The organism is Streptococcus sp. Marseille-Q5986, from assembly GCF_946902915.1.
Classification (GTDB): domain Bacteria; phylum Bacillota; class Bacilli; order Lactobacillales; family Streptococcaceae; genus Streptococcus.
The window spans coordinates 1-55930 of the sequence record NZ_CAMPPY010000002.1; the positions used below are offsets into that span (position 1 = coordinate 1).

Here is a 55930-nt window from a genome sequence, read left to right on the forward strand (position 1 = left end):
AATTTACACTGTTTCACAATACGTTGAAATTTAGAGCTTTAAAGCGAGAGCAAAGTTGACTTTTTACATCGTTTTACAGACATTTACGACATTTTTGCCCCTTTTTTGCCCCTTTTAAAACAAAAAACCCGCAAGCTGTTGCCTGCGGGTCATTAAGAAGAAAAATAGAATCTCCTTTCTTTATTTAAAATTTATTTTGTAGTGATCAATCCATCAGGCTCAACTGTAAATTCTGGCTTGTCTGCCATAGATCCATCTGGTTTGAGATAGTACCAGCCGTTACCATATTTGACAAATTGATTTGATTTCATATCTCCATTCTTTTACCGTTGACAAACGATGCGCTACAATCACAACCGTCTTCTCCTTTAGTACAGAATACAGGCTACTGATAATCGCATACTCAGAATCCGCATCAAGATTAGCAGTGGCTTCATCAAATATAAGAATTTCAGCATCTTTTAAGTAGGCTCTAGCTATTTAAAGTCTTTGGCTTTGTCCCCCTGACAAGAGTCGTCCGCGTTCACCAACTTCAGCATCTAACCCCTCTTTCATGGAGCGAATCTCATCACCCAGTGATACTAAGTCTAGCACTTTCATCAATTCATCATCAGCTACTAAGCGATTCAAACCGAGACAAAGATTGTCACGAATACTGCCAGATAAGACTGCATTATTTTGTGAAACCCAAGCAATTTTACCTCTCCATTCTTTTAAGTTGAAATCATATATACTTGATTGCCCATTAGAACATCTCCTGAAAGCGCTTTATAAAACCGCTCTAACAAACGCACAATCGTTGATTTTCCTGATCCAGATGGCCCAACAAAAGCAATTTTTTGCCCCTTGAAAATTGAAAAAAGTAATATCCTTTAAGACAAGGCGATTTTCATTATATCCAAAATAGACATGGTTAAAATTTAACCCTTGTCCTGATACCGATTTTCCTCCCTCAAATTTTTCTCTAGGAACTGCAAGCAAGTCCTCCAATGCAACTGAAGACCCCTTGCTCCTAGAATAAACAGTTACAAAATTAGCTATATTACTAATAGGATTAAGTAATTGAAAGAGGTAAATCAAAAACGAAACCAAGGTTCCCACAGATATATATCCTGCGCTGACCCGATAACCTCCATAGGTTAGCATCACAGCTATAGTCGCGAAGATAAATAAGAGAGCAAACGGGGTCTCAAAAGAAGTAACCCTATCTGATTTCAGTGAATTGTTTTGTACCCTTTCAATACAATTATCCAAAACATCCTGTACACTTTTCTCTGCTTGGTTGGTCTTAATTAATTCATGTTCTTGAATCTTTTCAGTCAATTGCCCTGTTAAAAATCCGATTTCCTCCTGTAAACGACGACTATACTTTTCACTGATATTGGAAAGGGGCAAGATAATAAACATCATACAAGGAAGAGTGATGAATAAAAGTAGAGAAAGATTCCAATCAAGACTAAATAAGACTACGATGGAACCAAGTACCATAACTAAACTCAGAATAATATTTGGGAAAGTCGTAATTAAAAACTCACGAATGACACTCGTGTCATTGACAATGGCAGAAGTCAACTCCCCACTTTGGCTCTTATCAAAGAAGGATTTCTCTGCATAAATCAACCCCTCTATCACTTTTTTCCTGATTTTTGCTATCTTTTTTTCACCCGATTGACTAAACAAATAGTAACCAATAGAAGAAAACAAGGCTTGACCAATAAAAATCAAGAACGATTGAAATACTTTGGAACCTATATTTTCAATAGAACTCCCATCTATTAAACCTTTTAAGATAAGGGGAAGCAACAAAGCAAGTAGACTAGACAGAACAAGGAAGAAACTCCCCATAATCACCTTAGTATCTACTCTTAATAATTTTAGTTTCATAAACAATCCTTATAATAGTTTCATGAGACGATTTCGAAATAGTTTTACTTCTCCACCTATCCTTTCATAAATAACTAATAATTTTTCTACCGTCTTAATATTTTCATAAAAAAGATGTATCAAAATATAAACAGCGATAATTTCTTTATAAGTTTTCAATTTTTCTATCCTATAAGAATATTTTTCTGAGTCATTCTTCATTTGTTCATATAGCAAATCAATGCTTTCAACGGTTATATTTTGTAACAGTTCTAAAGCCCTATCAGGCTTTACTTCTGTCGTTTTTGATAAGAAAACCTCAGAATAGTTCGTATTATTTTTTATCAGTTTATTTAACATATTTGCTACAAGCGTCGTATGATATACCTTTGGAAAAGAATCTTCTATCTTATCTAGTAAAGGTCTATCCTCATCATATATAAAAAAACCATTGTCAACCTGAGAATTAGCTAATATAGACACTGATATTTCTAAAATATAATCAGAAATCTCAATGTTTAATATAGATATGCAGCACATTAACTCCATAATAACGTCTATATCTTTTCGTTTAATAGAAATCAGTAATGAAAGTTCCAGGATAGAAGACAACTTATTTTGATCAATATCTTCAAAAATACTTTTATCTTTTGAAGAAACAGAAGTATAAAAAATATCATGTGTTATAGCATATAAATGTTCACGACTTAACAAAATATCTAATGGAATATCTCCCAATAACAATTGATGCAGAAAGCCATTATTAAATAAATTTAAAATTTTTAATCTATATTCTCTACTATTTCTATAATCCTTTAAAGACATTAAAGCTAAATATTCTATCTTACGATAATATAGCTCATCGCTATTCATTAAATTATTTAGTGACTGATACTGACTGGTGTAAAACTTTAATAATATGTCTACAGATTTCATATCAACCCTATCTCCATATAAAGTCATTTGATGATACTCTAACAGAGATTTTTTATCTTTATAAAAATAAGGTAGACGATTGTTAATCCAATCCTCTACCTTATTTAGTGATAGGAAAAACCTATCCACCCCTGTTACCATTCTAGGGATATAATATCAAAAGCATTACCAGTCATTTCGTCCTCTAAATCCTTAAAGTATATAAAAACATGTGTAGTATCTTTATAAATACGTACTGGTCGAGTTTCCTCAATAATCACTTTAACACTCTCAGAAAATTTATTAAAGAATGATTTTATTAGCTTCTTTCTTTCGATATATTATTCTTTTATTCTTATTTCACATGTTTTGCCAGTTCTTCTTGGGCTTTTTTATTGGATTCTTCTTTTTCTTTAAACCATTTTTCTTTAGCTTTTTCATACTCAGCGGTCGTTACAGTCTTATCTTGTAACTTGAGGTACTTGTATGATTCTACACCCTTATTTCCAGCTTGTGAGAATGGAGCTGAGAATGGAACTGTCTTTCTCAAGCCAGGTGTTCCGCCACGGGAAACATTTGGAATAGTAAGGGCACTGTCTACTAACCAAGCCTGAATTTCAGCATATTTTTCATAACGTTTTGCTGGTTCTTGCTCTTTATTAGCTTCTTCCAGCATTTGAGTATAGGTATCAAGCCCAACCGCCTTAGCTTTTTCATTAACTTCACCTGGTTCTAAACCGAAGTTTTGCAACATTCCGCCACTCTTCACACTAAAGATGTCCAGATAAGTTGATGGATCTTGGTAGTCAGGTCCCCAGCCACCATTATAAAGGTCAAAGTCCTTCTGAGCTGCGGTTTGAGCTAAGTAGCCAGAATTGTCATAGTCCTCTGTTGACAACTGTTGAATATCGATAAGCACGTTCTCTGTTCCCAAAGCGGATTCAATTGATTGCTTCAAAGAACTTACCCCAAGAACCCCGCCTTTGAAAGCTTGGTCAACTGCCATATCCAAGCGTATTGGGAATTGCACACCCTTAGCTTCCAATTCTTTCTTAGCTTCTGCAAATTTAGCCTTAGCCTTGTCAGGATTGTAGTAGGAATCTTGTCCATCATCAAAGTTGATTCCTTGCCATTCTTGACCATAGTTGACCATTTTTTCAGAGACAACATCTCCAAATTCTTTTCCGTTAATGGTCACAAATGTAGGAGGTACGACGAGGTTACGAATAATCTTAGTTGCCCCATCTTCCCCTTGAGATTGTGCTCCATAGGCCGTACGGTCATAAGCAAAATTAATAGCTTGACGGAAGTTTTTATTTAGAACAGCTTCCTGAGTTGATTTCTTCTCTACATCGGTTGTCTTAGAAGTGAATTTATAGGATTGTCGATCAAGATTGAAATTCACATAGAAAGATGTAGCATCTTGCATACTATAAATGATATTGTCCTTGTTTTTCTCTTTAATCCCCTCGAAGCTTGAGCTATTTGGGTAGAGACGTGCGAAACTATATACTCCTTCTACAAAGTTACGAGCTAGGGCATCTTGGTCACTACCATCATAGTAGGTCAATTTCACATCGTCCACAAAGACGTTTTTAGCATCCCAGTAATTTGGATTTTTCTTGTATTCGATAACAGATTTTGAAACAAACGATTTCATCAAGAAAGGTCCACTGTACAAAATGCTAGAAGGATCTACCTTACCAAAATCATCCCCTTTTGATTTCAGGAAATCTGCATTTACAGGGAAGAGAATGGTTGAAGTTGTTTTAGAATTCCAATAAGGTTCTGGACGTGTCAAAGTGTACTGAACTGTTTGGTCATCAATCGCCTTAACACCGACAGTTGAAAAGTCAGTTGTTTTCCCGTTGATATAGTCATCCAAACCTGCTACAGAGTCTTGAACCAGGTACAAGGCTTCGGATTTTTTATCAGCAGCATATTTCAACCCAGTGACAAAATCTTGCGCTGTTACAGGGGCGTATTCTTCACCCTCATAGGTATACCATTTTACATCCTTACGCAATTTGTAAGTATAGGTCAAACCGTCCTGAGAAACAGTCCAATCCTCTGCCAACGATGGAACATAATTACCGTATTGGTCATTTTCCATCAATCCATCTACCAAATTAGTAACGATGTCGTTGGTTGTTGCACGGTTTTCTGCAAGATAGTTCAAACTAGATGGATCGCTCGAATAAACATAGTTATATGTTTTAGAAGAGCTAGTTGAGTTTCCACATGCGCTCAGTAAGATACCTGCGCTTAACACGACACTTGCAAGTGTCAGATACTTGGCCTTAGACTTTTTCATTTCCAGAACCTCCTGTTTTAAAGATTTTTCTTATTATACAGCATTGGTTTTATTTAGTCAAGCAATTTCTGAAGAAAAACTTAAAAAACATATTTTTCTGCTCTTGATTTTAGAAAAAGTTCTCCTTTTTTAAGAAAAACGTACTATAAAAACCCTTCTATTATAGAAAGGTTAATTCATTGCTTTTATTTATAAATCTTCTTACGATATTTTCAATCGTGTTCGTAGTCGGTCCGCTTGGGCTTGACCTATTATCTTGTCTAAAAGTCGTGTCCGTAGGCTCATCAAACTATAGAGACCTCCTCCAAGCCCTCCGATGAGAGCTAGGTAAAGGAAACTCCAGAAACGTCCATTTGGTTGGAAGACAAAACCGAGCAGCCATTGTAAGAAGCCAACTAGGATAAACATAACAAGGGTTAAGATGGTAATCAAAATGGTTCGCTTCAAGATAATCTTTCGACGAGCACCCGTTACCTGGCAGATGTCTCGGTACATCAAGACATTCGGAATAATCAAGCCGATAGTCGTTGAAAGCAAAGGACCGTAGCTGTGGAAAATAGCAATGGTTGGCAATTGCAAGACGATCTTAGCAATAGAACCATAGACAAAGTAAAGCACTGCCTTGCGGTTTCGGAACATGGCCTGAAGCATAGGAGACAAGACCATATACAAGCCTAGGATAGTAGACTGCAAAACTGCAAAGACAAATAAGCCCATGGCCAAACTATCTGGCTTACCGTAAAAGACTGTATAAAGAGGTTCCCCTACCATGACCACTCCAACCGTTGCCGGTAGTAGAAATAAGAAGAGCATGGTGAGGCTATCTTGGACTAGACGAGCCGCCGCCTGCAAGTCGCCTTTTACATAGTTCTCCGTCAAGAGCGGCAAGCCAACACTCCCAATTGAAACCCCTACAGAGATTAAAATCATAGTAATTTTATTAGGATTGGCAGAGAAATAAGAAAACATGACAACCAAGTCTTCATTGCTATAGTTGGTAAACCACTTCATACTATTGATAAAGGTCATCTGGTCCAAAATCTGGAAAAGCTGGATGGCAGACCCTGTCAGGATAAAAGGAATAGCTTCCTTAATGGTATCGACTAAGAGATGCTTGCTGTTAATCTTATCCCCTGTTTCAAGGACTCTTTTGAGTAAACCTTCTTGAGCAAAGAAGTAGATCAAGACTGCAAAACTTGCCACCATCCCCACAAAGGCCGCAAAGGTCGATTGGGTAACGGCTATGAGGTAATCTCCTGAACCGAGCTTCATAATGATAAAGGTTGCTAGAAGCATCCAGATAACACGAATTACCTGCTCAGCGATTTGGCTCATGGCATAAGGTTTGAGGTTATTCATCCCTTGGAAAAAGCCCCGGATGACACTCATAGATGGGAAAATCAAGACAGCCCAAGCCAAACTCTGCATGATGGGAATCAGGTCTTTCCCCACACCTGACAAATCTGCCAACCAGGGAGAAAAGAGATACAAGACCAAGGCAAAGAATAAGCCCAAGCCCGTCATAAAGCTTAGGAAACTCCGAATCAAGGCAAAGCTGTGCTCTTCTTCTCGCATGGTATTATACTTAGCCACTTGTTTGGCGACCGCAACTGGGATACCCGCTGTCGAAATCAGCAAGAACCAGGCGTAAATATTGTAGCCCATGGTAAAGAGACCATTTGCCTTGGCAGCATAGGTCCCCATCCAGATATACCAGGGAATAATGTAGATTGCCCCAAGGAGGCGACTAATAAAGTTACTAGCTGTTAGCCAAGCAGTCCCTCGCAACATCTGGGCTTGCTGGTGATTGTTTTCGTTAGACATAGCTTCCTCATTCAATTTTGATAACAAGGAAAAGTTCCTTATCTTCCATTATAAACTTTTCCTTGTTACTTGTAAAATTCAGACTTTCGGTTTACAATAGAAAGTATGATAAAGATTGAAACCGTATTAGATATATTAAAGAAAGATGGTCTCTTCCGCGAGATTATCGACCAAGGACACTACCACTACATCTACAGTGAAGTTGTTTTTGACAGCATCAGTTACGACAGCCGAAAAGTAAAAGAAGGCACTCTTTTTTTTGCCAAAGGCGCTGCTTTTAAAAAAGAATACCTCCTATCCGCTATAAGCCAAGGCTTAGCTTGGTATGTCGCAGAAAAGGACTACGAGGTCAGTATCCCCGTCATCGTTGTGAACGATATCAAAAAAGCCATGAGTTTGATTGCTATGGAATTTTATGGCAATCCACAAGAAAAACTCAAAATTCTCGCTTTCACAGGGACAAAAGGAAAGACAACAGCTGCTTATTTTGCATACAACATTTTATCTCAACGCTACCCAACAGCTCTCTTGTCAACTATGAACACAACTCTAGATGGCAAGACCTTCTTTAAATCTTCCTTCTCAACACCCGAAAATATCGATCTTTTCGACATGATGAATCAGGCTGTTAAGAATGGTCGAACCCATCTTGTAATGGAAGTCTCTAGCCAAGCCTATCTAGTTCATCGAGTCTATGGTCTGACCTTTGATGTAGGAGTCTTTCTTAACATCACTCCTGACCATATCGGGCCGATTGAACATCCTAGCTTTGAAGATTACTTCTACCACAAACGTCTCTTGATGAAAAATAGCCGAGTAGTTGTCATTAACAGCGACATGGATCACTTTTCTGTACTGAAAGAACAAGTGGAACATCAAGAACATGACTTCTATGGTAGCCAGTCTAGCAATCAAATCGAGAACTCCAAAGCCTTTAGCTTTTCAGCCACAGGTAAACTCGCTGGTGATTATGATATCCAACTCGTCGGCCACTTCAATCAAGAAAATGCAGTCGCTGCAGCGCTTGCCTGCCTTCGTCTAGGTGCCAGTCTTGAAGATATCAAAAAAGGAATCGCTGCAACCCGAGTTCCTGGACGTATGGAAGTTCTCACTCAGAAAAATGGAGCCAAGATCTTCATCGACTATGCTCACAATGGTGACAGTCTGAAAAAACTGATTTCTGTTGTTGAAACCCATCAAACTGGAAAAATTGCCCTGGTTCTCGGTTCGACAGGAAACAAGGGAGAAAGCCGTCGTAAGGACTTTGGCTGCCTCCTCGATCAACATCCTGAAATTCAAGTCTTTCTGACTGCTGATGACCCCAACTATGAAGATCCAATGGTAATTGCAGATGAAATCAGTAGCTATATCAGTCATCCTGTAGAAAAGATTGCCGATCGTGAAGAAGCCATCAAGGCAGCTATGGCTATCACAAATCAAGAACTTGATGCCGTGATCATTGCAGGTAAGGGAGCTGATTGCTACCAAATCGTCCAAGGCAAGAAAGAAGCCTATCCAGGAGATGCGGCCATAGCAGAACGTTATCTATAAAAAAAATCAAGGGAATGTTTCCCTTGATTTTTTTAGTCTTCTTTCTTAAATGAATTTTTAAGACCTTCAACGGCACCTTCTACAGCACCTTTAGCATCTTCAACTACTTCTTTTGCCTTAGCAACTGTCTTTTCTACAGCGCCTTCTGCTTCTGTCTTGCTATCGCCAGTAACTTTACCAAATCCTTCTTTGATAGCACCAGTTGCTTGATCCAATTTATTTTCAAGTGGCATAGCTCTGTCTCCTTTGCTTTTAATACGATAAACGTTATCGCTTACTTTCAGTTTATACTTATTCTTTAGTAAAGTCAAATAATCTGCTCAAAATGAAGCAATTAAGGTAAATAGAAAGTCAACTGTTCCTTGTCGAAATCAACAGCCAACTCATACTTCCCTTCTTCGTTTTGCACAATATAGCCTAGGACGACCAAACTATCCACAAAGATATCACGGCGTTTCTGTATCAGTTGATCTTTTTTGAAGAATTTTAACAAAAAAGTCGTCATATATTTGAGGGCATACTCAGGGTTAACATCTCCTAAAATATCATAGAGTGCCTGCTGTTTTTCTGTCAAAGAATACTGTTGTTTGACCTTGTAGAAATAATTAGACAGGGTCATTTTTTGCCTTGCAAAGTCCGTATGTTCGATTAAAATAGCTGCATTGGTTTGATTGCGCAATTCTGTCTCAAAAGTCTTCTCCAGCAAGCCTTGATAGACTGGACTGTCCTCTCTGATAAAAATCTCTTGATCAAGGACTAAATCATCCGTAGATTCTGAAAAAGGGAGATTGAGCGAATAGTGTTTATTTTCCCTTAGAATCAAGCCTGCCTTTATATACTCTCCCATAAGCTTATCAACTGATACATCTGGAAACTGGGTCTTGATTTCTCGTAGAATCACATCGTCATGCTGGTCCAGATAGCCAACCAAATCTATAAAAAATGGTTGTCGAGTCAAACGAGATGGATTAAAAATCTGAATCATGAAGATTCCTTTCTTTACATTCTAACAGAGGCGATGCTGCCAACTGACTAGGATTGGTCCCTGGCTGGTTCAGAGGTACAGCCACTCCTAGTTCTCCGTAGTATTCACTCCAGAAATCACTGATTTCCTGCCCATCATCCCCAAACTTCATAGGGGTGGTTTCAAAAATAGGTAAAATATCAGCTATGTACTGGGAACAATAAAAGCCTTCCCCATCCGGATAAAAAGAGCTATTATAAGGAGAACCTAGATGCTGACAAGCCTTCTCCTTCACCAAGTCAGATTTCAGCTCTGGATAGAAATAAAGGTCATAGAGATGAGTCGGTTCAAAAAATTCAGCTGGTTCTTGACAGATGACACCTGCTTGCCCACTAGCATGGTAGATCAAACCGTCTAAAAAGATAGCTACATGACTATAGTCACCAGTTGAAACTTGGATGGCCTGTCCCATATCTGAAAGGTCCTTCATAAAAATCAAATCGCCATTTTCTAACATCTTTCTCTCCTAGAAAAAAAGGAGTTAAAACTCCTTTCGATATAAGACAAACTAGCTTTTCCTATTTTGAACTGACACTCAGGATCTTAAGCATTAAAGCTCTCAGTCAACTGAGGCACCACTTGTTTCTTACGTGAAACAGCACCTGGAAGGAAAGCGTGGTTGTCTTTAAGTTTGAAGTTGAAGGCCGCTTCGACCTTGTCCATGTTTGATCCAAGAGCAAGGATTTCTGAGTTTGAGTTGACGATGTCTGTAATCATCAAGACAAAGTCTGAGTAGCCGTTTGCTGCATTAGCTGCTTGCATAGCTGCTTCGATTTCTGCTTGGCGTTCCAAGACTTCAGCGATATCAACTGTATTGACTTGGGCAACACGAACCTTATTTCCATTGAGTTCAAAAGTCTTAGCATCGATGTCAATCAATTCTTCAGCAGATTTGCTTGCCAAGTTTGTACCAGCTTTCAGCATTGCAAGACCATACTCTTCCAAGTTCACGTCTGCTAATTCTGCCAACTCAGGAGCAATGACTTTATCAGACGGGTGTGTTGTTGGTGATTTCAAAAGAAGGGTATCTGAAATCAAACCTGAAAGCATCAATCCTGCGATTTCTTTAGGAACTGCTACACCGTGTTCTTTGAACATGTGGTAAACAATAGAAGACGCTGATCCAACTGGTTCCAAACGCATATAAAGTGGGCTTGCAGTTTCAAAATTAGCCACACGGTGGTGATCCACAACTCCGTACACTTCCACTTCAGCGATATCTGACACTGATTGTTGGAACTCATTGTGGTCAGTCAAGATAACTTGCTCTGCACCTTCTGCTTTAGCAGATGTGATGACGCGCGGTGCTTCTGCACCAAAATAGTTCAAAACAAAAGCTGTTTCTTCATTTGGAGTACCGAGAGCCACCGCTTCTGTGTCCAATCCATAAGCTTCTTTTGCAAGGTAAGCAAAGGCTACAGATGAGCCGATGGCATCTGAGTCTGGATTTTGATGACCAAATACTAGAATCTTAGACATGATAATACCTCTTTAAATTTATTCATCTTATTGTAGCACTTTTTTCCTCTTTTGACAAAAGTAAGAGGAAGCAAAGGACTTCTCGTTAGAAAGGAACGCTGATTTAACAACGTTCCTTAACTCTATACTATGCCGGCGGCCAACAAACTAGCGTTAAAATAAGTTAAAATAAATAACCAAAAAGCGATTAAATCAAGATGTTATCACACGCTAGTTAGTATTGAAATTAAGTGAATTGACCATTGGCTGACCAAATAAATTTTAAAGTTTACTTAAATTTTATGGTTTTAAAATTTAATAATCACATTTTTTTATACATAGTTCGATACCGTATTCGGCACAATTGGTATAGTCCAATATTCATTCTCAAAAATGCTTTCAATAGGGTAGTCTTTTAAACTAATTTTGAGAATCCAAAAAATCTTCCTACATATGTAAGAAGATTTTTTATTTAATTACAGTCCATGCTTATAATTAAAGGCATGTGCTCCAATTTCTTCAATTGTGTCTGGGAAACGTTGTACCAGTCTAGCATTTAATAATTTTCTTAGACTTTCTTGTTGTGTTAATTCTCCCATCTCTAAAGCATGTCTTACATACTCTCTAACTTTCCAGTATTGTTTAGCATCTTCTATTAGTAATTTTTCAAATTTTTTAGGTCGTATAAATATTAACCTTGCAACAAAAACAAGCGCTGAAAAACTTAGCACTGTACCAATATCTGATAAACCGATTGGGACACTTAATAACCAAATGATAAAAGCTGTAAATAATGGATGTCTTTTAATGAAGTTTACTAATTTCTCAGTATTAAATTCTTTCGTTAGATGTGAAATATCTTTTTGCAATACTGAAATATTTATTACACTAGCTTTTTCAGGAAAAGGGTAGTCTTTAGCTCTTAAATGACCATCGACTTCTAAATGACATAAATTCTCACGTACAATAGGGTCAAAAAATCTAGCTTGATAAGTTTTAAACTTTGTAGTCGCTCTCTCTTCTGCTGCTGACAACGTTTTCTGAATACCTATTTTTGTTGCTGCATGCCCTAGTGTTAAGCCAGAGCTAACTTTTAGTGAGTTTGTAAATAATCCCATTCTTTATTTTCCTTGTCTTCTTTTTAATGCAATTCCTAGTCCTGATAGAATTGCTAAAATAAATAACGTTAAGTTACTTTCCTTCGTTCCAGTATTTGGTAAAGTTTTTGCTTTTTCTACTCGTGAGTAACTCATTTTTTCGTTTTCTACTGCTTTAACGGCTAGAGCTGAGTATGTTTCACATTTTTCCTTCACAACAACATTCCCTTGAGCATCCAAAGTCACTTCTTTACCAGTTGCAAGAGCTTTTTGTAATTCGTCAACATTGACTTCAGGAAGTGCTTCAGCAGTTGGAGCTACTTTAGGGACAGCGATTACTGTTCCATCAGGCAATTTGGCAACAACGTTTTCTTGAGCTTTCTCTGCAAGGTCAACGAGTGCTTCATATTCTGTTTGCAAGTCTACCAACTTAGCGTGTTCTGTACGGTATGCAGACAACAAGTTTTCAAGAGTAGACTGTGCAGTAGTGAGTTCAGTTTTAGCTGTTTCAAGTTTAGCTTCAGCTTTTGCTTTCATATCTTGAGCAGTTGCTAGTTTAGCAGGTGCGTCCAAATATGCTTGCAATTGTTCAGCCAATTTCTTAGCTTCTTTAACAAGAGCATCTTTTTCTTCAAGAAGTTTAGCGCTTTGTTTGTTCAAAGTATTTACTTTATCTTCTTGAACTTTTAGTTTAGCTGAAGCATCTGCAAGAGCTTGTGACGCAGTTGTTTGAACAGCTTTAGCTCCTTCAAGTTCTGCTTGAGCTTTTTCAAGAGCTTTTTTCTTGTCAGCTAGACTTGCTGAGAAGTTGTTAACTGCTTCAGTAGCTTTAGCTTCACGAGTTTTAGCATTTTCAAGAGCAATTTCTGCCAAACGTAGGTTGTTTTCAGCAACTTGGGCTTGCAATGGTGTAGCCATTGCGTCAGCAAGAACTTTTTCAGCTTCAGTTTTCAAGCTAAGTGCGCTTGCATAATCAGTTGAAGCTTTTGTCAAAGCTTTCTTAGCATTTTCTGATGCATTTTGAGCTTGTTCAACATTTGATTTCGCTGTTTCTACAGCTTTTTCGAGAGAGGCTGTGTTGGTTTCTTTAACTAGTTTTTCACCAGTGTAAACTCCATAAACGTTAATCAATGTGTTGTATCCACCGAATTTAGCAATTGAAATTCCTAAATCTGATGCCATATTGAATGTTGTATTGGAGTGTCCCCATTTAGATGGTGCGTCTGCGAATGCCATTGTCATGACTGCATTGTAGATTGTTTGCTTCAATTCGTACATATTTGTAACGTCTCTTAAGTTTGAAGCATTTTCTCCAAAGTAATCACCAGATAAGTGACCAGCTTCAGCGATTGTTTTATCACGTTGAACATATTTTTCAGCTTGATTTTTAGCTGATTTCATTGAACCAGTGTTTAATTCAAGTTCTTTGAGACCATATTGTTTTCTAATAGTGTTTACAACTTGTAAGTTGTAATGAGCTACTTCTAACAATTGTTCTTCAGTTAAATGTTCAGCATCAACTGCACGTTTCTTATCAGCTTCGCTGATTTTTGTTGAAGAGTTTTCGATAACTGTAGCGCCAGAGTCAGTCATGAAGTCTGAGTCGCCTTCGGCTTTATCTTTCTTGAACTGAGTCAAGTCTACGATTGTTACTGTATCAGTACCAGTATTTGTATTTGCCAATTTATCTTGAGCAGATTTTAGTTCAGCTTGAGCTGATTGCAATTTGTTTTCAACTGAGTCAGCATGTTCTGTAGCGCTTGCAAGTTTTTCTTTAGCCAATTTGACAGCATCATCTTTAGTTTTAACATCAGTTTCAGCTGATTTGATAGCTTCGTCGCGGTCTGCATCTGCTTTTGTTGCATTTTTGAACGCAGTTTTTGCGTCAGCGACTGTAGATTCTGCGTCTTTGACAGCTTTCTGAGCGTCTGTCAAATCTTTTTCAGCATTTGCAAGTCCAGTTCCGTCAAGAGCAGATTCTGCATTTGTAACGGTTTGTTCAGCTGATTTGACATTTTTAGTAGCTTGGTCAAGATTTTCTTGAGCAGTTGTCACGTCTGATTGTTCTTTTGCAAGAGCTTTTGTTTCAGCTTTGATTTGTTCATTTGTAGCTTCAGTTGCTTTTTGGTTAGCAGTTTGAGCTTCAACATTCTTAGTTTGAGCATCTTTTACTTCAGCAAGTTTTTCAGGTGTTGCTTGAGAAGCAGTTGCTTCCGCATCTTTGACAGCTTGAGTTGCTGTAGCTACTTCTTTTTCAGTTGAAGCAACAGTTTCTTCTTTTGCTTTCACATCAGCTTTAGCTGTGTCAATCTTAGCTTCATCTTCTTTCACAACAGCTTTTTGTGCGTCAAGAGCAGGTTTTACTGTAGAAGGCGCAGGAACTTCACTCTTTTCAAGTGGTTTCACTTGTGACTTAGCAACAAGAGCAGGTTCATTGACAGCAGTGTCAGTAGGTACTGAAGTCGCTTGAGCTTCTTGAGCAAATGCAGGCGCACCAACTAATACAAGCGCAATAGCTGTTGAAGTTGTGAGGGTTTTCATAGTTTTGTTTGACATAAAATCTCCAAAAATTTCCATTAACAACTATATATAGTTGTTTTTTTATTTTATTATAGCATATTCAACCAACCTTTTAAAGTCGTAAACAATCTTTTAAGAACTAAAATATGTAGTAAAAAAACTGTAATATTAAGTTTGCGAGGTATTACATGAAGCAATCACTAAGAAAATATGTAGGAAAACGAATCCGCCTTTTAAGACTGAAAAAAGGCTTTACACAAGAACAAATTGAAGAACGAGCCGACCTTGGAACAAATTATGTTTACAAACTTGAACACCTCGAAACAAATATAACAATTAATACACTTGAAAAAGTTATGACTGCTCTTGAATGTGATATTTCATCTTTCTTTGACATTACAAAAAAAGATGAAAATCCTGAGATTGTTGAATTAATTACAAATATAAAAAATTTACCTGATAATAAACAAAAAGAAATACTTTCTGCATTCCATATAATTCTAAATCAAGTTAAATAATGTTTTAATTAATTTCAAAGTGCTATAACTGATGACATAGCAACCCTATTAAACAACATAAACAACCGCTAAAAATTCTAGCGGTTGTTTTTTTACATATCTAATTTTTTCAAATCTGCGGTCATTTGTTCAGCAGATAACATAGTTTCTTCTATCTTCTCTTCTGATTCTTTAAAATATTCTTCATCAAATTTTACAAAATCAAATCCATATTTGAATAAATTTTTGTTGTTCTTTCGATATCCTGAGCGTTCATCTTGTTTTCTTTGAATCTTATCTAAACCATTAACAAATTTTGAAACTTGTTCAAGTATCATTCTTTGTTCTTCCTCTAAATAATGTTCTAATACTTGCCCCTCTTCTTGTACTACTTCCTTCAAGAAGTTCTTTTGTATAATACTTGTTCTATATTCTCTATAATTAGCATTCAAAAATAAATTTGAAGTCTGATAAACCCGAAGCCCTAGCGAATCTTCTGTTTTCTTGTTATCAAAAATAACATCTTCATACACTCGTTCCGCAAAATCAATTATTCTATTATCTAATTTTTTCAAATAATATTTTTTCAATAAAAAATTCTTTAAATAGTCTGTAAAATTTTTCTTCCACTTCGTTTTGATAAAGTCTTGAAATAACTTTAAATAAATTCTTATCAAAAATATCAAATGCAACAATACCATCAGATAAGGCTGCTCCGATTTCTTTTTTAGCTAATTCACTTAAAAACAAGACAGACTCTTTCAAAACTTCAAGCATATTCGATTTCAACTGTTGCTCTCTAATTGTTTTAAAATCAGATGAGCTAATAGATTCAAAAATAATTAAATAAAAGAGACTTGGAAGCAATTTCTTCCAGTTTTCTTCATTACCCCATAGTAATTCAGAAACACTTAAATTCATATTCTTAGCAATCATCTCTAAAACATTGTCAGACAAATGACTTCGACTATCTTTCATTAATCGACTCATTTTTTGTTTAGCTGTATCTTTGTTTCCGCCGTAATATGCAAACATATCAAATACTTCTCCAATTCTTTCGTCATGCAAAAACATATACCAATAATATTTTAGTCCTTTTTGCGACTGTTCATCTTTGAAATTTTTAATCTTAGCAGGTACTGCATCAATCGTTGCACGTTTGACAAATTCTACTGTGTTTTTAAACATTGAGTTTCCTTCTTTCTATTAAGAATACTTAGAGTATAACACAAATGGTTGTACATTATAATCAATTTTATATTTTATTTTAAAAATTTTACCATACAACTATTTTTCTTTATATATACTGGCTTTATGTTACATAATTATAATAGTTGTATGATATATCTTTGTGTTGTTGTCTGTTTTATTTCAACTAAATACAATTAGAATTTTGCTATACCGGTCTTGTAATGATGAATCACTTAATTTCATTTTATATTACATGATTAAAATAGTTGTACGGGCGCGTTTTTAAATATTTGTTTTTTGCTCAATCGACAGTCAATCTTAATCGTGATACACTTAAAATATAAATAAAGAACGTTCATATATTTACAAGAAAGATTTAACAGAAAGAACTAGCTTCAAGCTAGTAAAGGCAACAAAAATGAATAATAACTTGGTTCAAACAGGCTTATTTGGAAGCAATTCAAAACAATCAGGCGATTCAATTGTAAATGACCGTCGTACCGCTCCAATGCTTACTAATATCTCAACTTGTGTAGCTGTTAGTGTTACAGAGCTAAAACCTTTTTTCCCAATCGTTGGGTTTGAGAAAAACAGTAATGGTAAAAACACCCCTGTATTCTCAGACAAATCAATTGATTATGAAGTGTTTTTATCAATGCCCAAAGATGATGGAGCTGTTAAACTGATTAGTTTAGTTGTTCCAAGCTTAGAAATTGCGAATAAAATTCAGTTTCGACATCTTTATCAGCTAGTCAATCCAAGAGGAAATAACAAGTATAAAAGTTATGATGTTATAGAAGTTTGGGCTGAAGATGTCAAAGAAGTTAGTTTAAAGTGAAGAGGAAATAGATATGAAAGAAATTTTTAAAGAACTAGATGATTTAACAGCTTTAGACCTGCCCATTGAACTTCGAAAAATTTTAGCAACATACATAAATCCTGAAGTTCAAGGACGAGTTTCATCTTTCGGGAATTTGAGCTTGGTTTACTCAGATGGACGTTACACTGATTTTATTCGCTCATACATGTATTTTGAACTCATGCGTCGCAAAATGTTAACAGAAATGGAAGAAATTTGTAGGTATTTATGATTCGGTACAAATTAAATAAAAACACAGGTCATTTAATGCCATCCTTGCCAAGTTTAGTAACTCTACTCCAATTTTTTGGAGTTGGGTTACTATTTGGTAGTGGTATTATTCGATGGCTAGTATTTAAAGGAACAGAAATTGGTATTTTTAGAAGTGAAGCACAGCTTGGCTTTCATTTAGAAGTAATTGGAATAGCTGTCTTGCCTTTGGTTAATCTTGTTTTATTGGGTCGATTTGTTTTAAAGCTATCAAAAATTGGGTCGATATCTTTATATTATCAATTAAAATTGATAGAACGACAAACACACAAGGCATTGTTAGATTCAGCAACTGCGAATCGAAAAGTTGATAGCAAATTCATAGATGTTAGTAAAGCGCATGCGGACTTCTCGAAGTCAAACAGGCACATCACGGTTAAAATCAAAAAATTAGCTGACCAAACTACAGACGATTTAGAAAAGTTTGCGGAAATGTTATCAGCTTGTTTAGTGGGTAAAAATCGTTCTCTAATCGTTTTAGATTATTGGTTAAGTGAAGATAATACAGAGTTCATTTACTTATTAGATGATATTGTAGAAGCAAAAGCAAGACAGCTCAAACCAAAGAAGATAACAGAATTAAGACCAATCAATGATTTTGAAATAACAGTTGAAGAAGGCTTGACATTCTCATTTCTACGTTCCCCTCAGCTGTTATTAGTCGGAAATACAAATAGCTCAAAAACAACGTTTTTAAAATCAATGCTTGCACAAGTATTCATGTTCAATGAAGAGGTTGATTTAACAATCTTAGATGTTAAATCTGAGTTCAGCTCATGGGATTTTCTACCAGTTCGGGCTATTTTATCAGACAGTGAAGAGATTTTAGCATATTTTGAAGAATTGTTGGAATTAGTTATTAAACGTGAAAAAGAAATTGCGAATCTATCGGCACGTGATGATATTACTGGAGCAACTTTTATGAATTTCGGTAAAGAAATGAAAATGAAATTATGTGTTATCGAAGAGTATTCGGCTATGTTGTCAAGTATAACTGATACCAAAATGAGAAAAAGGGTTCAAGATTTGGTCTTGTCTATTGTGTCTCGCTCTAGTGGTGTCTATATTTGTATCTGTATGCAACAGCCGCGCTCAGAGTTGCTTTCAACAGCTATTAGAGATAATTTAGGTGTTCGTATCTGTCTATCAAACGGCGCTATAACGGATGAATTAGCTAGAATGGCATTTGGAGAAACTGACAATATTGATAATCATGCGCCCAGATTTTCAGGTTATATCATGACGACTGATGGACAGTTCAGCAAACCCAGAAAATTTTGGAATATCAATCTACATGAGCACGGATTGGAAAAAATTAGTACATTTAAACGAGCGTTTTTATACGGTCAACGATTAAGAAAAAATCGTAAATAAGGGGTACTAGCATTCATGGAGGTCTAGTAATGCCCCCATCCCACCTTACGGGGTCAACTACAAAACAATTAAAAAAAGGAGTTATGTTATATGATTCAATGTGATGTTGATGAAATTTCATTTGTTTTTTACCTAATTTTAACGATATGATGTCAAATTATGAAGCGTTTGCTTCAAATATTTGTTTAAAAATTGATGAATTATTGGAATTAGAAAAATACACAGTTAATTACAAGCTAAATGAAAAAGGATTTGCAGGTTACAATTATATTGTCAATTTTGATGAATTTGAAATTTTGTTATGTTTTAACACTGACAGCCCACGAATGAGAGTGCTTCTCAAATTCTCAGGTCAAGGTTTAAAACATTACATGAAACGAAGGGACGAAGATAATCAAAAAATTTCGTATCGTCAATTAGTTCAAAAATTTTTTGAATTAGAAAATTATTTTAGCGGTAGTTGTAGAGTTTCAAAAATTGATTTTGCGATTGATTTTATAGATGAAGGCTTGAAAGTGAATCAGATTCATCAAGAATTAAACAAGTCAACAATAAAATCAAAATACGTTGACAGTTTTACAAATACAATCAAATTGAGAAAAAATCAGTCAAATATCAGTACGATTAATACAAACAACAGAGTAGAAACAATCTATGTTGGTAGCAAAGCAAACAAAGGAAACTCTCTACTACTACGAATTTATGATAAAAACTGGAACAGGAGAAAAGAAAAGTATCTATTATGACGAAGCCCTGAAATGTGATGATTGAGTGCGATTTGAAATGTCAATCAGGCAGGCTTACGCTAATCAAACTGGTCTAGATATTTTAAAATGTAGAAACGACAAAGAATTGTCGAACTTGATTGCTCAACGTTTTACGGACAAATATTTATTTTTCAAAAATGATGAATTATGGGATATTTCAAAGGTTATGCTGGAATCTGTTTCGACTGATTTTGATTTATTGAGGTCAAAACCAAGGCGGAAGAATGACTTATTATCTACTTACATTTATTTGTTAAAAAATAGTGGTTTAGAATCGTTTCTATACAAGATTGATAAAATTTACGGTAAAGAAGCAATTTCTGAATTTTTCAGGCATGTTTTGATTCATTACAAAACAAAGTACAAACCATCTCCTGATACTATTATTTTTTTAAATAATAAAAAAGATGAACTAAAGAAAGAAAAAGAGCCATGGAATATATTCAAGTAAGACGATGAAAGGAAAAATAAAATGGGAGATAAAATCTCAATCAAAATAGACAATTTAGAAGTACAATTGCCTGATTCTCATATTATAGTAGAAAAAGATGAATATCTTGACTTAAAAAACAAGGCTTCTCAGGAGCAATATATGAGTCTATCAGAGGTTTTAGAGATAGTTTCTGTCTCTAGACCTTGGCTACTGGAAAATGTTCTTTATCAGCCCGATATTCGCTCAAAAATAGATATTGATAAAAATAAGGATGGTTTTGTGAAATATCCAAACAATCAGGGCGGACGGTACTACTTCTTAGCAAGCAAAACGAAACAATTTTTTGAAGAAAACTTTGCAGAAATCTTTAATTTATGATACGATAATCAAGATAATATATTGGTTATCGTCTTTAGAAAAGAGGTAATCATGTCTGTTTCATTCAGAAAACGAGGAAAAAAGAATTTATGGGATTATAGAATTTTTGATAAAAATAAAAAGGTGCTTGCTTCAAATTCAGGCTTTAAGACAAAAAGAGAAGCAGAGATTGAAGCACTAGCTCTTGAGTTAAAATTGCTTAATGGTGCAATAATTGATAAAAATATTACATTCTATGCTCTATGGGAGAAGTGGTTAGAATTAACTATCAAACCACTCGGAAAAGCAGGGACTATATTTAATAAACATTTATTGCGTGGTAAGTTTATCAAAGATGATTTTAAAGATAAACCAGTATTAAAAATCAAAGCGAGCGAATATCAAGCATTTATTAATAAGTACGCTGAAACAAATTGTCGTGACAATGTAAGTAGAATGAATGCGGAAATTAGGAATGTCATTGTATTTGCGAAAAGAGATAAGCTTTAATATCGAAGATTTTTCTGAAGGAGTTATTCTTTCAGGTCGTCCCCCCAAAAAAAGAAAAGATGAAAAATATATTCATAGCTTTGATGACTATCAAAAACTAGTAACATATTTAGAAAACAATCTTGATTTAACTACTTCTATTGTTCCATATTTGCTTTTGATTCAACTGAAAACAGGAATGCGTGCAGGAGAGGTTGCAGGTCTCACATGGGATTGTGTGTTGTGAGAAAATTCAGAAATCAAAACTTATAGACGATATGATACAGCTAGAAAACGGTGGACAAACCCAAAAACAGAAGAATCAATCCGTACAATTCCTGTTGATAATGATACTTTAAGTATTCTAAAAAAATTAAGAACCTGTATTCACAAAATGATAGAGCCTTTAAAAGACGATTAATGTGTGAAAATTTGACAAAAGCAACCTCTGACGATACGGATTTTTCAACATCCTTAGCTAATCTTCGAGAGTGATTCAACCAAGAAAAAGTTCGCTCAACAGCCCAAGGTTTGGGGATGATTTGCCAGCCGCCCTTGATTTTTTCAGAAATACCTACTGGGCAACCAAACTCCTTCACCATCATCTCCTCAGAGCTTTTACGATAACCAGCATCGGCTGAAAAAGCCTTGATGGTTGGGAATTGTAGGATCACTTTGCGAGCCACTAAAAAGCCTGATTTTGTGTCGTGCAAATGAGCTGCATGAACCACCACATCAAGAAGATTTCCCATAGTATCCACAAGGATGTGGCGCTTCCTCCCTTTGACTTTCTTACCGCCATCAATCCCACGTTCCTCTGCAGCATCTGTTGTTTTCACGCTTTGAGAATCAATGATAGCATAGGTTGGAGGGGCTGCTCTACCAGCTTTCAGTCGCTTTTTTTAACCAGTTCCGTCAAAATGGTGTCCCACAAACCGCTCTCTCTGGCACGACGAAAGAAACTCCAGACAGTTAGGGAAGGAGGGAAATCATGAGGGAGCATGCGCCATTTGCAACCTGTTTTAGTGATATACAAGGTGGCGTTCACGAGTTCTCGTTTAGCCCACTTATAGGTACGATGTTGGGAGAAATAGGGTTCAAGTTTAGGCCATTCTTGACCGGTTAAATCGGTATCATATGCTTTTCGTATCATATCTTTAGTTTAACATTTTTTTGTGAATACAGATTCTTAAGCAACTATAACTCATTCATCTTATTATACAACTCTGAGTTGACTCCAAGCCAAACATTTTGCATCTAATAGAAAAATTCTTTTAATTACCAAACAACTAAGTAAAGTTTATACCGTGCCTTATATGACCAAACTTTTAAAATATTTAAACAGGAAAGAAATACTCTATTTAAATACGTAGGTGCTCAATCACTCTTCACTTTGTGCCAATGATGCCCATGCTTCTGCTCTAACTCTCTCACCTTCCGCCTATGTTGCGCATGATTGCTTTGACTGCTATCCACTTCAATAGTGATATTCTGCACGCTTCTTTCTTCTAAAAATTGACGCACCACTTCTTTGGTTTCCATCATCTGTTCCCAGTCCTTGATACAAATGTGAACAATAGCATTGTTCTCAAGACCATCCATGGACCAAATGCTAAGTTGATTGACACTTTTGACATTGGGTAGAGCATCTAAATCCTTCTCCAAATCACTTGTCTCGACCCCTTCTGGCACAGCATCTAGGAAAATCTTGAGTGCGCTCCAAAAGCGAGGAATAGCTTTTGTTAGAATAAAGATAGAAATAACCAGCGATAAGAGTGGATCGAGAATATACCAATCTGTAAATCGGAGGATAATCGCCATTAGAATGACAGCCAACCAACCAAGAGTATCTTCCAAAAAATGCAAGCTAAGAATTGACTCGTTCTTTGTCTTTCCTTTACGAACTACTAGACTTGCTAGTACATTGATAACTACCGCAATGATTCCCAGCCAGAGGATGCCTTCCTCATTAACGGGTTGTGGGTGAACGATCTTTGTGATATTTTCCAAGATCACTAGGACAGACCCTATCATAAGAATCACAGCCGTTAGCATGGCCCCTAAAAGGCTGAAACGCTTGTAACCCAAGGTATACTGCCTATCTTCTTCACGATTGGAGATCGTTTCTAAAATGGCAGATATGCCAATGGCTATAGCATCCCCCAAGTCATGAACTGAATCAGCAAGAACTGCACTTGAACCAAAGATTCCTCCTGCGATAAACTCGACTATCGCATAGCTTAAATTTAAGAAAAAAGCTAACCAGATAGATATTTTAGAACTCATTTCTCTCCCTCCTTTGGTATAATGGGTATATACATACTTCTTTCATTTGTATTATCTAATAAAATCTAAAGAAAGGATAGAAGCAAACTGTCAGCTATGTTCAGTTCTGAACAGTTTGTCTCAACTGTCTATATGCTAAAAAGAGACCGTCGAGTCAACAAGACTAAAAAAGCCATCTATCAAGCTTTTTTACAACTTTTAAACGACAAAGGCTATGATGCCACTACTGTTCAGGATATCATTGACCTAGCAGATGTTGGACGTTCTACTTTTTATTGTCACTATGAAAGTAAGGAACTCCTTTTAGATGAGCTCTGTCGCTACCTCTTTCATCATCTCTTTGAAAGGGAAGAACACCTTACTACCGAGGACTACCTCGCTCATATCTTTTTACATTTTCAGAAAAACCAGGATCATGTCACCAGTCTCCTTTTTTCCAAAAACGACTACTTCCTCCGCCAGCTACACAAGGAACTCGAACACCACGTCTATCCCATGGTGGCGGATGACTTGCAAGAGGCCTATCCAAACATTCCGGCCTCCTACCTCCAGCATTTTGTTGTGACGAACTTTACCGAGACTCTAACTTGGTGGCTAAAAAAAGGAAAATCCTATACCGAAGACCAAGTGGTGAAATTTTACCTTGATGTAATAGAGATGACCTCTACAACTCCACTTGATAACTAAGCCTGTAACTCAGAAAGGAACCAACTATGTTAACTTCGATGATTCTAGGAATACTAACAATTGTACTAGCTCTCGCCTTCTCATTACTTCACCTTGCTGCTGCTTTTTCAGCCATGAAACAAAAGAACTACAGTTTGGGAAACAAGTGTATCTTGGTCGGCAGTTGCATCACTTCTCTGGCTCTAGCTATCTTTTACTTCGTCCCACTGGCAACCATTCTACTATGGATTGTGGGTTCGAGTATCGTCTGCTATGGCGCCTACTGGAACGGGCGACAGCAAGAAAACCAACATATATCGCACCACATTATTCGTATAACGAGTGCTATTGTCATTACGGTATTATTCATTTTGCTCTAACACAAAAAAGGATCATCTGATCCTTTTTTACTTTTTTAAGAGCTTTTTGCTTCCTTGCTCCACTGATACCAACCAACTAGACTATTGATCAAGTAAATCAGGTATTTCCCTTGGATTTGCAGGCTTTCTCCCCACCAGAGATAGATAGAAAAGACATTGGTGGCTGCCCAGAATATCCATTGCTCACGGTAAACAGCTGTCATGAGGATTTGCCCTACCCCATTGGTCGTATCAGTGATGGAATCGCGATAAGGACGATTGGCTCCGATAGACTGATAAATGAATCCAAAGGCCAACCACCAGAGAACACTAATGGAAAGATACTTGGTCCAACCTTTACCGTCCAGCTTACGTGCGACAAATTCCTGCTTTTCCTTTTTAAACTGTGCTTGGTAGATCCACACTAGAAGTCCAATTGACTGCATGGCCGTAAAGTAGAGTATCGTAAGCACCTCACCATAAAAGCCTTTCTGCAAAGCCAAGATAAGGTAAATGACAGAGTTAATCAAACCAAAAAGGTAATTACTTGCTCGACCTTCCGATACAAAGATAACACAGATAATCCCTGTCAAGCTACAAATCATCCCAACCCAGTCAACAATGCGGCGTTCATAAACCAACTCAAGCCAGATTGGAAAACTTCCTAAAACCAGCAGGTAAAGCTACTGGGCAACACTACGATGGGCAAGAAGGTCATCCCAGATAGCCTTCATGGTTCCTGAAACTCCTAAATCAGCCATCGCCGTAACCATACGATGGTAACCACCTGACATTTCACCTAGGGTTGTTTTGATATTTTCAATTTTCTTTTGCAAATAAGTATGCATCATTTCTCCTTTTGTTTTTAAAGAGCCGTGTCTGGATAGACTTTCGGACGCAACGCTCTATTCTATATCTACTGAACTGTCTATATACAAGATTTCCATCCTTAGTCGACATGAGCTGAAAATCCTTATTTGTTAAGTAGTTCACAACACATTATATACCTATTATATGAATAGTCAAGTGTATTTGCAGTAAATAATTAGAAAATCCTGAAAATTTCCTCTTATTTTCCATTTAAAAATGAAAATCATTAATTCTGACACCAAAAAAGCCCAGACCAAATTATCTGAGCATTTTTCTATATGGCCGTTTAACGAAGTTGAGTTTAGCATTTTCAAGCTATTTCTTCAACAAACCTTGTTCTTGTAGAAACTCCTTGGCTACTTGTTCTGCTGACTTGCCTTCAACACCGACTTGGTAGTTGAGCTGGCTCATCTGGCCCTCTGTAATCTTACCAGCCAATTTATTAAGAACTCTTTCCAACTCTGAGTGTTTCTTGAGAAGAGCTTCTTTCATGAGTGGTGCCCCTTGATAAGGCGGGAAAAGTTGCTTGTCATCTTCCAAGACCTGCAAATCATAACGCGCCAACTCTGCATCAGTTGAATAGGCATCCGTGATTTGAATGTCGCCTGACTGAATTGCCTGATAGCGAAGAGCTGGCTCCATGGTCGCTACGTTGAGATTGAGGCCATACATTGATTGCAAGCCCTTATTGCCATCTTCACGGTCATTAAACTCAAGTGTAAAGCCTGCCTTCAACTGCCCTTCCACTTTTTTCAAGTCCGAAATGCTCTTCAAGCCATATTCTTGAGCAATCTTTTTCGGAACAGCTACAGCGTAAGTATTTTGATAAGACATGGGTTTGAGATAAGCTAGATGATCCTGTTTGGCAATACCATCACGCGCCACATTATAAACCTGCTCTGGCTCATGACTCACTTTCGGTGATGGCTGAAGTAAACTTTCAGTCACCGTTCCTGTAAATTCAGGATAGATGTCAATATCGCCTTTTTTCAAAGCTTCATAGAGAAAGCTTGTTTTCCCAAAATTTGGTTTAACAGTCGCAGTCATGCTGGTATTTTCTTCAATCAGGAGTTTATACATATTGGCCAAAATTTCTGGTTCTGGTCCCAATTTCCCAGCAATAACCAAGTTTTCTTTTTCTTTTTGAGCTAAGAGGGCTGGACTATAAGACAGACCGAGTAATATGGTCACCAAGGCAAAACCAGAAAAAATCATCCGCAATTTTGCTTTTTCCATCACTTTTAGTAGGACGTTAAAGGCAATGGCAAGCACTGCAGAAGAAAGGGCCCCAATCAAAATTAGACTGGCATTATTACGGTCAATTCCCAAAAGGATAAAGGAACCTAGTCCCCCTGCCCCAATCAAGGCCGCCAAGGTTGCCGTACCGATAATCAAGACCGCTGCCGTCCGAATTCCAGACATCATAACAGGCATGGCAAGCGGAATTTCAAACTTCTTGAGTCGCTCCCACCTAGTCATCCCAAAGGCAATCCCAGCCTCTTGCAGGCTCGGATCAATTCCCTTCAGCCCAGTGATAGTATTTTGCAAAATCGGAAAGATCGCATAAATCACTAGAGCTGTCAAGGCCGGTAAGGTCCCAATTCCCATCAAGGGGATGAAGAGCCCTAACAAGGCCAATGACGGGATAGTCTGGAAAATCCCTGCAATCTGCAAAACCCAATCCGCCAACTTCTCATGATAGCGAAGAGAAACAGCCAAGGGAATCGCGATAAAAATAGCTAGTAACAGGGTCAAAAGTGACAACTGCAAATGTTGAGATAGAGCTGTCAACCAATCACTAAAACGATCCTCAAAAGTTGCAATTAAATTAGTCATGAACACTACCTCCAAACAAGTCTGCGACAAAGTCTGTTGCAGGCGTTTTTAAAATGGTCTCAGGATTCGCCACCTGACGAATCTCTCCATCCTGCAAGACAGCAATACGGTCTGCCAATTTCAGAGCTTCATCCGTATCATGGGTCACAAAAATCGTTGTCATCCCAAACTCTTTATGCAATTCTTTCGTCAGAACCTGCAACTGTTTTCTCGAAATAGCATCCAAGGCTGAAAAAGGTTCATCCATGAGCAGAATCTTAGGCTGACCAATCATAGCACGAACAATACCGACCCGTTGCTGTTCTCCACCAGATAATTCACTAGGGAGTCGATGTCCATACTCGGCTACTGGTAAACCAACCTTAGCCAAAAGCTCTTCTGTTTTCTGAGCAATTTCTTCCTTAGTCCATCCCTTCATCTCAGGAATCAGGGCAATATTTTCCGCGACCGTTAGATTGGGAAAGAGGGCAATGGCCTGTAAAACATAACCAGTAGAGAGACGAAGTTCACGCTCATCATAGTCTTTGATGCGCTTGCCATCCATATAAATATTTCCATCAGTCGGTTCCAATAGACGGTTAATCATCTTAATCATGGTCGTCTTACCAGATCCAGAAGGTCCAACTAAAACCATAAACTCTCCATTCTCAATCCGTAAATTGACATCTCTCAAAACATCTTTTTCTGTGTAGCGCAAGGCTACATTTTTGTATTCAATCATTATTTGTCCTCATTTTAAAACTTTCCTCGGTTGGTCAAGTCTTCTACCTTAGGCATGACTTCCTTATTGTCCCAATGCTCCACAATTTTCCCGTTTTCTAGTCGGAAGATATCGTACTGGGCATAGGCAAGGCCATCAATCTGAGTCTGACCATAGCTAACCACATAGTTTCCTTGTCCTAAGAGTTGGAAAATAAAGTCGAAAGTGACGCCATGTTCAGCCACATAGTTTTATAAGCATCACTTCCTTGGCCAATCTCATGATTATGCTGAATCAAATCATCTGCCACATAATCACTCCACTGCTCCAGTTCCCCATTTTGAAAAATTTCTGTCAAGAAACGACGAACAGTTTTTTTATTTTCTGCTGTCTTATCCAAATTCTTGATCTCAAAATCTCCAAAAATTTGATCTAATTGACCATTTTCAGGTGTTCGATAGTAATCAATGACATCCCAATGCTCCACGATACGTCCATTCTCATCTGCACGGAAAGTATCCGTCGTCACCCATTGAGCTTCCCCACCATTCAGATATTGGTGAACATGAACAAAGACCAGATTGCCATCCTCAATAGTGCGGACAATCTTAATCTGACGTTCTGGATGACGCTCGAAGAAATTTGCAAAGAAGGCCGCAAACCCTCCTTTCCCGTCAGGCACACCTGTCGAGTGTTGTATATAAGTATCTCCTACAGACTGAGCTTGAGCCTCAGCAACACACCCGTCTTGGATGGCATGAATATATAGATTTTGCGCATTTTTAACTTGTTTTGACATAATTTATGCCTCATTTTCTTTTAAATTTGCTAAGATCCTTTCCTGATAATTTTCAAATTGCCGAATTTCTTCCTCAGTGAATCCTTTATAAAAAATCGCATCTAGTTTTTGACTGACACGATGGCCCACTTCTTTCTGAGAGCAACCTTGCTCCGTCAATTTAACATATTTTTTTCGCTTGTCTATTCCACACGGACTGATGGTGACCAGATTTTGCTCCTCAAGCTTTTTTATCATTGTCGTCAGCGTATTATTCGCAAGCCCAGTCGCCATAGCAATATCAGTAGCAGTTGCACAGCCAGTTTCACTATTCCATAAAACTGCTAAAATCTTTCCCTGCTCACTCCGATAAAGAGCTTCAGGGTCTTGGCTCAGTAACTTTTGAAAAATCCGCCCATTCAACAAACGAATATGATGGGCTAGCAAATGACTATCTTTCACGACACCTCCAATTCATTTCGATATTGAAATGAATAAAGTTATTGTAACACTTACCGTTCCAACTGTCAACTATTTCGATTTAGAAATAATATCTTTATAAATTTTTAAATCTTTATCTTTAAATACATTAAAAACAATCTTGATTTGCGGATGTCCTATCATAAAATCTCGAACGGTCTTGACTGCTAACTCTGCAGCCCGTTGATTTGGAAAATGAAATTCATCAGTACGAATGCAACAGAAAGCTACACCTTCAATCCTATTTTCAAAGGCTAACTTCAAACAAGACTGATAGGAAGATACTAAAAGCTCCTCATCATTTTTTCTTAGTTCTCCTTGAACAATGGGATCAACTGTATGGAGAACATATTTAGCAGGTAAATTATAAGCCCTTGTCAACTTATCTTGCCCAGTAGGCTCTAAATACCCCTGCTCCTTCATCAATTGATAACATTCTAAGCGCAACTGCAGACCAGCTTGTGAATGAATCGCATTATCAATACAACGATGATGAGGAATGAAACAACCTAAAACCTGATTATTAGCTGCATTAACAATAGCATCAACTTTCAAGGTCATAATATCTCCTTGCCAGAGATAGAGGTTAGGCGCTACCTCCTCCAGTTCTGAAAGCAAAGTCTGCCCTTTCTTTTCCGCCTGCTCTGCCAGATATGCATCTTATAAGTTCCAAAAATCTGCAGGAAGTTCTTGCGACTCCCAAATTGTCTTTAGAGCCTTAAATAGATAATCACATTCCTCTTTGCTTTCTGGTATAGGGATATCTGGTGCCAAATAGTGGATCAATTTCTTTACTCTTTCCATGCTGCCAGTACCTTCTTGATGTCTTGATTAATCGTGATGACGCCTTCTTTTGGTTTGTCTTCTATATTCAAACGAATCAAACTAACATTTGGAAAGTAAATATTCATTCTTTCAAAAAGATATTTGATAATTGTAGGCGTATTGTAGCCAACCCCAAGTTCTAGTAAGACTAATTTCTTATCTTAATAGAGCTCTACAAATTTTTGAAGACTCTCTTGTTCTTAGTGCCAACGCTTCGTTTCTACAAAGATTGAATCAATCCGTAAGTGCATACTCATAGGTGCCTGACAACGCGGACAATGCGGAATCAACTCACTTGGAATCTTTAAGAATCTGTATTCACAAAAAAATGTTAAACTAAAGATATGATACGAAAAGCATATGATACCGATTTAACCGATCAAGAATGGGCTAAACTTGAACCCTATTTCTCCCAACATCGCACCTATAAGTGGGCTAAACGAGAACTCGTGAACGCCACCTTGTATATCACTAAAACAGGTTGCAAATGGCGCATGCTCCCTCATGATTTCCCTCCTTCCCTAACTGTCTGGAGTTTCTTTCGTCGTGCCAGAGAGAGCGGTTTGTGGGACACCATTTTGACGGAACTGGTTAAAAAAAGCGACTGAAAGCTGGTAGAGCAGCCCCTCCAACCTATGCTATCATTGATTCTCAAAGCGTGAAAACAACAGATGCTGCAGAGGAACGTGGGATTGATGGCGGTAAGAAAGTCAAAGGGAGGAAGCGCCACATCCTTGTGGATACTATGGGAAATCTTCTTGATGTGGTGGTTCATGCAGCTCATTTGCACGACACAAAATCAGGCTTTTTAGTGGCTCGCAAAGTGATGCTACAATTCCCAACCATCAAGACTTTTTCAGCCGATGCTGGTTATCGTAAAAGCTCTGAGGAGATGATGGTGAAGGAGTTTGGTTGCCCAGTAGGTATTTCTGAAAAAATCAAGGCCAGCTGGCAAATCATCCCCAAACCTTGGGTTGTTGAGCGAACTTTTTCTTGGTTGAATCACTCTCGAAGATTAGCTAAGGATGTTGAAAAATCCGTATCGTCAGAGCTTGCTTTTGTCAAACTTTCACACATTAATCGGCTTTTAAAGGCTCTATCATTTTGTGAATACAGGTTCTAAGTTCCACCACAGCAGAACTTAATCTGAAACGCTTTTAGATAAGGGGATTTTGTGCCCTCTTTTTTTCGATTCCTTTCGGCTACAAAAGCGATGAAATCAAGCATGAGTAAAACCAGCGGAACTTAGCCTGACACGGATTTCCACTGGTTTTTATAATTTTTCAGACTAACTTCCACTTCTACTAGTGGTGGAACTTAGTTTGGGAATTTAACAGATTTTCTTTTTGACCTTGCCTTCCATTTTTAATACTGCTATACTTACTTTAACAAACTCTTCCCAAAGAGGTGAATTATGCCCCATTCTTTCAAAAATTCTCTCCAAAAAGAGATTCTTCATCGTAGTTCTTTAGCGGCCCTAGCCACTTCTCTCTTACTTCTCATTCTCTTATTTGGTTTTTCCTATTTCCTTCAAAAGCAACAACTAGCTAAGGATACTCAACAAATCGCTCAACATGTTCACAACATGAAACAAGCAAATTATAAATTGTTGGAAACTATGAATAAGAAGATGGTTCCAGAATTTATAGAAGGTAAACACACTGACAGAGAATTATTTAGTCTATTTTATGAAACAAAAGCCCAACTAAAACTCAGTTCTGATTTTGCCATTCTCGATGATACTGGCGAACTTTTATTTAGTACCAATCGCAATCATAAAGAAACTCTTTTAGCACCCTATTATTTAAAATTATTAATTAAAAATCCTACCCAAGGATCCGTCTTAGAGAAAGTTGCTCTATCCATGGACAAGCAGCATTATGCCATCTTCATTATGCCCATAATTCAAAATCAACGAGCAATAGCTTACAGTATTTCTTTTGTTAACGAAAATGACTTCGTATCAAGTATCCCTTTAATTAATTCAAAATACGTCATCACAGATACCTTTGGTAACATATACTCTAGTAATACTAATCAATTTACACAATCAACTCTGGAAAAATTTGATGAGAAATCGTTCCGTTCAAAAACACATTGGCTCGTTGATAATCCACTTTTGATTGAAAAACGTAAAGTTGATTCAATTTTTTCAATTTACACTTTCCAATCATTCTTTCCTATTCCTAGTTTACTTAGCCTTGCTTCCATACTAACACTTTGTATTTTTCTATTATATTTTTGGCAGGCTAGGAGAATCGCCCATAAAATCGCAACTCATAATGCTGGTCCTATTGAAAGTTTAGTCTTTCAATTACGTGCAATTCCTAAGAAAAAAGAAAAGAAACTCAGTCTCCATACTGGGGATGAATTTGAACTGATAGCTGAAAAAATCAACAATATGCTACAGGAGTTGGATGAGCTTCATCAAAAGATGTTGACCATTGAAAAGGAAAAATGGGTTTTTGAAAGAAAAATGCTAGAAGCTCAGTTTAATCCTCACTTCCTATACAATACCTTGGAAACCATTAAAATCACGAGTATGATTGATGCTAGTATTACACAAGACCTTATTCAAAATCTCACGCGCATCCTCCGATATAGTGTGACTGAATTAGAGAAAGAAACGACTCTTGGGAAGGACTTAGAAATTATCGAAGCTTACCTAAAGATTCACCAAATTCGCTTTGAACAATTTTCTTATCATATTAACTGTTCTCAAAAACTATATTCCCAAGCCATTCCAAAACTTTTCCTATTACCCCTTGTAGAAAATGCTCTAAAATACGGAAGGCAGTATCGTATAGATCTTGTCATCTCTATTAAAATCACTCAAGACCAGGAAGAGCTAGCCTTTATCGTTATGGATAATGCCGGTGGTTTGACTAAACAAGAACGCCTACATATCCTAGAATCCCTGAACAGTCCACATACTCAACACGGTATTGTCAATAGTTACAAACGATTGAATAACTTCTTTGATAATGTTGAATTGGATTTAGGAGTGAACCCTAGAGGTGAAACCTGGGTAAAATTTGTCACGAAAGGAAGAGCACATGTTTAAACTAATCATTGTCGAAGACGAACACCTAATTCGAAAATGGCTTGAGATTGCTGTAGACTACTCTACCTTAGGTATTCAAGTCGTAGGAACCGCTAGTCATGGACAAGAAGGAATGGAACTGATTCAAAAACTAAAACCACATATTGTGCTGACGGATATCACCATGCCAATCATGGATGCTTTCATAATGTTTGAAGCTACACAGTCTATTTCCTATGAAAAAGTAATTCTATCTGGCTATGATGATTTCCAAAATGCAAAAAAAGCTATGCAATTTGGAGCTGTAGACTTCCTATCAAAACCCATAAACGTCACTGAATTAACAGAGTGTCTAGAAAAAATAACACTGCGTCTTCAGATGAATCAACATCAAAACAATCCATTTTTGCAAGATTATCAGACCTTTGTCACCTCTCTTCAAAAAATCAATCCTCAAAACCAATTGATTCAACAAATTCTCGAATTTGTACACCAGCACTACTCCGAACACTTTACCATTTCTACCATTGCAGAAAATTTAAGCTATAGTGAAAGTTATCTATATAAAGTTATTAAGGAAGATTTTCCTATTACCTTGAACGAGTATATCTTGCAGTATCGCTTAAAACAAGCGGTTGAAAAAATGATCCAGCAGCCTAACTATCCACTTAGCCAAATTGCTGAACAAGTGGGGTTCTCAGACTATAAGTATTTTGGGAAAGTTTTTAAGAAATACTTTCATATTTCTCCAAAAGAATTAAAAACTATTGGAAGAATAGTATAGACACTATTCTTCTTTTTTTGTAGAGAATTTTCCCCTATTAGGATAGAATTTTGAGTTTTAAAAACGCTTACATTTTTCTACAATAGATTTAACAAAAACTTTGGAGGTATCCATCATGAAAAAGAAATGGATGTATTATGCTGCTTGTGGGCTAGCCCTTTTTGATCTTGCTGCTTGTTCTTCTAATGAATCTGCCGATGGCGGTTCATCTGATAAAGGAGACGGCGGTTCGCTAGTCGTTTATTCACCAAACTCAGAGGGCTTAATCGGAGCAACTATTCCTGCCTTTGAAGAAAAATATGGTATCAAAGTCGAACTGATTCAAGCTGGTACTGGAGAACTTTTCAAAAAACTAGAGTCAGAAAAAGAAGCTCCTGTAGCTGATGTCATCTTTGGTGGTTCTTATACACAATATGCTACCCACGGAGAACTCTTTGAAAACTATACTTCAAAAGAAAATGATAATGTTATCAAAGAATATCAAAACACAACTGGCTACTCTACTCCTTATACACTAGATGGTAGTGTTTTAATCGTCAATCCTGATTTAACGAAAGGCATGAACATCGAAGGATATAGCGATCTTCTCAAACCTGAACTAAAAGGAAAAATCGCAACTGCTGACCCAGCAAACTCTTCTAGCGCCTTTGCTCAATTAACAAATATGCTCCAAGCTCAAGGTGGTTACAAAGATGATAAGGCTTGGTCTTATGTAAAAGATCTCTTCACACTTATTGATGGTAAAATCGGTTCAAGCTCATCTGGTGTCTATAAAGCAGTCGCTGACGGAGAAATGGCTGTTGGCCTCTCTTATGAAGATCCCGCAGTTAAACTCTTAAATGACGGAGCTAACATCAAAGTTGTCTATCCAAAAGAAGGGACCGTCTTCCTACCTGCTAGTGCCGCTATCGTTAAAAAAGCCAAAAACATGGAAAATGCCAAGAAATTTATCGATTTTATTATCTCTCAAGAAGTACAAGATACACTTGGTACAACCACTACTAACCGTCCTGTTCGTAAAAATGCTAAGACAAGCGAAAATATGAAACCAATTGACAAAATTAAAACACTCACTGAAGATTATGATTATGTCATCAAGAAAAAATCAGATATCGTTAAGAAATACAACGAAGTCTTTACAGATATCCAATCTAAACAGTAAAAGAGGTTCACTATGAGTGAGATCAAAATTATTAACGCCAAAAAAATCTACCACGATGTCCCTGTTATTGAGAATTTGAACATTACAATTCCAAAAGGAAGTCTCTTTACCCTTCTTGGACCTTCAGGATGCGGGAAAACAACTTTACTTCGAATGATAGCTGGTTTCAACAGTATCGAAGGAGGAGAGTTCTACTTCGACGATACTAAGATTAACAATATGGAACCTAGCAAACGTAACATCGGAATGGTATTCCAAAACTATGCGATTTTCCCACATTTGACAGTACGTGATAACGTAGCGTTCGGTCTCAAGCAAAAGAAGGTTCCAAAAGAAGAATTGATTCAACAGACCAACAAGTATCTTGAACTCATGCAAATTGCTCAATATGCGGATAGAAAGCCCGATAAACTTAGTGGTGGACAACAACAACGGGTTGCCTTAGCACGTGCTTTAGCTGTTAATCCTAGCGTTCTCCTCATGGATGAACCCCTAAGTAACCTAGATGCCAAACTTCGCTTAGATATGCGTCAAGCTATTCGAGAAATCCAACACGAAGTTGGTATTACAACTGTCTACGTAACTCATGACCAAGAAGAAGCCATGGCAATTTCTGACCAAATTGCCGTTATGAAAGATGGTGTTATTCAACAAATTGGTCGTCCAAAGGAGCTTTACCATAAACCAGCAAATGAATTTATTGCAACATTTATTGGTAGAACAAATATAATTCCTGCTCGTTTAGAAAAACAAGCTGACGGAGCTTATATAATTTTCGAAGATGGCTATTCTCTTCGTATGCCAGCTCTTGACCAAGTTGACGAACAAAACATCCGTGTCAGCATTCGTCCTGAAGAGTTTATCCGTGATGAAAATGGTCCAATCAATGGAACAATCACAGACAGTGTTTACCTTGGGCTTAACACTGAATACTTCATTGAAACTGGATTTGCTCCAAAACTTCAAGTAAGTGAAGAATCAACATTCGAAGAAGATTTAGAAAAAGGAGATTGTGTTCGTTTGAGAATCAATACTCAAAAACTCAATGTCTTCTCTGAAGACGGTTCGCGTAATCTCATAAAAGGAGTCAGCCATGGAGCGTAAAAAACTAAACATATGGACTGGATCTTCCTTCTTCATTTTCCTTACCTACTTGGTTTTCTTAGTCTACCCAATTGTGACTGTATTAAAGCAAGCACTGGTAAATGAAGGTAGTTTCTCTTTAGAAAATTTTGTTACATTCTTTAGCAAATCTTATTATTCTGAGACACTCATTAATAGTTTTAAAGTTTCTGTAACTGCAACAATTACTTCTGTCGTTGTTGGTACCTTGCTAGCTTATCTCTTTTCAATGTACGACTTCAAAGGAAAGAAATTTTTGCAAATCTTGATTATCATCGCATCCATGTCAGCTCCATTTGTAGGTGCCTATTCTTGGATTCTACTTCTTGGTAGAAACGGAGTTATTACAAAATTTCTAACCAACACACTCCATTTGCCTGGTTTTGATATTTATGGTTTCCAAGGTATTGTACTTGTCTTTACACTCCAACTTTTCCCACTCGTTTTCCTTTACGTAGCTGGAACCATGAAGAGCATTGACAACTCCCTCTTGGAAGCTGCTGAAAGCATGGGATCTTTCGGCTTTAAACGAATTGTAACAGTCGTTTTACCTCTTCTAGTCCCAACTTTACTAGCAGCAGCCCTCCTAGTATTTATGAGAGCTTTCTCTGACTTTGGTACCCCAATGTTGATTGGAGAGGGATACCGTACCTTTCCAGTATTAATCTACACACAGTTCATCAGTGAAGTTGGAGGCAACTCAGCTTTCGCATCAGCCTTAGCAATCATGGCTATTACAATCGCCCTTGCTATCTTTCTCATCCAAAAATACATTTCAAACCGCTACAGTTTCAGCATGAATTCGCTCCATCCAATTGAGCCTAAGAAGACAACAAAAGGAAAGATGGCTGCTATTTATGCAACAGTCTACGGAATTATCTTGTTCTCTGTTCTACCTCAAGTCTACTTGATTTATACTTCTTTCCTAAAAACATCAGGTATGGTATTTGTCAAAGGTTATTCTCTAAACAGTTACAAGGTGGCTTTCAATCGTATGGGATCTGCTATTTTCAATACCATTCGCATCCCTATACTTGCCTTGATTCTCGTTGTTGTCTTTGCAACCTTCATCTCATACCTTGCAGTTCGTAAACGCAACCTATTTACAAATCTAATCGATAGTCTTAGTATGGTACCTTATATCGTACCAGGAACCGTTCTCGGTATTGCCTTTATCTCTTCATTTAATACAGGTATTTTCGGAAGTGGCTTCCTTATGATTACAGGAACAGCCTTCATCTTGATCATGTCCTTATCTGTAAGGAGACTCCCATATACTATTCGATCTTCAGTAGCTAGCTTGCAACAGATTTCTCCGAGCATTGAAGAAGCTGCAGAAAGTTTAGGAAGTAGTCGTCTTAATACCTTTGCCAAGATTACAACTCCAATGATGCTATCCGGTATTATTTCTGGAGCTATTCTATCTTGGGTCACAATGATTTCAGAACTCTCTACTTCTATCCTCCTCTACAATGTCAAAACAAGAACAATGACTGTAGCCATTTACACAGAGGTTCTCAGAGGAAATTACGGTGTGGCAGCAGCCTTATCGACTATCCTAACTATTCTAACAGTAGGTTCCTTGCTTCTATTTATGAAAATCTCGAAAAACAATAGTATTACCCTCTAGTTTTTCCCTATCAAAAACAGCCAAAAGGATATCCCTTGGCTGTTTTTTTCTTATCTTGATATGGTTATCAAATCTCTAGTTTATAGCAAACAGTTCTATTTTGACTGAATAGAGGTTTCTTCCATCTTCTCACGCCCTAGTTCTCGGTAACTACGGTCACCAACAACTTCTACGCTAAACTGACCATCTTCATATTCAAGAATCGTCACGCTACCATTATCGAGACCATGCGGATGCATGCCATTGATTAGATAAACAATAGTACCAATCGTCATTCCATGGCTTACGACCAGGGCATTGCCTCCACCTTGTTCTTCCATTTCTTTGGCAATCGCTTCAAAACCTTCCTTGATTCGACCACTGAGTTTTTCCCAACCTTCAGCCCAGCCTGCGGTATCAACCTCAACTAGACCTTCTGCTAGCTCTGCATAGGACAACTGATGAACATGGTCTACATTGAAAATTCTCGGAATCAATCCCATAAAGAGATCCCCATCATAAGCTCCATCAAAACTACCAAAGCACCATTCTCTGATTCGCTTGTCCATGCGGTAAGGGATTTTTCCCTGCAAGCCAAGTTCTTCTAGAATAATTTCCATAGTTTGAATAGTGCGACCTGAATCACTGGAATAAGCGCGGTCAAACTGCAAATCAGACTCTCTCAAGCCAATTCCCAGTTCATGGATTCCCAACTCACCTTCTACAGTCAGAGGTGTATCACTCCATCCTTGAGCACGTCCAATGGTGTTAAACATCGTTTTCCCATGACGAACCAAATACAATCTTACTTTAGACATTTTCTATCCTCCATTCTCTTCTATTATATCATGGATCAAAGAAATATTCGGCTTTCAAAAGCAAAGCCAACATTTGTAAATTATCCAAAAGAAAAGCTACCCTCATGGTAGCTTCCCTAGGAGATTATTATGAAAAAGTTTAGGATTTCTATTAAATAAAGTTAGGAGGTCTTTATTTAATGATTATAGTATACACAGTCATCCTTAAACTCAACTTAAATCTTCTCTCTTTTTTATTAATTTTTAAAACTATGGATTGGAGCTGGGATCTGCCCACCGCGAGAGATGAAATCAACAGACGAAGCCCCGCTGACCTTCATCACTGGAGCTGTCCCCAGCAAACCACCAAACTCAATCATATCGCCTTCTTTGCCTTTTGGAATAATACGGACAGCCGTTGTTTTCATGTTAATCACACCAATTGCCGCCTCATCCGCAATCATAGCCGCAATGGTTTCAGCAGGCGTATCTTCTGGAATGGCAATCATATCCAGCCCAACAGAACAGATAGCCGTCATGGCTTCTAGTTTCTCTAAATTCAGAGAGCCATCTTGCACCGCAGCAATCATGCCCTCATCTTCAGAAACGGGGATAAAAGCACCTGACAAGCCACCGACCTGGTTACAAGCCATCACTCCGCCCTTCTTAACTTGGTCATTCAAAAGAGCGAGGGCAGCCGTCGTCCCATGCGTACCAACTGTTTCTAGGCCCATTTCCTCAAGGACACGTGCTACAGAATCACCTACCGCAGGAGTAGGTGCCAAACTTAGGTCGACAATTCCAAAGTCAACACCAAGGCGTTCACTCGCCATTTGCCCAACCAACTGACCGATACGAGTAATCTTGAAGGCCGTTTTCTTGACTGTTTCCGCTACTACATCAAAGCTCTGCCCACGAACTTTCTCCAAGGCGCGTTTGACAACACCAGGACCCGAAACTCCAACATTAATGATAACATCTGCTTCACCGACACCATGGAAGGCTCCCGCCATAAAAGGATTATCCTCAACGGCGTTAGCAAATACGACCAACTTGGCCACCCCCATATCTGATAGTGCTGCGGTTTCCTTGATGATACGTCCCATATCAGCGACCGCGGTCATGTTGATACCTGACTTGGTTGAGCCGATATTGACGGACGAGCAGACCTTGTCCGTCTCAGCTAGAGCGCGGGGGATAGAATTGATGAGAATCTCATCTCCTTTTTGATAACCCTTTTGTACCAAAGTTGAGAAGCCACCAATAAAATCAACACCAATCTCCTTAGCCGCCTTGTCGAGAGCCTTTGCCAAAACGACATAGTCCGTCGCGTCAGTCGCAGCACCAATCAATGAAATCGGAGTCACCGATACCCGCTTATTAACGATAGGAATTCCCAACTCAGCTGCTATTTCATCGCCAACAGCCACTAAATTAGCCGCCTTGGTCGTAATCTTTTGATAAATCTTCTCCGCAGCACGATTGATATCCGGATCAATACAGTCTAATAGGGAAATCCCCATGGTGATGGTTCTGATATCGAAGTTCTGCTCTTCGATCATGGCAATGGTTTCCGTAACTTGTCTAATATCCATGATAACCTCCTAGATATTGTACATAGCGTCAAAAATCGCTGCACTTTGAATATTGATTTTGACATTCAGTGTTTGACCAAAGTTTTCAAACTCATTTCGCAGATAAGTGAAATCCTGTTTTTCGTCACTAGAAACGACTGCCATCATGGTAAAATATTCGTCCAACACTGTCTGAGAAATATCGTCAATATTCAACCCCAACTCTGCAATCTTAGTAGATACACCTGCAACAATTCCAGATTTATCTTTACCAACAACAGTTATAATCGCTTTCATAAGCAAACTCCAATTCTTCTTAAAATAGGAAACCTAAACATTCAGCAGATTTCTTCTTAAATAGTATAGCATAATTCTAACTAAAATACTCAAAAACGCCTGCTTACGAAGTTGTTCTTAAGAAAAAAAACAATTTCGTAAACAAGCGTCTACTATCCCAACTTATGATGAGTGTTCCCGCTAGGACCGAAGTCCCAGCGGTAGACCAGAGCTAGACTAAGAGCACAAGACTCCATCATCATAACACTCAACAAAATTGATGATTTTATACTAATTCGATGATTGCCATTGGCGCAGCATCACCACGACGTGGTTCAGTTTTAAGGATACGAGTGTATCCACCGTTACGTTCAGCATAACGAGGTGCGATTTCTGCGAATAATTTTTTAAGTGCTGTAGTAGAAGTGTACTTATCAGTTGCTTCATCATAGTTTTCAGATGCGATTTCATTACGTACGAAAGCAGCTGCTTGACGACGTGCATGCAAATCACCACGTTTACCTAGAGTAATCATTTTTTCAACAGTTTTACGGATTTCTTTAGCACGAGCTTCAGTTGTCACGATTGATTCGTTGATCAAAAGGTCAGTTGTCAAATCGCGAAGCATTGCTTTACGTTGTGAGCTAGTGCGTCCTAGTTTACGGTAAGCCATTTATTCCTCCTTTATTTATCTTTTAATCCAAGACCCAAATCAATGAGTTTGAGTTTCACTTCTTCCAAACTCTTGCGTCCAAGATTTCGTACTTTCATCATCTCTGCTTCAGATTTTTCTGTCAAATCATGCACAGTATTGATACCGGCACGTTTCAAACAGTTGTATGAACGCACAGACAAGTCCAGTTCTTCAATCGTACGATCCAAAATACGGTCGTCCGATTCAGTATCAGCTTCTTTCATCACTTCAGTTGACTTAGCAATCTCAGTAAGATTTGTAAACAAATCAAGATGTTCTGTCAAAATACGTGCTGAAAGCCCTAAAGCATCTTCCGGAATAATTGTTCCATTTGTCAAGATTTCAAGGGTTAATTTGTCAAATCCATCATTGCTACCTACACGAGCAGGTTCCACTTGATAGTTGACTTTTGTGACTGGTGTATAAATAGAATCTACAGCAAGTGTTCCAACTGGTGCATTATCTTTTTTATTTTCATCAGCAGGTACATATCCACGAGCACTGTTAACAGTCATAGTCGCTTTTAGAGAAGAACCTTCACCGATTGTAAAGAGATAATGATCTGGATTTACAATTTCAATATCGCTATCTGTCAAAATGTCACCAGCTGTTACTTCAGCAGGACCTTCAACATCTAGTTCGATGATTTTTTCGTCTTCAACGTACGATTTCACTGCAATTCCTTTAATGTTCAGAATGATTTGCATCACGTCTTCACGAACACCTGGAACTGTGTCAAACTCATGTAACACACCATCAATGTTGATAGATGTCACTGCTGCTCCTGGTAGAGAAGCCAGTAGTACACGACGAAGAGAGTTACCAAGAGTTGTACCGTAGCCACGTTCAAGTGGTTCGATTACAAACTTGCCATAATCTTTATTCTCATCAATTTTTGTTATATTTGGTTTTTCAAACTCAATCATTTAGTTACTCCCTCTTAAACGAAAAGCAGTGTAATGCGATGATTATACACGGCGACGTTTTGGAGGACGAGCACCATTGTGTGGCACTGGAGTCACATCACGAATTGCTGTTACTTCAAGACCAGCGGCAGCAAGCGCACGAATAGCTGACTCACGACCAGAACCTGGACCTTTTACAGTAACTTCAACTGATTTAAGACCGTGTTCTTGTGCAGATTTAGCAGCAGCTTCAGAAGCCATTTGAGCAGCGAATGGTGTAGATTTACGAGAACCTTTGAAACCAAGAGCACCAGCTGATGACCAAGCAATTGCATTACCATGCACATCAGTAATCATAACAATAGTGTTATTAAATGTAGCGTGAATATGAGCAATACCAGATTCGATATTCTTTTTCACACGACGTTTACGTGTTGGTTTAGCCAAGACTTTTACCTCCTATATTATTTTTTCTTACCAGCAATCGCAACAGCTTTACCTTTACGAGTGCGAGCGTTGTTTTTAGTGTTTTGTCCACGGACAGGAAGTCCACGACGGTGACGAATACCACGGTATGAACCGATTTCCATCAAACGTTTAATGTTCAAGTTTACTTCACGACGAAGGTCACCTTCAACTTTGATTGCATCCACTTCACGACGGATAGCATCTTCTTGATCTGATGTAAGGTCACGTACACGAACATCTTCTGAGATTCCAGCAGCAGCCAAAATTTTCTTAGATGTTGAAAGTCCGATACCATAAACGTAAGTCAATGAGATTACTACGCGTTTGTCATTTGGAATGTCAACTCCAGCAATACGAGCCATGTTTTCTCCTTTCTATCTTATCCTTGACGTTGTTTGTGTTTTGGATTTGCTGGGCAAATTACCATAACACGACCATTACGACGAATTACTTTACAGTATTCGCAAATTGGTTTGACCGATGGTCTTACTTTCATTTCTTATCCCTCCAAGTTTTTCGATTATTTAAAGCGGTAAGTGATACGTCCACGTGTCAAGTCATATGGACTCATCTCGACAGTAACACGATCTCCCGCTAAAATACGAATATAGTTTTTACGAATTTTACCAGAAACTGTTGCTAAAATCTGATGTCCATTTTCAAGTTCAACCGTAAACATTGCGTTCGGCATTGTATCAACTACTTTGCCTTCAACTTCAATCACATCGTCTTTTGCCACGCAAAAGCACCTCCATAAATTTCGATTCGATGCCTCAAGACACAGAGGCAACAATTATAAGTCAGACTATCTCAGTATAACATTTGTCGCTATTTTTTGCAAGTATGAAAAACGCTTTATTTCAAATTTGTCAATACTTTTTCGATGTCTTTGAACACATCATTGATATCTTGATTTCCTTCGATATCATGAACTAAACCTTTAGCACGATAGTGAGCAATGATTGGTTCACCTTGTGCAATATTGACATCCAAACGACGCTTAACTGTCTCAGGTTTATCATCTTCGCGTTGGTAGTAATTCTCTTCTTTGTAGTCAACTGGTGGATTGAAGACTTTGTGGAAGGTTTCGCCTGTTTTGCGGTGAATGATACGCCCACTCAAGCGTTCCAAGAGACAGTCTGGGTTCACTTCGATGTTGATTACTCCTTCAAGTTCAATACCAAGTTCAGCCAATGTTTCATCCAAGGCATGAGCTTGTTCAATTGTACGTGGGTAACCATCTAACAAGAAACCTGTTTCTTTGATATCGTCCTGTGAAAGGCGTTCTTTAACAATTCCATTTGTAACCTCATCTGGAACCAACTCACCTTTGTCAATGTATGACTTCGCAAGTACACCCATTTCAGTTTGATTTGCCATTGCAGCACGGAACATATCGCCTGTTGAGATATGTGCAACATGGAATTGCTCCACAATTTTAGCTGCTTGCGTTCCCTTACCTGCTCCAGGTAAGCCCATAATCAAAAGATTCATGATAGGATCTCCTTATTTTGTATTTAAATAGAAGCAGAAATCTATTTCAACCCCTATTTAAAAACAAAATAGAAGAGGGGAGACGAAAATCTCTCTGATAGACAGACTTTCATACTCCACTCTCTAAGCAAAAGTAATCTTGCTTTTATTCTGTTTTGTCCATGAAACCAACATACTTACGTTTCAATAGGTAACCTTCTAGCTGTTTGATTCCTTCGATACCTGTTGAGATAATGATCAAAAGACTAGTCCCCCCAAAAGCAACAGCTTCTGAAAGACCAAAGACATCTTTTGTCACAATCGGCAAGATAGAAATCACACCAAGGAAGATTGATCCGACAGTCGCAAGGCGACGAAGAAGTTTCGACATGAATTCTTCAGTTCCCTTACCAGGACGAACACCATGAATGTAGGCTCCACTCTTTTGCAAGTTTTCTGCTGCTTTCTCTGGATTAATCTGTACAAATGTATAGAAAAATGTAAAGAGAATGATTAACAAGGCATACATAGCAACACCTGTCGGAGATGTTGTAGATAACATTTCCTGTGCTGTACGTACCCAAGCCCAATCATGACCTGTAGCACTCAAAAACTGAAGAATGGCTGCAGGTGCTGCTGTAATTGAACTTGCAAAGATAACTGGGATAACCCCCGCTGGGTTTACCTTCAATGGAAGATATGAACTTGATGGGGCTCCTTGAGCAACTTTTGTATATTGGATTGGGATTTTATATTCTGCCTGTTGAACATATGTTGTAAAGTAAACAATCAACAAGACAGCGATAATCAAGATAACAACAAAGATAATAGATGAAGTCAATCGGCTACTTGGGATATTGACAAAGTAGTCAACATAGATACCCTTAATCATCTCAGGAATTGAAGCGACAATACCTGCAAAGATGATCATGGAAACACCGTTACCATATCCTTTATCTGTAATTTGTTCCCCAAGCCAAGTTACAATCATACTACCTGCTGTTAGGATGAGCCCAATGGTAACAAAGACTTGCGGAGTTAAATCTGTCGTTAATAACTTTGCTCCAGATAGAGTATTAAACCCTGCGGTAATTCCGATAGATTGAACAAATGCGAGCACCAGAGCAATATAACGAGTAGCCTGGTTTAATTTTCTCCGGCCTACTTCTCCTTGTTTACCCCATTCCACAAATTTCGGCAAAATATCCATTTGTAGCAATTGAACAACGATAGAAGCAGTGATGTACGGACTTACACCAAGTGCAAAAACGGAGAAGTTCTTCATGGCATTCCCTGAAACAAGACTAAGCATGTTTAAGAAAGATAAACCACTGAGAGCTTCTAAACTTTTTGCATTCACCCCTGGAACAGTAATACTTGTCCCAATACGGAAAACAAGAATGATAAAAACTGTAAAGAGAATTTTTGATCGAACTTGTTTAACCTTGAGAGCTTCTTTTAATAATTTAAAAAACATGGGTCACCTCTCTTAGATGACTTCTACAGAACCACCTTTAGCAGTGATAGCTTCCTCAGCTGATTTAGAGAATTTAGCTGCTTTAACAGTCAATTTCTTAGTCAATTCACCATTACCAAGAATTTTAACGCCTGATTTTTCAGCTTTCACAATTCCTGCTTCGATAAGCACAACTGGAGTTACTTCTGCACCGTCTTCAAAGACGTTCAATTGGTCAAGGTTTACAATTGCGTATTCTTTAGCGTTGATGTTAGTGAATCCACGTTTTGGAAGACGACGGAACAATGGAGTTTGTCCACCTTCAAAACCAAGGCGAACTCCGCCACCGCTACGAGCTTTTTGACCTTTTTGACCACGACCAGATGTTTTACCGTTACCTGATGAAGTACCACGACCAACACGGTTACGTACTTTACGAGAACCTTCTGCAGGTTTCAATTCATGAAGTTTCATTATTATTTTCTCCTCTTTTGTAAAATGCTAGCGCCGATAAGAGAGAAAAGGTTGTCTTCCTTATCAACTCGCCTATACATCGTCATCTTAGATGACTATATCTAGTTTTAGGGGATGAGTATTGCCACATCCCCTAAAAATCATTAGTTTACTTCTTCAACTGTTACTAAGTGAGATACTGCAGTAATCATACCACGGATAGCAGCGTTATCTTCTTTAATAACAGAGCTGTTTAATTTGCCAAGTCCAAGTGCTACAACAGTTTTACGTTGTGATGGAATGCGTCCGATTGGAGACTTAGTCAAAGTAATTTTAATTTGAGCCATTTTATCCCCTTTCTTATGCCAAATCAGAAACTGAAATACCACGAAGGGCAGCAACTTCTTCAGCGCGTTTCAATTGTTTCAAACCTTCAACAGTTGCGCGAACAATGTTGATTGGAGTGTTAGAACCAAGTGATTTAGATGTAATATCTGCCACACCTGCCAATTCCACAACGGCACGAACTGCACCACCAGCGGCAACTCCAGAACCTTCTACAGCAGGTTTCAACAATACTTTAGCTCCACCGAATTCTGAAAGAACTTCGTGTGGGATTGTTGTTCCAACCATAGGAACTTCAATCAAGTTTTTCTTAGCATCTTCTACTGCTTTGCGGATTGCTTCTGGAACTTCTTGAGCTTTACCAGTACCAAATCCTACGCGACCGTTGTGATCACCAACAACAACAAGAGCTGCAAAACGAAGACGACGTCCACCTTTAACAACTTTTGTAACACGGTTGACAGCAACTACGCGTTCTTCTAATTCAACTGCATTGTCTTTAAATGCCATTTTCTAGTGTCCTCCTATTAGAATTTCAATCCGTTTTCACGAGCTGCATCAGCCAAAGCTTTCACACGTCCGTGATATAGATATCCACCGCGGTCGAACACCACTTCTGAAATACCTTTAGCGTTTGCACGTTCTGCAACGAGTTTACCGACAGCAACGGCTTGTTCAGTTTTAGTTCCTTTTGAAACTTCTTTGTCAAGAGTTGAAGCACTTGCGAGCGTTACACCCGCTACGTCATCAATCACTTGAGCGTAGATGCCTGTATTAGAACGGAATACGTTCAAACGTGGGCGATCAGCAGTTCCAGAGAGTTTTCCGCGAACGCGACGATGGCGTTTTTGACGGAGTTTGTTTTTATCTGGTTTAGAAATCACAGTTTTCACCTCTTTAGTTTTAAATCGCGTGCTATGCACAAAGTTGGAAAATAGGTTGGTGGTTGAAAATCAACCACTCAACATTATTTACCTGTTTTACCTTCTTTAAGACGAACGTACTCTCCAACGTAACGAATACCTTTACCTTTATAAGGTTCTGGTGAACGAAGGCTACGTACATAAGCGGCTGTTTGACCAACCACTTCTTTTGAAATTCCGCTAACAACAATTGTTGTTGGGTTTGGAAGTTCAAAAGTAATCCCTTCTGGAGCTTCAACTTCGTCTGGATGAGATTTACCAACAGCCAAAACAAGTTTAGTTCCTTGAAGTTGTGCACGGTAACCAACCCCACGCATTTCAAGTTCTTTCTTGAATCCTTCTGATACACCAATTACCATGTTGTTCAAAAGGGCACGAGTAGTTCCGTGGATTGTTTTCATTTCTTTTGAATCGTTTGGACGGTGAAGAGTTACTTCAGTACCTTCCACACGGATTTCAATATCTTTTGAGAACTCACGAGTAAGTTCTCCTTTAGGTCCTTTTACAGTTACAACGTTGTCATTGTTAGTGAGTTCAACACCAGCAGGCAACACGATAACTTTATTACCAATACGTGACATGTTTATTTTCTCCTGTTAAATTGTCAGGCCAGAACGGCCAGTTTTCACGGGGTTAAATCGATTCCTCGATTTAAAGGAACATTTAGGTTTCAATTTCAAAGTGAATCTAGGCATCGTCTCGCAGGCATAACTTTGGGTTAGGCAAGAGACGATAACGAAGAGTCACAAAGAAATTGGGAGCTAAATATTACCAAACGTAAGCGATAACCTCACCACCAACATTCTTTTGACGAGCTTCTTTATCAGTAAGCAAACCTTCAGAAGTTGAAAGGATAGCAATTCCAAGTCCGTTAAGAATTTTTGGAAGATCTTCACGTTTTTTGTAGACACGAAGTCCTGGTTTAGAAACACGTTTCAAGTTAGTGATAACTTTTTCACCGTTTGGTCCGTATTTAAGGAATACACGGATGATGCCTTGTTTGTCATCTTCGATGATTTCAACGTTTTTTACAAAACCTTCGCGTTTAAGGATTTCAGCAATCCCTTTTTTGATGTTTGATGCAGGTACTTCAAGTACTTCGTGTTTCGCTTGGTTAGCGTTACGAATACGAGTTAGGAAGTCTGCGATTGGGTCAGTCATAACCATTTTGTTTTTCTCCTCTTACTAGTAGTTTGCAAGTTGCACTTGCTAGTTAATACATGATACAAAGAGCGTAACACCAAGAGCAAAAATAGGCAATCTGATGCAGGAGCGATGCTCCAAAACAAATTGATCCTTTTTTACCAAAGCTGTAGCTCGTGTTCAAATTGGCAAGCCCAACTGAACCCGGGATAAACCCTGTGTGAAAAAGATAAACTCTCCTAGAAACTTCAGTTTCTTCGTCAAGTTTCCTATTTTCACTTAGAGTTTTGACGCCCTTGATATCTTAAATTACCAAGATGCTTTTGTTATACCAGGAATTTGTCCTTTGTAAGCTAATTCACGGAAGCAAACACGGCAAAGTTTAAATTTGCGGTAAACTGAATGTGGACGACCACATTTTTCACAACGAGTATAAGCTTGAGTAGAGAACTTCGCTGGACGTTTGTTCTTAGCAATCATTGATTTTTTAGCCATTAGATTTACCTCCTATATTATTTTGCAAAAGGCATTCCAAGGCCTGTAAGCAATGCACGTGACTCTTCGTCAGTGTTAGCAGTTGTTACGATAACGATGTCAAGACCACGAGTTTTGTCAACGTCATCGAAGTTGATTTCTGGGAAGATCAATTGTTCTTTCACACCAAGTGTGTAGTTTCCGCGTCCATCAAATGATTTTGTTGGAACACCGTGGAAGTCACGTACACGTGGAAGTGAAACTGATACAAATTTATCCAAGAATTCGTACATACGTTCACCACGAAGGGTAACTTTTGCACCGATCGCAACACCTTCACGAAGACGGAAGCCGGCGATTGATTTTTTAGCTTTAGTGATAAGTGGTTTTTGACCTGAGATAAGTGCCAATTCTTCAGCAGCTTTTTCAAGGCTTTTAGCGTTTGATACAGCTTCACCAACACCCATGTTCAAAACAATCTTATCTACTTTAGGCACAGCCATCACTGATGAGTAGTTGAATTGTTCTGTCAAAGCAGGAACTACTTCATTAAGATATTTTTCTTTTAAACGATTTGCCATTATACTTCTCCTTTCCTTCGTGATTAATCAAGCACTTCGCCTGATTTTTTGTTGTAGCGAACTTTTTTACCGTCTACAAATTTGTAACCAACACGACCAGCTACACCATTTTTGTCCAAAACTTGAACGTTTGATACGTGGATAGCTGCTTCTTTCTCGATGATACCACCTTGAGGAAGCTCGTTAGTTGGACGTTGGTGTTTCTTAACAATGTTAACACCTTCAACGATAACTTTGTTTACTTTTGGAAGGGCAGTAAGGACAACAGCTTCTGTTCCCTTATCTTTACCGGCGATTACGCGAACTTTGTCGCCTTTTTTTACAAACATTAGGTTTCTCCTTGATTTTTCTTACGCCCATAAGGGCACCCTAGCTTGAAGCTAGGGGACTAGTTTGTTTCTAAAAATTAAAGTACTTCTGGAGCAAGCGACACGATCTTCATGAAGCCACCTTCACGCAATTCACGTGCAACTGGACCAAAGATACGTGTTCCGCGAGGAGTTTTATCTTCACGGATGATAACAGCTGCATTTTCGTCAAACTTGATGTATGAACCATCAGCGCGACGAGCACCTGATTTAGTACGAACGATAACAGCTTTTACAACGTCACCTTTTTTAACCGCACCACCAGGAGTAGCTTGTTTTACAGATGCCACAATAACATCACCGATGTTCGCAAATTTACGTTTAGAACCACCAAGAACTTTGATAGTCAAGATTTCGCGTGCACCGCTGTTGTCTGCGACTTTCAAACGAGTTTCTGTTTGAATCATTTCAGTTTTCTCCTTTCAGGCTTGATTAGATGATAACCGCTTCTTCAACAACTTCTACAAGACGGAAACGTTTTGTAGCTGAAAGCGGGCGAGTTTCCATGATACGTACGATATCACCTTCTTTGGCAATATTGTTTTCATCATGTGCTTTGTATTTCTTAGAGTAGTTAATACGTTTACCATAGACTGGGTGGTTACGTTTTGTTTCAACTACAACTGTGATTGTCTTGTCCATTTTGTCAGATACAACACGTCCAACAAGAACTTTACGATTATTGCGTTCCATTGAAATTTCTCCTTCCCTAGTCTATTATTTCGCTTCAGATTGAACTGTCTTGATACGAGCGATTTGTTTTTTAACTTCTTTCAAGCGGGCTGTTTGTTCCAATTGACCAGTAGCAGCTTGGAAACGAAGTTCAAACAATTCTTTTTTTAATTCGTTTTCGCGCTTCGCGAGTTCTTCTTGAGAAAGACCACGAAGTTCTTTAACAAATTCTTTTACTTCATTAAGTTTCATGCCTTCTCCTTATTCTGCTTCACGTTTTACGAATTTACATTTAACTGGCAATTTGTGGCTAGCAAGACGAAGCGCTTCGCGAGCGATCTCTTCAGATACACCAGCGATTTCGAACATCACTTTACCACGTTTAACTGGTGCTACCCAACCTTCAGGTGCCCCTTTACCAGATCCCATACGCACACCGATAGCTTTAGCAGTGTATGATTTGTGTGGGAAGATTTTAATCCAAACTTTACCACCACGTTTCATGTAACGAGTCATGGCGATACGAGCAGCTTCGATTTGGCGGTTAGTAATCCAGTGGCTAGTTGTAGCTTGAAGACCGTATTCACCGAATGCTACTTCTTTTCCACCTTTTGCTTCACCGCGCATTTTTCCACGGAATTCACGACGGTGTTTAACACGTTTAGGTACTAACATTGGTTATTTACCTCCTTTAGTGTTTTTGCGAGCTGGAAGAACTTCACCACGGTAGATCCATACTTTAACACCAAGTTTACCGTATGTAGTATCTGCTTCTTCCCAAGCGTAATCGATATCTGCACGAAGTGTGTGAAGTGGAACAGTTCCTTCAGAGTATCCTTCAGCACGGGCAATATCTGCACCATTCAAACGACCTGATACTTGAGTTTTGATTCCTTTAGCTCCAGCACGCATTGCACGTTGGATTGCTTGTTTTTGTGCACGACGGAAAGCAACACGTTGCTCCAATTGACGAGCAATTCCTTCACCTACAAGGTGAGCATCCAAATCAGGTTGTTTGATTTCGATGATGTTGATGTGTACTTGTTTTCCAGTCAATTTGTTAAGTTTTGCACGGAGTGCATCAACGTTAGCGCCGCCTTTACCGATAACCATACCTGGTTTAGCAGTGTGAAGTGAAACGTTAACTTTGTTCATTGCGCGTTCGATTTCGATAGTTGAAACTGCTGCGTCAGCAAGTTCTTTTTGAACGAATTTACGGATTGCAAGATCTTCATGAAGGTAATCCGCGTATTCTTTTTCAGCATACCATTTGGCATCCCAATCACGGATGATGCCGACACGCATACCAATTGGATGTACTTTTTGACCCACGATTTTACCTCCTTATTTTTCTGCAACAGCTACAGTGATGTGAGCTGTACGTTTGTTGATTGGTGAAGCTGAACCTTTCGCACGTGGACGGAAACGTTTCATAGTTGGTCCTTCGTTCGCGAATGCTTCAGATACTACCAAGTTAGCTTTATCCAAACCAAAGTTGTTTTCAGCGTTAGCTACAGCTGAGTTCAAAACTTTCAAGATGATTTCAGCAGCTTTGTTTGGAGTGAATGTCAAGATTGCGATTGCATCGGCTACGCTTTTACCACGGATGTTATCAAGAACAAGACGTGATTTACGAGGCGAAACACGTACTGTACGAGCCATTGCTTTAGCTGAAGTAATTTCTGCCATTTATGTTCTCCTTATTTTCTACGTGTTTTCTTGTCGTCTGCAGCGTGACCTTTGTAAGTACGAGTTGGTGCAAATTCACCAAGTTTGTGACCTACCATGTCTTCTTGTATGTAAACAGGTACGTGTTTACGTCCATCATAAACTGCAATAGTGTAACCAATGAAACTTGGGAAGATCGTTGAACGACGTGACCAAGTTTTAATAACTTTTTTCTTTTCGTCGTTAGCCTGAGCTTCAACTTTTTTCATCAAATGCTCATCGACGAAAGGTCCTTTTTTAAGACTGCGTCCCATTTTTATATTTTCTCCTTTAAATGTTGTACCACAACGGCTTGCGCTCCTATGGAGCGCTACCGAGCTGGCGGATTTACTAGTTACTTAAGCGACTAGTTTACTATTATTTCTCGTTGCGACGACGAACGATAAGTTTGTCAGATTTCGCTTTCTTGTTACGAGTTTTAAGACCAAGAGCAGGTTTGCCCCATGGAGTAGATGGTGCTTTACGACCAACTGGTGCTTTACCTTCACCACCACCGTGTGGGTGATCGTTAGGGTTCATTACAGAACCACGAACTGTTGGGCGGATACCCTTCCAACGGCTACGTCCTGCTTTACCAAGGTTTACAAGTCCATGTTGTTCGTTTCCAACAACACCAACTGTAGCACGGCAAGTTCCAAGAATCATACGAACTTCACCTGATTGAAGACGAACAAGTACGTATTTACCTTCAGAACCCAATACTTGAGCAGATGCTCCAGCAGCACGTACCAATTCACCACCACGACCTGGTTTCAACTCGATGTTGTGGATCAAAGTACCAACTGGAATGTTAGTAAGTGGAAGAGCGTTTCCGACTTTGATATCTGCTTCTGGACCTGAAACGATACGTTGACCTACTTCAAGACCTTTTGGAGCGATGATGTATGCTTTCACACCGTCAGTGTAGTGTACAAGAGCGATGTTTGCAGAACGGTTTGGATCGTACTCGATAGTTTTAACAACTGCTTCAACGTTGTCTTTGTTACGTTTGAAGTCAACCAAACGGTAGAAACGTTTGTGTCCACCACCTTGGTGACGAACAGTGATACGACCGTTGTTGTTACGACCAGCCTTGCTCTTCAATGCAACAAGCAATGATTTTTCAGGAGTGCTTGTTGTGATTTCAGCGAAATCCAAAGAAGTCATATTACGGCGACCGTTTGTTGTTGGTTTATAAACACGAATTCCCACGATATTTCCTCCTTAGATTATTCAGCTTCAGCAGTAAACAACTCGATTGCTTTTGAATCAGCTGTAAGTGTGATGATAGCCTTTTTAGTTTTGTTTGTAAAACCAGTGTAACGTCCAACACGTTTAGCTTTTGGTTTTACGTTGATTGTGTTAACGTTGGCAACTTTAACACCTTCGAAAGCAGCTTCAACAGCTTGCTTGATCAAAAGTTTGTGTGCACGAGTGTCAACTTCAAATACATATTTTCCTGCTTCAAGTTGAGCCATTGAGCTTTCAGTGATGACAGGTTTTTTGATAACATCATACAAATTCATTATGCAAGAACCTCCTCGATTTTAGAGATAGCTGCTTGTGTGACAAGAAGTTTGTCGCTATTTGCGATGTCAAGAACACTTGCAGTTGTAGCAGTTGCAACTTTCACGTTTGGAAGGTTACGAGCTGAAAGAGCTGCGAATTCGTTTCCTTCTTCAAGAATAACAAGGACTTTAGAATCGATGCTCAAAGCTGCAAGAACTTTTGCAAATTCAGCAGTTTTTGGAGCTGTAAATTCAAGAGAATCAACGGCTACAAATTTATTTTCAGCAACTTTTTCTGAGTAAACAGATTTAAGCGCAAGGCGACGAACTTTTTGTGGAAGTTTGTAGCCGTATGAACGTGGAGTTGGTCCGAAGACAACACCACCACCACGCCATTGTGGTGAGCGGATAGAACCTTGACGAGCACGTCCAGTTCCTTTTTGACGCCATGGTTTGCGTCCACCACCTGATACTGCAGAGCGGTTTTTAACAGCGTGTGTTCCTTGACGAAGGCTTGCGCGTTGGCTGATGATCACATCAAACACAACTGATTCATTTGGTTCGATACCAAATACTGCATCGTTAAGAACAACTTGACCAGCTTCTTTACCAGTTTGGTCAAATAATGTTACGTTTGCCATTGTGACTGATTTCCCCTTTCTTTATTATTTACCAGCTTTAACTGCTGATTTGATAGTGATAAGAGATTTCTTAGCACCTGGTACGTTACCTTTAATAAGGATAACGTTCTTTTCTGGAACAACTTGTACCACTTCAAGGTTTTGAATTGTTACACGGTCGCCACCCATACGTCCTGCAAGGTTTTTACCTTTGAATACACGGTTAGGTGCAACAGGTCCCATAGAACCTGGACGACGGTGGTAACGAGAACCGTGAGCCATTGGTCCACGTGATTGCCCGTGGCGTTTGATAACACCTTGGAAACCTTTACCTTTAGAAGTACCAGTTACGTCAACAACGTCTCCAGCTGCGAATGTTTCAACTGTGATTTCAGCACCAACTTCCAAGCCTTCAACGTTTTTGAATTCACGAATGAAGCGCTTAGGAGCCGTGTTAGCTTTCGCTACATGTCCTTTAGCAGGTTTGTTGCTCAATACTTCGCGTTTGTCATCGAAACCAACTTGGATAGCGTTGTATCCGTCTGTTTCAACAGTTTTAACTTGAAGAACAACGTTTGGAGTTGCTTCAATAACTGTTACAGGGATCAATTCGCCAGCTTCAGTGAAGATTTGAGTCATTCCCACTTTTTTCCCTAAGATTCCTTTTGTCATGAGAAAATAGTTCCTTTTCTATATTTTTTATTCAAAAAGTTTTTAACGAGCGTTTTTTATGCTCCAGTCTAAGATACAAAGGACGTCAAACTCAAAGCGAAAATAGGAAACTGACGCAGTGTCTAGCAGACACTAGGAAGTTTATCTTTTTCACACCGAGTTTAGCTCGTGTTTAATTAAATTGACACACCAGCCTCTGCTCTTTTATATTTTAGATTAAAGTTTGATTTCTACGTTTACACCACTTGGAAGATCCAATTTCATCAAGGCATCAACTGTTTTTTGAGTTGGGTTAACGATATCGATCAAACGTTTGTGTGTACGCATTTCAAATTGTTCGCGAGAGTCTTTGTATTTGTGAGTCGCACGAATAATTGTGTAGAGGCTACGTTCAGTTGGAAGTGGGATTGGACCCGCAACTTGTGCACCTGTACGAGTAGCTGATTCTACGATTTTTGCAGCCGCTGTGTCAAGCGTACGGTGTTCGTAAGCTTTCAAACGGATACGGATTTTTTTGTTTGCCATCTTTTTCTCCTTTTCGTCTATATTAAGATAATAGGCTAGCTCCACAAGAAAACCGACGCGGTGTTGCGTGGCAATGCAACCGAGCGTGTCGCAACCTCTTGCATCAAAGCTAAAGCTGTAATTTGCAGCACCATAATAGAATAACACAAATCCCCTGCGATTGCAAGGGATTTGTTGCTGTTTTTTTGTTTTTTAGGATAAAACCGCTTCCGATAAAAAGTTTTACAAAAAAATCAAGAAACAGAACAGAGAAAGCGTTGTCAAATCAAAAATAATAGAGTATAATAAGAGATGTAAATATAATTTAAAAATAAGACAGATCAAAACAAAAAGGAGGAAGATGTTTTAATAAAAGATTATTATACCTTCATTCATTAAGAGTAATAATGTTAGTTTTTAGGAGGGAGGAGAATTTATAGAGTTTAGCAAGCTCTCGCCAATGAATGAAATTAGTTAAGGTGTTGTAAAGGGAACTATAAACTAGATTTTCTTCAATAAGATTGGAATGTGAGTAAGCTATGGTTAGAAAAAAATTCTGTTAATAATTATTGAGATTATTTTGCTATTTGGGGGGTATTTTAGCTGGAAAGTATATCAAGACAGTACAAGAGGAATTATACCACTAGAGTCTTTACAAGTAAAAGTAATAAAAACTGATAAAGATTATTCTATATCTGCTAAAGCGGATCTAGATAATTTTGAACAAATCTCAAATTATCAAGCGATACAAATAGGTAATGATGTCTATTTATATTTTATGAAGACGAAGGCAATTTTTACAAAAACCACAGTAGATACAGATTTATCAAATATCCTGGTAGGTGATACAACGCAAGCCATCAACAACATATATGTCGTTAGTGGCGATAATATTGTCGTTAGATTCAATGATCGTAGGTATAATCACATCGATGTTTTGAAGTATACTGATAAAAAGTTGTTGCTTCGTTTAAATTAAAAAATACATTGCTTA

72 protein-coding genes and 4 pseudogenes are annotated in these 55930 nt (G+C 38.3%); 20 read left to right on the plus strand and 56 right to left on the minus strand.

Annotation, left to right across the window (positions count from 1 at the left end; all coding sequences use genetic code 11):
- Positions 1–191 precede the first annotated feature (191 nt).
- From OVN21_RS03435 to OVN21_RS03460, 7 genes and pseudogenes are all read right to left on the minus strand, one after another.
- Positions 192–323, minus strand: a pseudogene (locus OVN21_RS03435) (autolysin); the annotation flags it as partial.
- Between the two features lie 157 nt (positions 324–480).
- Positions 481–630 carry a hypothetical protein gene (locus tag OVN21_RS03440; protein ID WP_267247304.1) on the minus strand — a complete coding sequence of 50 codons (150 nt, stop codon included), beginning with the start codon at positions 628–630 and terminating at the stop codon, positions 481–483.
- Positions 631–713: 83 nt separating this feature from the next.
- Positions 714–800: pseudogene (locus OVN21_RS11065) on the minus strand (hypothetical protein); the annotation flags it as partial.
- On the minus strand, positions 769–1884 hold the full coding sequence (locus OVN21_RS03445; RefSeq protein ID WP_267247305.1) for an ABC transporter ATP-binding protein: 1116 nt from the start codon (positions 1882–1884) through the stop codon (positions 769–771). The gene OVN21_RS03445 and the pseudogene OVN21_RS11065, both read right to left, overlap by 32 nt.
- Before the next feature lie 9 nt (positions 1885–1893).
- Positions 1894–2940 (minus strand): DUF6895 family protein, encoded by a 1047-nt coding sequence (locus tag OVN21_RS03450; protein WP_267247306.1) that lies wholly within the window; start codon positions 2938–2940, stop codon positions 1894–1896.
- A 193-nt stretch (positions 2941–3133) separates the two neighbouring features.
- Positions 3134–5092 (minus strand): peptide ABC transporter substrate-binding protein, encoded by a 1959-nt coding sequence (locus tag OVN21_RS03455; RefSeq protein WP_267247307.1) that lies wholly within the window; start codon positions 5090–5092, stop codon positions 3134–3136.
- Positions 5093–5293: 201 nt separating this feature from the next.
- A complete protein-coding gene (locus OVN21_RS03460; protein ID WP_267247308.1) occupies positions 5294–6916 on the minus strand; it encodes a putative polysaccharide biosynthesis protein in 1623 nt (540 codons plus the stop codon).
- A 105-nt stretch (positions 6917–7021) separates the two neighbouring features.
- Here OVN21_RS03460 and OVN21_RS03465 point away from each other — a divergent pair, with 105 nt between their 5' ends.
- The gene (locus tag OVN21_RS03465; protein ID WP_267247309.1) at positions 7022–8467 is read left to right on the plus strand and encodes a UDP-N-acetylmuramoyl-L-alanyl-D-glutamate--L-lysine ligase; all 1446 of its coding nucleotides are present in this window, start codon (positions 7022–7024) and stop codon (positions 8465–8467) included.
- A 32-nt stretch (positions 8468–8499) separates the two neighbouring features.
- Here the strand turns inward: OVN21_RS03465 and OVN21_RS03470 are convergent, their stop codons facing one another.
- The 6 genes from OVN21_RS03470 to OVN21_RS03495 form a co-directional block, all read right to left on the minus strand.
- A complete protein-coding gene (locus tag OVN21_RS03470) occupies positions 8500–8700 on the minus strand; it encodes a CsbD family protein (RefSeq protein WP_267247310.1) in 201 nt (66 codons plus the stop codon).
- Between the two features lie 101 nt (positions 8701–8801).
- A complete protein-coding gene (locus tag OVN21_RS03475) occupies positions 8802–9452 on the minus strand; it encodes a DUF1803 domain-containing protein (protein WP_267247311.1) in 651 nt (216 codons plus the stop codon).
- The gene (locus OVN21_RS03480) at positions 9436–9948 is read right to left on the minus strand and encodes a YiiX/YebB-like N1pC/P60 family cysteine hydrolase (protein ID WP_267247312.1); all 513 of its coding nucleotides are present in this window, start codon (positions 9946–9948) and stop codon (positions 9436–9438) included. Before OVN21_RS03480 ends, OVN21_RS03475 begins: the two co-directional genes overlap by 17 nt.
- 86 nt (positions 9949–10034) lie before the next feature.
- A complete protein-coding gene (locus tag OVN21_RS03485) occupies positions 10035–10970 on the minus strand; it encodes a manganese-dependent inorganic pyrophosphatase (RefSeq protein WP_267247313.1) in 936 nt (311 codons plus the stop codon).
- 455 nt (positions 10971–11425) lie between these two features.
- Positions 11426–12067 (minus strand): hypothetical protein, encoded by a 642-nt coding sequence (locus OVN21_RS03490; RefSeq protein WP_267247314.1) that lies wholly within the window; start codon positions 12065–12067, stop codon positions 11426–11428.
- 3 nt (positions 12068–12070) lie between these two features.
- On the minus strand, positions 12071–14602 hold the full coding sequence (locus tag OVN21_RS03495) for an SEC10/PgrA surface exclusion domain-containing protein (protein ID WP_267247315.1): 2532 nt from the start codon (positions 14600–14602) through the stop codon (positions 12071–12073).
- Between the two features lie 152 nt (positions 14603–14754).
- Between OVN21_RS03495 and OVN21_RS03500 the strand changes: the two genes are divergently transcribed.
- Positions 14755–15084 (plus strand): helix-turn-helix domain-containing protein, encoded by a 330-nt coding sequence (locus tag OVN21_RS03500; protein WP_267247316.1) that lies wholly within the window; start codon positions 14755–14757, stop codon positions 15082–15084.
- A gap of 92 nt (positions 15085–15176) precedes the next feature.
- Here the strand turns inward: OVN21_RS03500 and OVN21_RS03505 are convergent, their stop codons facing one another.
- Positions 15177–15638, minus strand: coding sequence for a hypothetical protein (locus OVN21_RS03505; protein ID WP_267247317.1), 462 nt, complete (start codon positions 15636–15638; stop codon positions 15177–15179).
- Complete coding sequence (locus tag OVN21_RS03510; RefSeq protein WP_267247318.1) at positions 15622–16251, minus strand: hypothetical protein; 630 nt, start codon at positions 16249–16251, stop codon at positions 15622–15624. The genes OVN21_RS03505 and OVN21_RS03510 overlap by 17 nt, the downstream gene beginning before the upstream one ends.
- Positions 16252–16672: 421 nt before the next feature.
- Between OVN21_RS03510 and OVN21_RS03515 the strand changes: the two genes are divergently transcribed.
- From OVN21_RS03515 to OVN21_RS03550, 8 genes are all read left to right on the plus strand, one after another.
- Positions 16673–17092, plus strand: a complete 420-nt coding sequence (locus tag OVN21_RS03515; protein ID WP_267247319.1) for a hypothetical protein — start codon at positions 16673–16675, stop codon at positions 17090–17092.
- A gap of 13 nt (positions 17093–17105) precedes the next feature.
- Complete coding sequence (locus OVN21_RS03520; RefSeq protein WP_267247320.1) at positions 17106–17345, plus strand: hypothetical protein; 240 nt, start codon at positions 17106–17108, stop codon at positions 17343–17345.
- On the plus strand, positions 17342–18757 hold the full coding sequence (locus tag OVN21_RS03525) for an FtsK/SpoIIIE domain-containing protein (protein WP_267247321.1): 1416 nt from the start codon (positions 17342–17344) through the stop codon (positions 18755–18757). The genes OVN21_RS03520 and OVN21_RS03525 overlap by 4 nt, the downstream gene beginning before the upstream one ends.
- A gap of 149 nt (positions 18758–18906) precedes the next feature.
- On the plus strand, positions 18907–19503 hold the full coding sequence (locus OVN21_RS03530; protein ID WP_267247322.1) for a replication initiation factor domain-containing protein: 597 nt from the start codon (positions 18907–18909) through the stop codon (positions 19501–19503).
- A gap of 25 nt (positions 19504–19528) precedes the next feature.
- Positions 19529–19975, plus strand: a complete 447-nt coding sequence (locus OVN21_RS03535) for a hypothetical protein (protein WP_267247323.1) — start codon at positions 19529–19531, stop codon at positions 19973–19975.
- Positions 19976–19996: 21 nt separating this feature from the next.
- Positions 19997–20335 (plus strand): DUF771 domain-containing protein, encoded by a 339-nt coding sequence (locus OVN21_RS03540; RefSeq protein WP_267247324.1) that lies wholly within the window; start codon positions 19997–19999, stop codon positions 20333–20335.
- 51 nt (positions 20336–20386) lie between these two features.
- Complete coding sequence (locus tag OVN21_RS03545; RefSeq protein ID WP_267247325.1) at positions 20387–20824, plus strand: hypothetical protein; 438 nt, start codon at positions 20387–20389, stop codon at positions 20822–20824.
- Positions 20775–21050: a hypothetical protein gene (locus tag OVN21_RS03550; RefSeq protein ID WP_267247326.1), complete on the plus strand. Its 276-nt coding sequence runs from the start codon at positions 20775–20777 to the stop codon at positions 21048–21050. The genes OVN21_RS03545 and OVN21_RS03550 overlap by 50 nt, the downstream gene beginning before the upstream one ends.
- Positions 21051–21090: 40 nt before the next feature.
- Here the strand turns inward: OVN21_RS03550 and OVN21_RS03555 are convergent, their stop codons facing one another.
- The 3 genes from OVN21_RS03555 to OVN21_RS03565 form a co-directional block, all read right to left on the minus strand.
- A complete protein-coding gene (locus OVN21_RS03555; protein WP_323743975.1) occupies positions 21091–21696 on the minus strand; it encodes a transposase in 606 nt (201 codons plus the stop codon).
- A complete protein-coding gene (locus tag OVN21_RS03560) occupies positions 21693–21956 on the minus strand; it encodes a transposase (RefSeq protein ID WP_267247327.1) in 264 nt (87 codons plus the stop codon). Before OVN21_RS03560 ends, OVN21_RS03555 begins: the two co-directional genes overlap by 4 nt.
- Positions 21957–22180: 224 nt before the next feature.
- A complete protein-coding gene (locus OVN21_RS03565; protein WP_267247328.1) occupies positions 22181–23089 on the minus strand; it encodes a cation diffusion facilitator family transporter in 909 nt (302 codons plus the stop codon).
- Between the two features lie 132 nt (positions 23090–23221).
- Here OVN21_RS03565 and OVN21_RS03570 point away from each other — a divergent pair, with 132 nt between their 5' ends.
- Entirely contained in the window at positions 23222–23776 is a 555-nt protein-coding gene (locus OVN21_RS03570; protein ID WP_267247329.1) for a TetR/AcrR family transcriptional regulator, read from the plus strand.
- A gap of 26 nt (positions 23777–23802) precedes the next feature.
- A complete protein-coding gene (locus tag OVN21_RS03575; protein WP_084859524.1) occupies positions 23803–24135 on the plus strand; it encodes a glucuronide permease in 333 nt (110 codons plus the stop codon).
- Positions 24136–24170: 35 nt separating this feature from the next.
- Here the strand turns inward: OVN21_RS03575 and pnuC are convergent.
- The 6 genes and pseudogenes from pnuC to OVN21_RS03605 all read right to left on the minus strand — a co-directional run bounded on the left by pnuC (position 24171) and on the right by OVN21_RS03605 (position 29429).
- A pseudogene (gene pnuC, locus OVN21_RS03580) lies at positions 24171–24962 on the minus strand (nicotinamide riboside transporter PnuC).
- A gap of 337 nt (positions 24963–25299) precedes the next feature.
- Positions 25300–26820 carry an ABC transporter permease/substrate-binding protein gene (locus OVN21_RS03585; RefSeq protein WP_267247330.1) on the minus strand — a complete coding sequence of 507 codons (1521 nt, stop codon included), beginning with the start codon at positions 26818–26820 and terminating at the stop codon, positions 25300–25302.
- Complete coding sequence (locus OVN21_RS03590; RefSeq protein WP_125423790.1) at positions 26813–27541, minus strand: ABC transporter ATP-binding protein; 729 nt, start codon at positions 27539–27541, stop codon at positions 26813–26815. The genes OVN21_RS03585 and OVN21_RS03590 overlap by 8 nt, the downstream gene beginning before the upstream one ends.
- Before the next feature lie 14 nt (positions 27542–27555).
- Positions 27556–28319, minus strand: a pseudogene (locus tag OVN21_RS03595) (nuclear transport factor 2 family protein).
- Positions 28320–28322: 3 nt separating this feature from the next.
- Complete coding sequence (locus OVN21_RS03600) at positions 28323–28760, minus strand: MarR family winged helix-turn-helix transcriptional regulator (protein WP_267247331.1); 438 nt, start codon at positions 28758–28760, stop codon at positions 28323–28325.
- Between the two features lie 69 nt (positions 28761–28829).
- Positions 28830–29429 (minus strand): protein-ADP-ribose hydrolase, encoded by a 600-nt coding sequence (locus OVN21_RS03605; RefSeq protein ID WP_323743976.1) that lies wholly within the window; start codon positions 29427–29429, stop codon positions 28830–28832.
- A 518-nt stretch (positions 29430–29947) separates the two neighbouring features.
- On the opposite strand from OVN21_RS03605, the gene OVN21_RS03610 reads away from it, so the two are divergent.
- The 7 genes from OVN21_RS03610 (at position 29948) to OVN21_RS03640 (ending at position 37344) form a co-directional block, all read left to right on the plus strand.
- Complete coding sequence (locus OVN21_RS03610) at positions 29948–30211, plus strand: transposase (protein WP_267247332.1); 264 nt, start codon at positions 29948–29950, stop codon at positions 30209–30211.
- 35 nt (positions 30212–30246) lie between these two features.
- A complete protein-coding gene (locus OVN21_RS03615) occupies positions 30247–30726 on the plus strand; it encodes a transposase (protein ID WP_267247281.1) in 480 nt (159 codons plus the stop codon).
- A 291-nt stretch (positions 30727–31017) separates the two neighbouring features.
- Positions 31018–32667 carry a sensor histidine kinase gene (locus OVN21_RS03620; RefSeq protein ID WP_267247333.1) on the plus strand — a complete coding sequence of 550 codons (1650 nt, stop codon included), beginning with the start codon at positions 31018–31020 and terminating at the stop codon, positions 32665–32667.
- Positions 32660–33430 (plus strand): response regulator transcription factor, encoded by a 771-nt coding sequence (locus tag OVN21_RS03625; protein ID WP_267247334.1) that lies wholly within the window; start codon positions 32660–32662, stop codon positions 33428–33430. Before OVN21_RS03620 ends, OVN21_RS03625 begins: the two co-directional genes overlap by 8 nt.
- A gap of 115 nt (positions 33431–33545) precedes the next feature.
- Positions 33546–34592, plus strand: a complete 1047-nt coding sequence (locus tag OVN21_RS03630; protein ID WP_267247335.1) for an ABC transporter substrate-binding protein — start codon at positions 33546–33548, stop codon at positions 34590–34592.
- A gap of 12 nt (positions 34593–34604) precedes the next feature.
- On the plus strand, positions 34605–35696 hold the full coding sequence (locus tag OVN21_RS03635) for an ABC transporter ATP-binding protein (protein ID WP_267247336.1): 1092 nt from the start codon (positions 34605–34607) through the stop codon (positions 35694–35696).
- Positions 35686–37344 (plus strand): ABC transporter permease, encoded by a 1659-nt coding sequence (locus tag OVN21_RS03640; RefSeq protein WP_267247337.1) that lies wholly within the window; start codon positions 35686–35688, stop codon positions 37342–37344. Before OVN21_RS03635 ends, OVN21_RS03640 begins: the two co-directional genes overlap by 11 nt.
- A gap of 95 nt (positions 37345–37439) precedes the next feature.
- Here OVN21_RS03640 and OVN21_RS03645 read toward each other — a convergent pair whose 3' ends face one another.
- From OVN21_RS03645 to rpsJ, 32 genes are all read right to left on the minus strand, one after another.
- The gene (locus tag OVN21_RS03645; protein WP_267247338.1) at positions 37440–38141 is read right to left on the minus strand and encodes a histidine phosphatase family protein; all 702 of its coding nucleotides are present in this window, start codon (positions 38139–38141) and stop codon (positions 37440–37442) included.
- Between the two features lie 236 nt (positions 38142–38377).
- The gene (locus OVN21_RS03650) at positions 38378–39715 is read right to left on the minus strand and encodes a PFL family protein (RefSeq protein WP_267247339.1); all 1338 of its coding nucleotides are present in this window, start codon (positions 39713–39715) and stop codon (positions 38378–38380) included.
- A 9-nt stretch (positions 39716–39724) separates the two neighbouring features.
- Complete coding sequence (locus OVN21_RS03655; RefSeq protein WP_267247340.1) at positions 39725–39991, minus strand: ACT domain-containing protein; 267 nt, start codon at positions 39989–39991, stop codon at positions 39725–39727.
- A 265-nt stretch (positions 39992–40256) separates the two neighbouring features.
- Positions 40257–40643 (minus strand): 50S ribosomal protein L17, encoded by a 387-nt coding sequence (gene rplQ / locus OVN21_RS03660; protein WP_267247341.1) that lies wholly within the window; start codon positions 40641–40643, stop codon positions 40257–40259.
- An 11-nt stretch (positions 40644–40654) separates the two neighbouring features.
- Positions 40655–41590, minus strand: a complete 936-nt coding sequence (locus OVN21_RS03665; RefSeq protein ID WP_130884790.1) for a DNA-directed RNA polymerase subunit alpha — start codon at positions 41588–41590, stop codon at positions 40655–40657.
- Between the two features lie 42 nt (positions 41591–41632).
- A complete protein-coding gene (rpsK, locus tag OVN21_RS03670; RefSeq protein WP_001118385.1) occupies positions 41633–42016 on the minus strand; it encodes a 30S ribosomal protein S11 in 384 nt (127 codons plus the stop codon).
- Between the two features lie 17 nt (positions 42017–42033).
- Positions 42034–42399, minus strand: coding sequence for a 30S ribosomal protein S13 (gene rpsM / locus OVN21_RS03675; RefSeq protein WP_000090786.1), 366 nt, complete (start codon positions 42397–42399; stop codon positions 42034–42036).
- A gap of 17 nt (positions 42400–42416) precedes the next feature.
- Positions 42417–42533 carry a 50S ribosomal protein L36 gene (rpmJ, locus tag OVN21_RS03680; RefSeq protein ID WP_001808836.1) on the minus strand — a complete coding sequence of 39 codons (117 nt, stop codon included), beginning with the start codon at positions 42531–42533 and terminating at the stop codon, positions 42417–42419.
- Between the two features lie 24 nt (positions 42534–42557).
- Positions 42558–42776, minus strand: coding sequence for a translation initiation factor IF-1 (gene infA / locus OVN21_RS03685; protein WP_001029883.1), 219 nt, complete (start codon positions 42774–42776; stop codon positions 42558–42560).
- Between the two features lie 116 nt (positions 42777–42892).
- Positions 42893–43531, minus strand: a complete 639-nt coding sequence (locus OVN21_RS03690) for an adenylate kinase (RefSeq protein ID WP_267247342.1) — start codon at positions 43529–43531, stop codon at positions 42893–42895.
- Between the two features lie 145 nt (positions 43532–43676).
- A complete protein-coding gene (gene secY, locus OVN21_RS03695; RefSeq protein ID WP_267247343.1) occupies positions 43677–44987 on the minus strand; it encodes a preprotein translocase subunit SecY in 1311 nt (436 codons plus the stop codon).
- A gap of 12 nt (positions 44988–44999) precedes the next feature.
- Positions 45000–45440 (minus strand): 50S ribosomal protein L15, encoded by a 441-nt coding sequence (gene rplO / locus OVN21_RS03700; protein WP_000766089.1) that lies wholly within the window; start codon positions 45438–45440, stop codon positions 45000–45002.
- A 143-nt stretch (positions 45441–45583) separates the two neighbouring features.
- On the minus strand, positions 45584–45766 hold the full coding sequence (gene rpmD / locus OVN21_RS03705) for a 50S ribosomal protein L30 (RefSeq protein ID WP_000057241.1): 183 nt from the start codon (positions 45764–45766) through the stop codon (positions 45584–45586).
- A gap of 13 nt (positions 45767–45779) precedes the next feature.
- Positions 45780–46274 carry a 30S ribosomal protein S5 gene (gene rpsE / locus OVN21_RS03710; protein ID WP_000874204.1) on the minus strand — a complete coding sequence of 165 codons (495 nt, stop codon included), beginning with the start codon at positions 46272–46274 and terminating at the stop codon, positions 45780–45782.
- A 17-nt stretch (positions 46275–46291) separates the two neighbouring features.
- Positions 46292–46648, minus strand: coding sequence for a 50S ribosomal protein L18 (gene rplR / locus OVN21_RS03715; protein ID WP_000624044.1), 357 nt, complete (start codon positions 46646–46648; stop codon positions 46292–46294).
- Positions 46649–46731: 83 nt separating this feature from the next.
- The gene (gene rplF, locus OVN21_RS03720; protein WP_267247344.1) at positions 46732–47268 is read right to left on the minus strand and encodes a 50S ribosomal protein L6; all 537 of its coding nucleotides are present in this window, start codon (positions 47266–47268) and stop codon (positions 46732–46734) included.
- A gap of 187 nt (positions 47269–47455) precedes the next feature.
- Positions 47456–47854: a 30S ribosomal protein S8 gene (gene rpsH, locus OVN21_RS03725; protein ID WP_267247345.1), complete on the minus strand. Its 399-nt coding sequence runs from the start codon at positions 47852–47854 to the stop codon at positions 47456–47458.
- Positions 47855–48139: 285 nt separating this feature from the next.
- Positions 48140–48325: a type Z 30S ribosomal protein S14 gene (locus OVN21_RS03730; RefSeq protein WP_267247346.1), complete on the minus strand. Its 186-nt coding sequence runs from the start codon at positions 48323–48325 to the stop codon at positions 48140–48142.
- A 17-nt stretch (positions 48326–48342) separates the two neighbouring features.
- A complete protein-coding gene (gene rplE / locus OVN21_RS03735; RefSeq protein WP_267247347.1) occupies positions 48343–48885 on the minus strand; it encodes a 50S ribosomal protein L5 in 543 nt (180 codons plus the stop codon).
- 23 nt (positions 48886–48908) lie between these two features.
- Positions 48909–49214, minus strand: coding sequence for a 50S ribosomal protein L24 (gene rplX / locus OVN21_RS03740; protein WP_000497691.1), 306 nt, complete (start codon positions 49212–49214; stop codon positions 48909–48911).
- Positions 49215–49291: 77 nt separating this feature from the next.
- Positions 49292–49660 carry a 50S ribosomal protein L14 gene (gene rplN, locus OVN21_RS03745; protein ID WP_000616548.1) on the minus strand — a complete coding sequence of 123 codons (369 nt, stop codon included), beginning with the start codon at positions 49658–49660 and terminating at the stop codon, positions 49292–49294.
- Between the two features lie 25 nt (positions 49661–49685).
- Positions 49686–49946: a 30S ribosomal protein S17 gene (rpsQ, locus tag OVN21_RS03750; RefSeq protein WP_045617785.1), complete on the minus strand. Its 261-nt coding sequence runs from the start codon at positions 49944–49946 to the stop codon at positions 49686–49688.
- A 24-nt stretch (positions 49947–49970) separates the two neighbouring features.
- Positions 49971–50177 carry a 50S ribosomal protein L29 gene (gene rpmC, locus OVN21_RS03755; RefSeq protein ID WP_000772918.1) on the minus strand — a complete coding sequence of 69 codons (207 nt, stop codon included), beginning with the start codon at positions 50175–50177 and terminating at the stop codon, positions 49971–49973.
- A 9-nt stretch (positions 50178–50186) separates the two neighbouring features.
- Positions 50187–50600 carry a 50S ribosomal protein L16 gene (gene rplP, locus OVN21_RS03760; protein WP_000960946.1) on the minus strand — a complete coding sequence of 138 codons (414 nt, stop codon included), beginning with the start codon at positions 50598–50600 and terminating at the stop codon, positions 50187–50189.
- Between the two features lie 3 nt (positions 50601–50603).
- Positions 50604–51257, minus strand: coding sequence for a 30S ribosomal protein S3 (gene rpsC / locus OVN21_RS03765; RefSeq protein ID WP_267247348.1), 654 nt, complete (start codon positions 51255–51257; stop codon positions 50604–50606).
- Positions 51258–51269: 12 nt separating this feature from the next.
- A complete protein-coding gene (gene rplV / locus OVN21_RS03770) occupies positions 51270–51614 on the minus strand; it encodes a 50S ribosomal protein L22 (protein ID WP_000818137.1) in 345 nt (114 codons plus the stop codon).
- Between the two features lie 11 nt (positions 51615–51625).
- Positions 51626–51907, minus strand: coding sequence for a 30S ribosomal protein S19 (gene rpsS, locus OVN21_RS03775; protein WP_000533766.1), 282 nt, complete (start codon positions 51905–51907; stop codon positions 51626–51628).
- A 103-nt stretch (positions 51908–52010) separates the two neighbouring features.
- A complete protein-coding gene (rplB, locus tag OVN21_RS03780; RefSeq protein ID WP_267247349.1) occupies positions 52011–52844 on the minus strand; it encodes a 50S ribosomal protein L2 in 834 nt (277 codons plus the stop codon).
- A 17-nt stretch (positions 52845–52861) separates the two neighbouring features.
- A complete protein-coding gene (locus OVN21_RS03785) occupies positions 52862–53158 on the minus strand; it encodes a 50S ribosomal protein L23 (protein WP_088805302.1) in 297 nt (98 codons plus the stop codon).
- Entirely contained in the window at positions 53158–53781 is a 624-nt protein-coding gene (gene rplD / locus OVN21_RS03790; RefSeq protein WP_000024539.1) for a 50S ribosomal protein L4, read from the minus strand. Before rplD ends, OVN21_RS03785 begins: the two co-directional genes overlap by 1 nt.
- A gap of 24 nt (positions 53782–53805) precedes the next feature.
- The gene (rplC, locus tag OVN21_RS03795) at positions 53806–54432 is read right to left on the minus strand and encodes a 50S ribosomal protein L3 (RefSeq protein ID WP_000160197.1); all 627 of its coding nucleotides are present in this window, start codon (positions 54430–54432) and stop codon (positions 53806–53808) included.
- Between the two features lie 216 nt (positions 54433–54648).
- Entirely contained in the window at positions 54649–54957 is a 309-nt protein-coding gene (gene rpsJ, locus OVN21_RS03800; protein ID WP_001284513.1) for a 30S ribosomal protein S10, read from the minus strand.
- Positions 54958–55516: 559 nt separating this feature from the next.
- Between rpsJ and OVN21_RS03805 the strand changes: the two genes are divergently transcribed.
- A complete protein-coding gene (locus OVN21_RS03805; RefSeq protein ID WP_267247350.1) occupies positions 55517–55915 on the plus strand; it encodes a hypothetical protein in 399 nt (132 codons plus the stop codon).
- Positions 55916–55930 lie beyond the last annotated feature (15 nt).

Coding starts and splice junctions, on each gene's coding strand:
- OVN21_RS03445 (WP_267247305.1), bottom strand. CDS start 1,884: ATGAAACTAAAATTATTAAGAGTAGATACTAAGGTGATTATGGGGAGT.
- OVN21_RS03450 (WP_267247306.1), bottom strand. CDS start 2,940: ATGGTAACAGGGGTGGATAGGTTTTTCCTATCACTAAATAAGGTAGAG.
- OVN21_RS03455 (WP_267247307.1), bottom strand. CDS start 5,092: ATGAAAAAGTCTAAGGCCAAGTATCTGACACTTGCAAGTGTCGTGTTA.
- OVN21_RS03460 (WP_267247308.1), bottom strand. CDS start 6,916: ATGTCTAACGAAAACAATCACCAGCAAGCCCAGATGTTGCGAGGGACT.
- OVN21_RS03465 (WP_267247309.1), top strand. CDS start 7,022: ATGATAAAGATTGAAACCGTATTAGATATATTAAAGAAAGATGGTCTC.
- OVN21_RS03470 (WP_267247310.1), bottom strand. CDS start 8,700: ATGCCACTTGAAAATAAATTGGATCAAGCAACTGGTGCTATCAAAGAA.
- OVN21_RS03475 (WP_267247311.1), bottom strand. CDS start 9,452: ATGATTCAGATTTTTAATCCATCTCGTTTGACTCGACAACCATTTTTT.
- OVN21_RS03480 (WP_267247312.1), bottom strand. CDS start 9,948: ATGTTAGAAAATGGCGATTTGATTTTTATGAAGGACCTTTCAGATATG.
- OVN21_RS03485 (WP_267247313.1), bottom strand. CDS start 10,970: ATGTCTAAGATTCTAGTATTTGGTCATCAAAATCCAGACTCAGATGCC.
- OVN21_RS03490 (WP_267247314.1), bottom strand. CDS start 12,067: ATGGGATTATTTACAAACTCACTAAAAGTTAGCTCTGGCTTAACACTA.
- OVN21_RS03495 (WP_267247315.1), bottom strand. CDS start 14,602: ATGTCAAACAAAACTATGAAAACCCTCACAACTTCAACAGCTATTGCG.
- OVN21_RS03500 (WP_267247316.1), top strand. CDS start 14,755: ATGAAGCAATCACTAAGAAAATATGTAGGAAAACGAATCCGCCTTTTA.
- OVN21_RS03510 (WP_267247318.1), bottom strand. CDS start 16,251: ATGTTTAAAAACACAGTAGAATTTGTCAAACGTGCAACGATTGATGCA.
- OVN21_RS03515 (WP_267247319.1), top strand. CDS start 16,673: ATGAATAATAACTTGGTTCAAACAGGCTTATTTGGAAGCAATTCAAAA.
- OVN21_RS03520 (WP_267247320.1), top strand. CDS start 17,106: ATGAAAGAAATTTTTAAAGAACTAGATGATTTAACAGCTTTAGACCTG.
- OVN21_RS03525 (WP_267247321.1), top strand. CDS start 17,342: ATGATTCGGTACAAATTAAATAAAAACACAGGTCATTTAATGCCATCC.
- OVN21_RS03530 (WP_267247322.1), top strand. CDS start 18,907: ATGTCAAATTATGAAGCGTTTGCTTCAAATATTTGTTTAAAAATTGAT.
- OVN21_RS03540 (WP_267247324.1), top strand. CDS start 19,997: ATGGGAGATAAAATCTCAATCAAAATAGACAATTTAGAAGTACAATTG.
- OVN21_RS03545 (WP_267247325.1), top strand. CDS start 20,387: ATGTCTGTTTCATTCAGAAAACGAGGAAAAAAGAATTTATGGGATTAT.
- OVN21_RS03550 (WP_267247326.1), top strand. CDS start 20,775: ATGCGGAAATTAGGAATGTCATTGTATTTGCGAAAAGAGATAAGCTTT.
- OVN21_RS03560 (WP_267247327.1), bottom strand. CDS start 21,956: ATGATACGAAAAGCATATGATACCGATTTAACCGGTCAAGAATGGCCT.
- OVN21_RS03565 (WP_267247328.1), bottom strand. CDS start 23,089: ATGAGTTCTAAAATATCTATCTGGTTAGCTTTTTTCTTAAATTTAAGC.
- OVN21_RS03570 (WP_267247329.1), top strand. CDS start 23,222: ATGCTAAAAAGAGACCGTCGAGTCAACAAGACTAAAAAAGCCATCTAT.
- OVN21_RS03575 (WP_084859524.1), top strand. CDS start 23,803: ATGTTAACTTCGATGATTCTAGGAATACTAACAATTGTACTAGCTCTC.
- OVN21_RS03585 (WP_267247330.1), bottom strand. CDS start 26,820: ATGACTAATTTAATTGCAACTTTTGAGGATCGTTTTAGTGATTGGTTG.
- OVN21_RS03590 (WP_125423790.1), bottom strand. CDS start 27,541: ATGATTGAATACAAAAATGTAGCCTTGCGCTACACAGAAAAAGATGTT.
- OVN21_RS03610 (WP_267247332.1), top strand. CDS start 29,948: ATGATACGAAAAGCATATGATACCGATTTAACCGATCAAGAATGGGCT.
- OVN21_RS03620 (WP_267247333.1), top strand. CDS start 31,018: ATGCCCCATTCTTTCAAAAATTCTCTCCAAAAAGAGATTCTTCATCGT.
- OVN21_RS03625 (WP_267247334.1), top strand. CDS start 32,660: ATGTTTAAACTAATCATTGTCGAAGACGAACACCTAATTCGAAAATGG.
- OVN21_RS03630 (WP_267247335.1), top strand. CDS start 33,546: ATGAAAAAGAAATGGATGTATTATGCTGCTTGTGGGCTAGCCCTTTTT.
- OVN21_RS03635 (WP_267247336.1), top strand. CDS start 34,605: ATGAGTGAGATCAAAATTATTAACGCCAAAAAAATCTACCACGATGTC.
- OVN21_RS03640 (WP_267247337.1), top strand. CDS start 35,686: ATGGAGCGTAAAAAACTAAACATATGGACTGGATCTTCCTTCTTCATT.
- OVN21_RS03645 (WP_267247338.1), bottom strand. CDS start 38,141: ATGTCTAAAGTAAGATTGTATTTGGTTCGTCATGGGAAAACGATGTTT.
- OVN21_RS03650 (WP_267247339.1), bottom strand. CDS start 39,715: ATGGATATTAGACAAGTTACGGAAACCATTGCCATGATCGAAGAGCAG.
- OVN21_RS03655 (WP_267247340.1), bottom strand. CDS start 39,991: ATGAAAGCGATTATAACTGTTGTTGGTAAAGATAAATCTGGAATTGTT.
- rplQ (WP_267247341.1), bottom strand. CDS start 40,643: ATGGCTTACCGTAAACTAGGACGCACTAGCTCACAACGTAAAGCAATG.
- OVN21_RS03665 (WP_130884790.1), bottom strand. CDS start 41,590: ATGATTGAGTTTGAAAAACCAAATATAACAAAAATTGATGAGAATAAA.
- rpsM (WP_000090786.1), bottom strand. CDS start 42,399: ATGGCTCGTATTGCTGGAGTTGACATTCCAAATGACAAACGCGTAGTA.
- rpmJ (WP_001808836.1), bottom strand. CDS start 42,533: ATGAAAGTAAGACCATCGGTCAAACCAATTTGCGAATACTGTAAAGTA.
- OVN21_RS03690 (WP_267247342.1), bottom strand. CDS start 43,531: ATGAATCTTTTGATTATGGGCTTACCTGGAGCAGGTAAGGGAACGCAA.
- secY (WP_267247343.1), bottom strand. CDS start 44,987: ATGTTTTTTAAATTATTAAAAGAAGCTCTCAAGGTTAAACAAGTTCGA.
- rplO (WP_000766089.1), bottom strand. CDS start 45,440: ATGAAACTTCATGAATTGAAACCTGCAGAAGGTTCTCGTAAAGTACGT.
- rpmD (WP_000057241.1), bottom strand. CDS start 45,766: ATGGCTCAAATTAAAATTACTTTGACTAAGTCTCCAATCGGACGCATT.
- rpsE (WP_000874204.1), bottom strand. CDS start 46,274: ATGGCATTTAAAGACAATGCAGTTGAATTAGAAGAACGCGTAGTTGCT.
- rplF (WP_267247344.1), bottom strand. CDS start 47,268: ATGTCACGTATTGGTAATAAAGTTATCGTGTTGCCTGCTGGTGTTGAA.
- rpsH (WP_267247345.1), bottom strand. CDS start 47,854: ATGGTTATGACTGACCCAATCGCAGACTTCCTAACTCGTATTCGTAAC.
- OVN21_RS03730 (WP_267247346.1), bottom strand. CDS start 48,325: ATGGCTAAAAAATCAATGATTGCTAAGAACAAACGTCCAGCGAAGTTC.
- rplE (WP_267247347.1), bottom strand. CDS start 48,885: ATGGCAAATCGTTTAAAAGAAAAATATCTTAATGAAGTAGTTCCTGCT.
- rplX (WP_000497691.1), bottom strand. CDS start 49,214: ATGTTTGTAAAAAAAGGCGACAAAGTTCGCGTAATCGCCGGTAAAGAT.
- rplN (WP_000616548.1), bottom strand. CDS start 49,660: ATGATTCAAACAGAAACTCGTTTGAAAGTCGCAGACAACAGCGGTGCA.
- rpsQ (WP_045617785.1), bottom strand. CDS start 49,946: ATGGAACGCAATAATCGTAAAGTTCTTGTTGGACGTGTTGTATCTGAC.
- rpmC (WP_000772918.1), bottom strand. CDS start 50,177: ATGAAACTTAATGAAGTAAAAGAATTTGTTAAAGAACTTCGTGGTCTT.
- rplP (WP_000960946.1), bottom strand. CDS start 50,600: ATGTTAGTACCTAAACGTGTTAAACACCGTCGTGAATTCCGTGGAAAA.
- rplV (WP_000818137.1), bottom strand. CDS start 51,614: ATGGCAGAAATTACTTCAGCTAAAGCAATGGCTCGTACAGTACGTGTT.
- rpsS (WP_000533766.1), bottom strand. CDS start 51,907: ATGGGACGCAGTCTTAAAAAAGGACCTTTCGTCGATGAGCATTTGATG.
- OVN21_RS03785 (WP_088805302.1), bottom strand. CDS start 53,158: ATGAATTTGTATGATGTTATCAAAAAACCTGTCATCACTGAAAGCTCA.
- rplD (WP_000024539.1), bottom strand. CDS start 53,781: ATGGCAAACGTAACATTATTTGACCAAACTGGTAAAGAAGCTGGTCAA.
- rplC (WP_000160197.1), bottom strand. CDS start 54,432: ATGACAAAAGGAATCTTAGGGAAAAAAGTGGGAATGACTCAAATCTTC.
- rpsJ (WP_001284513.1), bottom strand. CDS start 54,957: ATGGCAAACAAAAAAATCCGTATCCGTTTGAAAGCTTACGAACACCGT.